Below are 57,671 nucleotides of genomic sequence, written 5' to 3' on the forward strand. Positions count from 1 at the left end.
ATTCAGATCAAGGATTCCAATACACAACAAAAGCATATCAAAAGCGACTAGAAAACGTTGGTTTGAAGGGCAGTCATTCCCGAAGGGGAAACTGCCTAGATAATGCCTGTATCGAATCATTTTTCTCCCATCTCAAAACAGAGAACACTTACTTTTCTTCGTGTCAAACGGAAAAAGAGCTTCATAAAAGCATAGAAGATTACATTCAATTCTATAATCACGATCGATTCCAGAAAAAATTAAACCAGTGTGCTCCGGTAGAATACCGTCACACACTGGCAGGTTAGGCTTTTTATAATTGTCTACTTGACAGGGATAAGACCACTCATCGAATCGGTCTTTTTCGCGTAAACGATTATGCTCTGACGCCGAAAAATGCTTTGAGCTTTGCAAACATACCTTTGTTTTCTTCTTCAAATGATTGAAGTGGAACTGATTCACCTAGTACGCGGCGAGCAATATTACGATACGCAATCGATACTTTGTTTTTGGCATCCATTACAATGGGTTCACCATTGTTTGATGCCTTAATGACATCATCATCATCTGCTACAATGCCAAGAAGATCAATTGATAAATGATGAACAACTTCATCAACATCCATTGAATCACCATTTTTCGCCATGTGTGTACGAATTCGGTTTACAATTAAACGTGGCGGTTCGATATCTTCTTGTTCTAGCAAGCCGATAATTCGGTCCGCATCTCTCACAGCCGAGATTTCAGGCGTCGTAACAACAATTGCCTTGTCCGCACCTGACACAGCATTTTTAAAGCCTTGCTCAATTCCAGCAGGGCAATCAATGACAACATAATCAAAGTCTTGTTTCAATGATTGAATTAATTCTTTGATCTGCTCAGGCTCTACTGCGGTTTTATCGCTTGTTTGAGCAGCAGGTAAAAGATACAAAAGATCCTCGAAACGCTTATCTTTTACAAGCGCTTGGTGGATTTTGCATCTCCCTTCTACTACATCGACTAGATCATAAATAATGCGGTTTTCAAGCCCCATCACGACATCCAAATTCCGAAGGCCAATATCGGTATCAACTAGACACACTTTTTTCCCTTGAATTGCTAGTGCCGTGCCTAAGTTTGCAGATGTTGTTGTTTTGCCAACGCCGCCTTTTCCTGAGGTAATCACAATAGCCTCGCCCAATTTCACATTCCTCCCTCAAGCCTTGTCAGATTAGGTCTTATATGAGCCAATTGCTGCAGGCGTTCAATGATCATATTGCCCTCTATATCTAAATAAGCACATTCCATTTCATTTCCATCTTCTTTTTGATCTGGTGCACGGTTAAAAACTTGTGCGATGCGCAGCTGTGTTGGAATCATATGAGATGCCGCAATGACAGCTTGTTTGTTTCCATTACATCCAGCATGCGCCACGCCTTTTAACGCACCGAGCACAAAAATATTTCCCCCTGCGCGAATGGTTCCGCCAGGATTGACATCTCCTATTAATAGAAGATCTCCTTCAACGTAAAGCACCTGTCCAGAGCGGACAATTTTCGCTACAGACGTTATTTCACCCTCTGCCTTTAATCGTCTCGCTTCTTCAGTTGACATGACGTCACTTTCAATGGAATGAATCACAAGATGTTCATTTTCAGACACCGCTTCAGTCAAACGTGTCTCCTGATCCTCTGTTAAATACCGTAAACCAAGTTTAATATGCACATTGACTTTATGCCCGTCTCTTCCATCTGAGTATTGCTCAAGTAAAAGAATCTCACGCAAGCCAGAAAGAAGGTCTTCAAACGAACAGTCATCATTTAACTGTAATGTTAAACCGTTTTTTGTACCTTTTATCGTCACATATTGCTGTTTTTGAGTTTTCAAGATGCTCACCTCAACAACATACTCATTCTCCGTAATTGGACAAACTCCTGCTTTTATTCGTCGATCAGTCCTTGTTTCACATTGATGAAAAAGAGCCTAAGCGGCACAACAAGTATGAGAGACGCAGCAGTATTTAAAAGAATCGTTGGAATATAGCGTTCGATGACATACGTATTAAAAGGCATAATCCCTGTTTGAATCGTTGCTTGAACACCGTACACATAAAACTCCATGACAGAAACAGCAATAATCGACAGAAAGACAACAACTAAAATATTCGTCTGAAGGACTTTGAAGGCTTTCGCTAACAAATAGCAGAGAGTACCAAAGCCAAACATATGAACACCAAGTATGCCTGTATACGAAATATCATATAAAAGTCCAAAGATAAATCCGTAAATCACACCATATTTTTGATTCATAAAAGCTGTCATAAATACAAGTGCAAGTAAGATGAAATGAGGTGCTAAAACTTGATTCTCTGAAACAAATGGAAGCTTCACTAAATTAACAAAAATACTGTCAAATACGAAGATAAACAACATGACAAAAGCAAGAAGGACACGTTTCACGAGCCTTCCCCCTTCGTCAATTCAGATGCATCTGCCGTACTTGTGCTGCGATTCACAACAATCACGCAATCTAAATTGTTGAGGTCAGCAGCTGGTTCTACATAAATGATTTTTGTCAGTCCGTAATGGTCAGGTTCGATTTCACTCACCTTACCAATCGTCAAGCCTTGCGGGAAAACGCCCCCTGCTCCAGATGTTTCAACAAGATCTCCTTTTTTGACATCCTCATCAGCATCGGATTTTAGAATATTCATTGTCAACATTTTTTTCTTGCTGTCATAGCCATTAATAATTCCATTGAGTTCTTCTTTGCCCTTTTTCGCAAAAATTTTCGTTGAAATTCTATTATTTTGGTCTGTAGAGCTTAGCAACCTTACAGTCGAAGTGAAATTGTTGAGCTTATCACTTTCAATTTTACCAATTAACGCACCACTCTCATTTGTGACCGCCATATCTTTATCAACGCCTTGTTTTTTCCCTTTATCAATCATCACAAAGCTATCCCAAAGGGACGGATTTCTCGCAATGACAGTTGAGAGAATGGGCGTATAATCACGAATAGAGTTCACATATCCGAGCTGCTTGCGGAGCTTTTTGTTCTCATCTTCTAGTTCTTGAATTTTCGCCTCATATTGAGTTTGTCCATCAAGTTTTTTTCGAAGACGCTCGTTTTCATCATACGTGTTCTTTAAATCTTGTACGTTTTCATAAATACCGGCAATAAATTGTGATGGTTTATGAAATACACTTTGAAAAAAGCCTGTCGTATCCCCCACTAATTTTTCCGGCCATGAAGCACCTCTTTCTCTTTTTACTGAAAAACCAATCATGGCCACCAGTACGATGATACAGACAAAGAGCAACATTAATCTTTTATTCATAAAAAACTGCGGCATGTCTTACACCTCTTTATTTACGCCCGATTATCTTTTGATTTTCCTTTGAACAAGTGAATATGTTCTAGTGCTTTCCCTGTTCCGATCGCCACACAGTCTAGTGGGTCCTCAGCAATAATGACTGGCATTTTTGTTTCATCACTAATGGCTTTATCAAGATTACGCAGTAATGCACCGCCGCCTGTTAAAACGATTCCGCGATCCATAATATCTGCCGCTAGCTCAGGTGGGGTTTTTTCAAGAGTGACTTTCACCGCATCTAAAATTGTCTCCACCGTATCACGAAGCGCTTTTGCAACCTCTTCCGCCGTAATAGAGATGGTTTTTGGAAGACCTGTTAAAAGGTCACGTCCGCGAATGTCCATCTCATCATGTTCGTCTGGCTGTGCAGAGCCGATTTCCATTTTAATTGCTTCTGAAGTACGATCACCGATCATGAGATTATACGTTTTACGGATGTAACTGCTGATTGCCTCATCCATTTCATCTCCTGCAACACGAATCGATTGAGATGTCACAATGCCCCCAAGTGAAATAATGGCCACTTCTGTTGTACCGCCGCCAATATCTACAACCATACTTCCTGTTGGCTCCCATACAGGCAGGTTAGCACCGATCGCAGCTGCAAAGGGTTCTTCAATAGGATAAGCGTCACGTGCACCAGCTTGTCTTGTTGCATCAATGACTGCACGCTCTTCTACAGCTGTAATACCAGATGGCACACATACCATCACGTAAGGTTTACGAGCAAATAGCCCTTTGTTTTTTAATGCTTGATTAATGTAGTATTTCATCATTGTTGCTGTCGTCTCGTAATCTGCAATGACTCCGTCTTTCATTGGGCGAAGTGCCACAACATTACCAGGTGTACGGCCAATCATATTTCTAGCGTCATTTCCGACAGCTACTATAGACTTCGTATCAGTTTCCAAAGCTACGACAGACGGTTCTCTCACAACAATGCCTTTTCCTTTAATAAAAACAAGTGTATTCGCTGTTCCAAGATCTATTCCAAGGTCTTTTGTACCAATTCCAAACATATGTATGTATCTTCCTTTCTTCAACCAAAATTCCCTTAAGGGAAAAACTCATAAACTCTATTATATCGTAAAACATTGAAAAAAAAAGTGTTACAAATACCCTTTTTCCTTCAAACTCACAAATTTTTGATCACCTATGACAAGATGATCAAGCAGCTGTATTCCAATCAGCTTTCCACATTCAAAAAGTCGCTTTGTAACTTCAATATCTTCCCTGCTAGGCGTTGGATCTCCAGATGGATGGTTGTGCACACATATAAATGAAGCCGCCGAACGTTTAAAGGCTTCTTTAAATATTTCGCGTGGGTGAACAATCGATGAGTTCAGACTTCCAATAAACACGGTATGTTTATGAAGAACCTGATTTTTTGTATTGAGATAAAGACAAACGAAATTTTCCTGTGTCAAAAATCTCATATCTTCCATGACAAAGTTCGCCCCATCCTCCGGCGTTCGGATGACATAAGGGTTATCCGACGTTTGATGGTGTAATCTAGTACCAAGTTCTAAAGCAGCTAAAAGAGAGACCGCCTTCGCTTTTCCAACTCCTCGAATCTTTGACAGTTCTTCAATAGAAGCTTCCTTCACAGAACGAAGACCGCCAAATGTTTGCAGAAGTCTTGCGGATATTTGAAGAACAGATTCCTTTTTTGCGCCAGTTCTTAAAAGGATTGCGACAAGTTCATGGTTTGACAAACTACTTGGACCATATTTAATAAATCGTTCTCGCGGCTTTTCATCATGAGGGAAATGCTTAAGCAACATAGGGAAATGGTTAATGATGAACACTCCTTTTTAGAATTCCTTCCCGTCATCAAAAAGGGGTGATCCCAAATGTTTCAAGCACTCTGACTGTTTTGGCAATAGGAAGTCCTACAACAGAAAAATAATCACCAGCTATTTTTTGAACAAACAGTGCACCTTTTCCTTGAATGCCGTAGCTTCCAGCTTTATCAAGCGGCTCGCCAGTTTCAATATAACGGTCTATTTCGTTTTGCGTGAGCGACCAAAATGTCACTTCTGTCTGTTCATAAAACGTTTCTTTTCTATTCTCTGATTGAATCGTGACACCAGTCAAGACTTGATGTGTCTTGCCTGACAATAATTGAAGCATTGCGGCTGCTTCTTCCTTGTCTTTTGGTTTCCCAAGACATTTGCCGTCAATAGCAACAATCGTATCTGCACCAATGATCACAGCTTTGGGATGTATTTCTTGAATATCATTTGCTTTTTGTTCTGCCAACCATTGGACGTTCTTAGCAGGTGAAAGGTTTCGATTTATTTCTTCTTTTAAATGACTTGCTTGAATGTCATAAAAAAACCTGCTAAATCAAGCAATTCTTTTCTTCTAGGTGATTGAGATGCGAGAATCAACTGGTTCATGTTTGTTCATCCTTTCAGGGTTTAGCCTAAAGAAGTAAGATACCCATTCATCCTATCAAATGTACATCTTACCGACAATTTATGAAAATTTATTTTTCAAGCTCCTTCATCATTATGTTGGAAGCAAAAGAAAAAAACTAGTCATTTTTCTGACTAGTTTGCTTTCTTAAAAATTGATTTTACGTATTTAATTGGTCAAGCAGCGCTTGCTGAGATTTCCACCCATTTTCAGCAGTCGGGTCATTTAACAGTTGAACAGCTTTCAGCAAACTGCTTTTGGCTGATGCGTCAGTTGTTTTGGTACTTTCCAGCTCAGAGATCAGCTGCGCAACTTCATTTTTCTCTACTTCATCCCCTGCAATGACCTTAGAGGATAAAACGGATGCCTTTTCGATCAATCCTGTCAGCTCATCTGGCACTTGAAACGAGAGCTTCTTGCCTCCCCATGCTTCAAAGTGCTGATCAATTAGCTTTTTCCCAACAGCGCTTGTCATCCCTTGTTCTTTGGCAAGCCCAGCAATCACGTAATATCCATCATCTATTGATACTTTCTTTCCCGCATATCCTGCATCTTTTAAACTGCCAACCAAGTCATCTGCTCCTTTTTCAGAAGAAAACTTCCCAGCCTGTACGACAAAGGTTGAAAAACTGCCAGAGACACTTTTTTCATCTTTATTCTCTTTTGATTTATCTGTAGTACCCGCTGGTTGCGAATCCTCTCCAGCTTTCATCGAAGGTTGGCTTCCAGATGCTGAGACACTAATATGATCTCCGCCGGACGGATTGTCTGAACCATCTTGACTTAAACTTAGCGCAAACACACCGAGACCTGTCCCAAGGACCACTGCAAATACAATCGTTGTTATTACTCTCTTGAAGGGACCATGGTTTTTACTGAACTTCTGATCGAATGAGCCTTTTTTCTTTTGATAAGGTGTAACAACCTTTGGATCAGAGTGGTAAATATGATCAGCTGCGTCGTCCCACTGGAAATCTTCTTCTTTCGGTTTAGACGGTTCTTCCTGAGAAGCTGCTGTCTCCTGTTCCGATTGCCTTTTTTCCTCCCAGTTTGAAAACGTCACATGATCCTCTTGCTGTTTTTGGGGCTGATGCTCATCTTCATGAAGCACTTCTTCTTTCCCATTAATATTGACCTTTAAGCCTTGCTTTTTTGCCTGCCTTTTTTTCACTTTCATTCCCCGCTTTCTGACATTGTTTATAAGAAAGACCTTTCTGTCCAATGAATCAGCGCGAATATAACCCGTCCTTCTTTCTGTTTCACACTTTAACATAGCATGTAAAAAAAAGAACAAGACTTTTGTCGGCAGTCTAAAAAAGTGTTCGCCAATTTTCTCATCCGATCAATTTGGTGAATAGGGTCAAGATAAAAGGACCAAAGAGATAAAGCAAAAAAGAAAAGGCGATCGCAGGAACAAAGGGAAACGGCTCGTCTAATCGAAAGGAAAATACCTTCGCATAGACCATTCCCGTGACAGATGAGAGGAAAAGAATGATGAGGAATGCCTTGAAACCAAAGCAAAACGCAAGAACAGCGAAAAGCTTTATGTCAGCTCCGCCGATGCTATTTGGCTTGAAACGATCTATACTATAGAACAAAAGAAAAGAAAAAAGCAGTGAAGACACTCCTTCCCACCAAATAAAAAGCGGTTCCAGCGTGCGGTATATGACGAAAAGTGGAAAATAGAAGAAAAACAACTCGTTTGGCACCCTCATATATAGAAGATCACTCACGACAGCAATCACGAATAAACTACAAAGAATCGCAAGAAAAAGACCTTCAAACGATAAACCAGTGACCCTATAAATGAGCAAAAAAAGGCTACCTAATAGCAGTTCAACCATTGGGTAAAGCAAAGACAACCGGGTGCCGCAATGCTTACATGATCCTTTCAATACAACATACGAAACGAGCGGGATCATTTCATACAGAGAGAGCGTCTGTTTACAAGCACCACAGTGAGAACGCGGAAGAAGAATAGACCGCTTCATTGGCAGCCTTTCGCCAACTAGGTGGAAAAAAGAGCCCATAGTGATGCCTGCAAGAAACACAAGTATGTCAATCATATTCATTGACTCCTTCCGGGGATAGAATAGACCGGATTGTACCATAGCCATTCATCTTGAGCATCTAGCGAAAATGTGATTTTAATCTCCTCTTCTACATATCAAAAGAAAAAGACGCACATTGCATAGAGGCAATGTGCGTCTTTTCCTTACTGTAAAATACGATTTCGTACATCTGAGATAAAATAAAGGGAACCTGTCACCAGAATCATTGCTGCAGGGTCATCTCTTTTTTTCTGAATGAAGTCAAGCACTGCACGAGGGTCTTCATCAAACGATTTTGCTTTTAAATGGCTGCAAGCATAAAGCTTTTCCGCTGATTCAGCTCTCGGAAAGTCAAAGGAAACAAAATGAATCGATGAACTAATCCTTTCAAGCTTTTCGATCATTTGTTTGTAAGGTTTATCTTTTAACGCACTAAAACATACATGAACTTGTTTACTGGAAAAATGAGCTTGTACGGTTTCGATTAAACGGTCCATTCCTTCTTCGTTATGAGCACCATCTAAATAAACAAGAGGCTGATCTTGGATCTTTTCAAATCTTCCAGCCCACACCGCTTGCCGAATTCCTTCATACACTTGCTCATCTAGCACATGGATATATCCTTCTTGCTCCAGCCATTCGATCAATAGAACGGCAAGGGAGGCGTTCTGCCTTTGATGCGTTCCGATTAACCCAGTCTCTAGATGCCGATACTCCCTTTTTGGGGTAGTGAATGTGAAGCGTTCACCTGTTTCAGTCGGATGCTGGTCCTTAAATGTACAAGTATCATGTAACGAGATAAACGGCGCATTCTTTTCTTTGGCTTTGTGTTGAATCACAGTAAGAGCTTCCACTTGATGAACGGCCGTGATCATCGGAATCCCAGCTTTAATAATGCCAGCTTTTTCTGCTGCAATCTGGTCAAGTGTGTCGCCTAAAATGGCCATATGATCGTGACCAATCGACGTAATTGCTGTTAAGATGGGTGCTGCCACATTTGTAGAATCAAGTCTACCTCCAAGCCCTGTTTCCAAGAGGACAAAGTCTACCTGGTGCACATGGGCAAAATAAACAAAGGCACATGCTGTAATGATTTCAAATTCTGTTGCTACGCCAAGCTCTGTATTATCTAATTCATCGACAAAAGGCTTGATCTCATTCACCAAACTCAGCCACTCTTCATCCTGAATAGGTTCCCCATTTACACTGATTCGTTCATTGAACGTTAAAATAAACGGAGAGGTAAAGGTTCCGACTGTATAGCCGGCTGCCTGTAAAATGGAACGAGCAAACGCAATGGTTGACCCTTTTCCATTTGTCCCTGAAACATGTACCGCTTTTATTTTTTGTTCAGGATGGCCTAGTCTGTTCATTAACCACTTCATTCTTTCAATACCCGGTTTTACGCCGAAGGCTAGTCTGCTATGAATCCACTCAATGGCTTCATGATAAGTTGTAAACAATGCCATCTCCCCTTTCATACGAAATTTTCAAAAAAAACGACTCCATTCAGTCAGGAGCCGTCTTTTCAACATTATGCTTTCAGCTCTTCAATACGCTTTTGAACAGCTTCGCGTTTTGCGACATAATCACGTTCTTTTGCACGCTCTTCTTCTACGACACTTTCGGGTGCTTTTTTCATAAAGCCTTCATTCCCAAGCTTTTTCTGTACGCGTTCTACTTCTTTTGTCAGCTTATCAAGCTCTTTTTGCAGTCGAGCGATTTCTTCGTCTAAATTAATTAAACCTTCAAGCGGTAGAATGAGTTCTGCTCCAGAAATAACAGCCGTCATCGCTTTATCACTAGCCGGGACATCTGTGCCAATTTCAAGAACACTTGGATTCGTGAAGCGCTCAATATATGAACGATTTTTCTCTAAACGTTCTTGTACATCAGAAGTGGATGCTTTGATGTAAAGATCGACTTGTTTGCTCATTGGCGTGTTCACTTCACTGCGAATGTTACGAACAGTGCGAATGAGTTCAACAAGCAGCTTCATGTCAGCAGAAGCATGTTCGTTTGAAAGCTCCGGCTTCACTTCAGGCCATTTCGCAACGGTAATGGATTCTCCTTCATGCGGAAGATGCTGCCAAATTTCTTCTGTTAAGAACGGCATAAACGGATGAAGAAGTCTCATCGTTTGATCTAATACATATGCTAGGATTGAACGAGTGGTTTTCTTCGCTGCTTCGTCCTCTCCATAAAGCGGAAGCTTCGCCATTTCAATATACCAATCACAGAAATCATCCCAAATGAAGTTGTATAAATGTCTGCCCACTTCTCCGAATTCATACTTGTCAGCAAGCTGTGTGACACTTTCAATTGTTTCATTTAAGCGTGTTAAAATCCATTGATCAGCAACTGATTTTTCACCTGTCAAAACAAGCTCATCATACGTAAAACCATCCATATTCATTAAAGCAAAACGGGAAGCATTCCAAATTTTGTTCGCAAAGTTCCAAGTGGATTCAACCTTTTCAAAGCTAAAACGTAGATCCTGACCTGGTGAACTTCCAGTGGCTAAAAAATATCTTAATGAATCCGCACCGTATTTGTCGATGACCTCCATCGGATCGATTCCGTTGCCAAGCGATTTACTCATTTTACGTCCTTGTTCGTCGCGGATGAGCCCATGAATAAGGACATCTTTAAATGGTTTTTCTCCTGTAAATTCGAGACCTTGGAAGATCATACGAGACACCCAGAAGAAGATGATGTCATAGCCGGTTACAAGCAGATTTGTTGGATAGTAACGCTTGAAATCTTCACTGTCTGCATCCGGCCAGCCCATTGTAGAGAAAGGCCAAAGCGCTGAACTAAACCATGTATCAAGGACATCGTGATCCTGCTCCCAGTTCTCGATATCTTCTGGCGCTTCCAGCCCAACGTATACTTCTTTCGTTTCTTTGTGATACCAAGCCGGGATGCGGTGTCCCCACCATAGCTGACGAGAAATACACCAGTCGCGGATATTTTCCATCCAGTGTAAATACGTCTTTTCAAATCGATCAGGGACAAATTGGACTTGCTCATCACCTTTTTGCAGGTTGATGGCTTCATCCGCCAGCGGCTGCATTTTTACAAACCATTGTGTAGATAAGTATGGCTCAACAACAGCTCCGCTCCGCTCACTGTGACCAACTGAATGCATGTGATCCTCAATTTTGAACAAAATACCTTCATCTTGTAAATCTTTCACAAGCTGTTTACGGCATTCGAAACGGTCCATCCCTTTGTATTGCATTGCATTTTCATTCATTGTACCATCTTCATTCATCACAAGAATTCGTTCTAGTTGATGGCGGTTTCCAAGCTCAAAGTCATTCGGGTCATGAGCAGGTGTAATTTTCACAGCTCCTGAACCAAACTCCATATCTACATAGTCATCACCGACGATTGGGATCTCACGGCCTGTCAATGGTAAAATGACTGTTTTCCCAATCAAATGCTGATAACGCTCATCTTCTGGATGGACAGCTACTGCCGTATCTCCAAGCATTGTTTCAGGTCTTGTTGTCGCAATTTCAATCGAACCTGTTCCATCTTCAAGCGGATATCTCAAGTGATAAAACGCTCCTTGAACATCCTTATAAATAACCTCTATATCAGAAAGTGCAGTCTTTGTCGCTGGATCCCAGTTAATAATGTACTCTCCGCGATAGATGAGCCCTTTTTCATATAGTTGAACAAACACTTGGCGAACGGCTTTATTCAGACCTTCATCTAATGTAAAACGTTCACGCGAGTAATCTAGGCCAAGGCCCATTTTCGCCCACTGGCTGCGAATAAAATCAGCATACTCTTCCTTCCACTTCCACGTTTCTTCCACAAATTTTTCACGTCCGAGGTCATAACGGCTCACGCCTTCTTCACGAAGCTTCGCCTCCACCTTTGCTTGAGTGGCAATGCCGGCATGGTCCATTCCTGGAAGCCATAGAACGTCATAGCCTTGCATTCGTTTCATGCGTGTTACGATATCTTGAAGTGTTGAATCCCAAGCATGTCCGAGGTGCAGTTTTCCGGTCACATTTGGTGGAGGAATGACGACTGTATATGGATCTTTCGTTTTGTCATTTTGTGCTTCGAAAAATTTCCCTTCAAGCCAGTACGTATAGCGGTCTTTTTCAATCGCATTTGAATCGTACTTTGTTGGCATTTCTTGATTATTTGTTTCCATTTGTGTAACCTCCACATTTTTTCGGCTGATAAAACGTAAAAAAGCCTTTTCATCCTTATAAAAGGACGAAAAAGCTTTTCGCGGTACCACCTTTTTTCACGGAACACACATACGTGTCACGTACACTCTAAAGGATAACGGGGTTCTCCCGAATTTCTCTACTTTATCATTCAAGAAATTAAGCTCACAGGCGACCTTCCAAACAAGTACATTCTAGGAAACCTTTCAGCTGCCGGCTTCCCTCTCTTTAGGGTCTTGTTCGTACTCTTCCTGATCCACGCTTACGATTTATCACGTTCATCAGCACATAATCATCTTTTATTAATATTACTAAATGCCTTTTGTTTTCGTCAATCATCTTTTCCGCTTTTCTTCTTCTTTATACAAATTGGGCAGGCACCCTTCGCCTCATTGCCCATATGATAATAACAAAATGAAGAAGGAGGGCGTTTTATTTTGAAAAAGATCAATCCGTATACACTTCCCCCCTGGCTTAGACAAATTCGGGCAGTTGCCTCCCAGGTCGTTCTCCCGATTGCCATATTTCAAGGGTTTCGCACGATCATTTTCCCCACAACATTTGACGTCCTCATCTTAGGTATTCTTATTTTCCTCGCCTGTGCGTTTCACCTTGATTGGTTTTAAAAAAGCTGACGATGACAAGCTGACACTTATGTATAGGCCATTCCTTAACAGAAAAAGGAGAGAGCCATCATAAAACAACCTCGTCATTCTGCTGATGACGAGGCATTTTGTTCTTCTTCAAGACGTCTAGCCTGCTCAATGTCGTGAATCTTCATGACGGTCGGCTCTGAATTTTTCATTTGCCAATACATACTTAACAGTTGCTGACAGCTTTCCATCTCGTCCTGCCCGCCTGCTTTATAGGCTTTCACCGTATCAAACAAGCCCTGCGGGTAAGCGAGGTAGCTTAAGAACAAATGAAGTTCTTCCTCCCGAAGTGGATTTCCCTTTTGATACGTATAAAACAAAGAAGTGCATTCAGGACAAGAAGTAGGATAAGTTTTGAATGTTCGAAAGTAAAAGGTCAGAAGGTCATATATGGGAGCGGCCTTTTTAGACCGCTCAAAATTGGTGAAATGCCCTGTGCCTACATCATTGTACAAAAAGTGATGAATCGACAACTGCCCATGATTGAGCACAACTCGTGTTGTCTCTTGGTCTTTCATTTCCTCATGCCAATCCTCTAAACGTTCAAGCGCAAATTCACTTGCAGACATCGCTTCTGAAAAATACATAGCAGCGGCCAGCTCAAACGGCGACATATACCATGTTTGTTCTGCCCGCTCTATGAATCGTTCATACATGTCTTTCTCTGTTTCCCATTTGCTCTTCATTTGTGTATAATGAGCTTCTATTTCTTGCTCTGTGATGTCCACCATCACTTCCGTTCGTTTATGAAGTCTTGCAATCTCTTGGAATAAATATTCATGTTTATCGTCCTGCTCTTCTCTCTTTTCATTTGTCAGCCACGGCATGAGATAATATGCGTACTGACTTTCGCGATGACTTGAGAAAAAAGAACCGCTCTTTGTGCGATAAATCGGCACAAACGAGCGATAGCCTTTTGACTCTAGTTCAAGCATTTGCTCTGTAAACTGCATATGTCGATGTGCTTTTACTCGCTTTAGTGCAAATACACCCTGCTTTGTGTACACCTTGACAACAGCAGGACTGACGGGTTCAATATATTCAGCCTCAAGCCCATATTCGTATAAGACTGGTTGGATTTCATCCACGTTCACTCACCACATTTTCTCGGTCGGTCATCTCTTGCTATGCATTGCTTTTTTGATATTCAGGAATATAAAGAATTTGCCCTTCTTCAAGCTCCGCATCAACCGATAATGAGTTCGTTCTAAGGAGCTGCTGGACATTCAACTGATATCGCTCACAAATACGATCGACCGTATCTTCTTGCTGAACTATACATATTTTCATGCGAGAAAAATCTTCCTCCTCCTGCTTAGCGAACAGCTTCGTTAAATAAAGAGAATTCTCACTGCCAGACGTTTCTCTCACGTCATTTTCGGATTCCTCAGCCTCTTGAGCTGACTCATACACCTGTGGTGCTTCGCGTTCGTATAATCGTTCAATTTGATAAGTGTCATCCCGCTCCTCTTGCACCGGCTCCACATGATCGGCAGGTGGTTCAAATGTCGGATATGCTGGAACCGTTTTTTCTTGCTCACCCGCTGCTTCAGGATCTTTTCTGACTTCCAACTCAAAGAACGTATCCTCTCGCTCCTCTTCTTCTAATAACTTAGGCGGTTCAAAAAATGGCGGCTCTTGCACCTGAGCTTCTGGGAAAGAACGATAACCAAGTGTTACTGCTTCTTCTTTGTCCTCATGTTCTTCCCCTTCTTCTGTTTCTTCCATGATCACCGGCTCTATTTTAATTTCTTCGTCCCCTTGCTTGGTACGTACGTCACTTTGTAAAACAGCCTGTTCCTCATATTCTTCACGCCCATCGTCCGCATCTTGTTCCTCTTGATCCTTCTGCACCTGATATTCATATGTCACATCGCCAAATTCTTCTTCAGAGCGATGGACAAATTCATAGGGCTCCTCTACAGGCGCTTGAGGCGTCTCATCATCTAACAAGCCTTCAATCGCTAGATCAGCCTGAATGGTCAGCAAGCGGCTTTCTGTCAGTTGATAATCAAATGCCTCAATAAACACAAACACATCATTTAAATGACTGATTTTGTTCTTAGGGATGGTGATATCCACCGGAAATTGATGCAGAAGCTCTGCCGTTCCGTCTTCTCTTACCTTGACCTCATCAGCTTGCCTGTATGATGCATAGGAACTAGATTCACCCATTAGCTCCTCTTGATATATGTTGTATTCTCCTGTTAGCTCGAGTGAACCTCTAATGGAAACATAATCATTCACTTCTTGAACGAGAATGTCAGGATCGAGAGAAATTGACAGTAGCTCACTGACTTCCTGTCCGTTTTTAAAATAAATGGATTCTTCTACAGAAAACTGCAATCGGTTGTTTTGAGACAAGTCGGTGTCCTCCTTTCATCTAATCCTTCAAAATAAATTAGATGTCAATACAGGTGTATGTGGGGGGCGGTGAAAATATGATTGGTTTCTTGCAAAGCAAAAAAGCCGATATGTCACCATATCTGCTTTCGTTTATCGACGTAGTTTTTGAAAAACCTTTTGCACTGACTCAATCGTATATTTGATGTCTTCATCTGTATGAGCAGTTGAAAGGAATAACCCTTCGAATTGAGAAGGTGGAAGGAAGATGCCGTGATCAGCCATTTCCTTGTAAAATTCAGCGAATAAAGCCAGATCAGCTGTTTTCGCTGTGTCGTAATTGATAACTTGTTCATTCGTAAAGAAGAATCCGATCATGGAACCCGCACGGTTAAACGTTAATGGAATTCCATATGCTTTTGCCGATTTCGAAATTCCTTCTTCCAGCCTATCACCTTTTCGTCTAAACTCTTCGTAAGACTGAGGGGTAAGCTGCTTTAACGTTTCTAAGCCTGCTGTCATTGCAAGAGGGTTACCGGATAACGTTCCTGCTTGATAAATCGGGCCGCTTGGCGCAATTTGTCTCATAATGTCCGCTCTACCGCCATAAGCACCAACTGGCAGGCCGCCTCCGATGACTTTACCAAGACATGTCAGATCAGGCGTAATGCCAAAATAGCCTTGTGCACAATGATAATCCACACGGAAGCCTGTCATGACCTCATCAAAAATGAGCAAAGAGCCATATTGTTCTGTAATGTCTCTTAGCCCTTGCAAGAAACCGTCTTGCGGAGGGACAACACCCATATTTCCTGCAACTGGTTCTACAATGACACCTGCAATGTCGTCTCCAAATTCTTGAAAAGCGACTTTGATGCTTTCTAAATCATTGTATGGAACGGTGATCGTATTGCTCGCTGTACCTTCAGGGACACCAGGGCTATCCGGAAGTCCAAGCGTTGCCACACCTGAACCGGCTTTAATGAGCAAAGAATCACCGTGGCCATGATAGCAGCCTTCAAATTTCACAATTTTGTTTCTGCCCGTAAAACCACGAGCTAGACGAAGCGCACTCATCGTCGCCTCTGTTCCAGAGCTGACCATACGAATGACCTCAATAGAAGGAACTCGTTCTGATACAAGCTTAGCTAATTCATTTTCAACTAAAGTAGAAGCACCGAAGCTTGTACCATGTTCAGCTACTCGCTGAATGCTTTCAACCACACGGTCATTCGTATGCCCTAAAATAAGCGGTCCCCACGATAAGACGTAATCAATATATTCATTTCCGTCAATATCGTATATTTTTGCGCCTTTTCCTCGTTCCATAAAAATTGGGTCTGTATTGACTGATTTAAATGCGCGCACAGGGCTGTTCACACCACCCGGCATTAACTGCTGCGCTTCTTTAAATGCTTGCTTTGACTTTTCATAGCTACGTCCCATTTCAATGTCCTCCTGTCTATCCGTTCTTTATTCTGAGAGCCATTTCGCTGCATCTTTTGCATGATACGTAATGATTAATTCTGCGCCTGCACGTTTCATGCTAGTCAGCATTTCAAGAACAAGCTCTTTTTCAGAAATCCAGCCATTTTGAGCTGCTGCTTTGACCATTGCATACTCTCCGCTCACATTGTACGCAACAACAGGAAGTGTAAATTCATTTTTCACATCACGCATGATATCTAAGTATGAAAGTGACGGCTTCACGATTAGGAAGTCAGCGCCTTCTTCTACATCAGACTGTGCTTCTCTCAGTGCTTCTAAACGGTTTGCAGGGTCCATTTGATACGTTTTACGATCTCCAAACTGCGGTGTGCTATGCGCCGCATCACGAAACGGACCGTAAAAAGCACTTGCATATTTCACAGCATATGACATCACTGGCACATGAACAAAGCCGGCCTCATCAAGCGCCTCACGAATTGCGATAACAAAGCCATCCATCATATTTGATGGAGCAATGATATCTGCACCTGCACGAGCCTGACTGACAGCAGTTTTCGCTAAGAGCTGAAGAGATTCATCATTTAAAATTTCTCCATCTTCAACGATTCCGCAATGTCCGTGATCTGTATATTGGCATAAGCAAGTATCAGCAATGACCACAAGCTCTGGGAAATGCTTTTTGATTTCAAGCGTTGCTTTTTGAACGATCCCATGATCGTGATAAGCTTCACTGCCTACATGGTCTTTATGGTCTGGTACCCCAAAAACAATGATAGATTTAATCCCAAGGTCAACAAGCTCTTGGACTTCTTCTTTCACAAGATCAACTGAAATGTGATAGACACCCGGCATTGAAGGGACTTCTTTCCGGACATTCTCTCCCTCTACAAAAAAGATAGGATAAATGAAATCAGAGGGTCTTAAAAATGTTTCTCTCACCAATTCTCTCATTCCTGCGCTTGTACGCAATCTGCGGTGTCTGTTAAATTTCATCATTGGTTCAACTTCCTTTCAGATAAACGGCACATCAAATCAAGCATCCCGTCTATCGTATAAGTATCTGGGGTTTCAGAAGAAATCCCGTATTGAAGCAGTGCCTCTTGTGTAAGAGGACCGATGCTCACAAAACATGTGTCCGATGCAGCTAATCTATCGATATCAGCCTCCATGGCGTGCATAAAAGAATGAACAGTGGAGGAGCTTGTAAATGTAATAAAATCAAATGATTGCTCCATCATGGCCGACTTGAGTGCGATAATTCCGTCCTCATCCTTCACTGTTTCATATATAATCCACTCTTTTACGTCAATGCCAAGCGGAACGAGGGTATTCTTCACCACATCTCGTGACAGGTGGCCTTTTGCTACAAAGACACATTCTTCTGGGTGTACATGTTCAATTAAAGCATCTGCCAGTTCTTCTGCTATAAAACGTTCTGGAACCACATCCACTTTTAAGCCGTGCTGCATCAGATAGGCAGATGTTTTTTCACCTACAGCCGCCACTTTCAAGTGGGATAAGCTTTGATGTAATTGATGCTTCTCTATATAACTGAGAAAAAAAGACGCACCATTTACACTTGTAAACACAAGCCAATGGCTTGCTTCTAAGTCTTCTAAAAATGCCTTCGCTTTTTCTTTTGTAAGCGTTGGTTCAAACCTGATAAGAGAGGTTAAAACAGCATGGCCGTTCAGCGCTTCAATTTTCTGCTGAAACGCACCCGCTTGACGTTCATTTCGAGTGACAAGCACCGTCTGTCCGTAAAGCGATTTGGCTATCGTCATTGGGAAGACAGATCCTTTTTCACCTTGTCGATCAAATCCTTTGCTCCCTTATCAGACATCTGCATCGCACACGCTGTACCAATGGCCTCAGGGTCAGACCCTGTGACGGTTTCTCGAATGATCGTATGCCCGTCTGCAGATGCTACAAGACCCGTCAGTTCAATTTCATCACGCTCATTCATCGTTGCATAGCCAGCGATTGGCACCTGACAGCTGCCATCCATTTGTTTAAGAAAGGCTCGTTCTGCGAGAACCGTTTTCTTCGTATATTCATTCGTAAATTGAGCAAGAAGCTCCAATAGCTCTTTATCATCCCCGCGGCACTCAATCGACAAAGCACCTTGGCCAACGGCGGGAAGGCAAGTTTCAGGAGATAAGAATTCCGACACGACTTCTTTACTCCAGCCCATTCTAGACAAACCGGCAGCCGCTAGAATAATGGCATCGTATTCTTCATTTTTCAGCTTCTCAAGTCTTGTATCAATGTTTCCTCGAATCCATTTAATCTCAAGATCTGGTCTCTCCTGAAGAAGCTGGGCACTGCGCCGTAAGCTGCTCGTTCCAACAATGGCTCCCTTTGGCAGTTCATGAAGACGGAGATGATCCTTTGAAATCAGTACGTCCCGCACATCCTCACGCTCAGGAATACAGCCAATGACTAAACCTTCCGGGAGGGCTGCCGGCATATCTTTCATGCTGTGTACCGCCATATCGATGTCATGATTCAGCATCGCCTGTTCAATCTCTTTGACAAATAGTCCTTTTCCGCCAACCTTTGATAAGGTCACATCTAAAATTTGATCACCCTTTGTTACAATTTCTTTTATTTCAAAAGAATAAGAAGGGTTTAGTTCAGACAGCTTTTGAATGACCCATTTTGTTTGTGTAATTGCTAGCTTACTTCGTCTAGAACCTACTTTAATTGTACGCATTACGCCTTCCTCCCGACAATGCCCTTAAGACTCATCATTATTGAAACCAATGAAAGGTTGATAAGCTACCAAGCAGAAAATAATTGATCATCAGCACAAAAAATGAAGCGACATTCCATCGTGCCACGATTTTGCCCTGCATATTTCGCACCAATCTGATGTATAAGTAAAAGCCGTATAAAAAAAGGATAATAAACGAACCAAGCACCTTTGCATCTATCCAGTACAACGTATCATACGAAATATATGCCCAAATAATGCCAAGAATTAAACTAAGCAAGAGCATTGGCACGCCAATAATGTTTAATACGTAGGCCATATGATCAAGCTTTGATAAGTCTTCAATTCTCAGAAGCCATTTCCCCCATTTTTTCTTTTTCAGCAAACGATATTGCAAGAGATAGAGAAGTGAAAAAGCAAATGAAAGCGAAAAGGCACCGTATGATAAAATGGCCATTGTAATATGAATGACGAGCAGTTCACTCGTTAACTTCCCCGTCAGTTCCGCAGAATGGAGATCAGATGGTGTAAAGGTGTGAATCGCCATTATGGAAAAACCAATCACATTTGTAAAAAAGACAATAAATTCAAAGCGTAATACTTTTGTGAGGACGAGTGAAAGTGTCACAAGCACCCACGTATAAAAATATAACCCCTCTGCTACATTTAACACAGGGAATTGGTCTGTTTCCATCATAATATAAAACATGTAGACTGTTTGCAGTAGCCAGACAATAGAAAGCAACCAGAAAGCCATTTTTCCAGCCTTCCGGTTGTGTTGAAGAAAATCTATGAAATAGAACAAGACACTGAGTGCATAGATCAAGATCGTCGCTTCGTTAAGTCTCACTACAATGGATTCCATCATCGCCTAATCACTCACTAGCAACTGTAGCAAAGCCTTGTGCCACATTTGGTTTGAACAGCTGAAATGACCCTTGCTCCACCTGTACAGGCTCTACCTTTTGCTCTTCATCTTCAATCTTTAAATCAAAGATTTCTTTAAAGAGTAAAAGTTTTTCCTCTGCATTCGGCTCCCCTGCAATTTCTTTTGCCTTTAAGATAGGATCTTTCAGCATTTGATTGATGATGCTTTTCGTATGTTTATTTAATAGCTTCATTTCACGGTTTGTGAGGTTTGGAAGCTTCCGTTCAATGCTTTGCATCGTATCTGCTTGAATCAAGAGTGCTTTTTCTCTTAAAGCAGATATGACTGGAACAACTCCGAGCGTATTGAGCCATTGCTTAAATTCAACAATTTCAGCTTCAATGATGAGCTCAACCTGCTCAGCCACTTCACGGCGTTCTTTTAAGTTAGCTGCCACAATGCCTTCTAGGTCATCAATGTCATACAAAAAAACACCTTCTACTTCAGAAATGGCTGGGTCTAAATCACGGGGCACTGCAATATCCATCATAAATAGCGGTCTGCCTTTCCGCTTTTTATTCGCATTTTCGACCATCTCTTTTGTAATGACAAATTGTTTAGCACCTGTCGAGCTAATTAAAATGTCCGCTTCAGATAATATTTTTTCTAATTGATTTAAGCTCCTAGCCTCTCCTGAAAAACGGCTAGCCAGTTCTTTTGCTTTCTCATACGTTCGATTGATGACCGTTACCTGACCAATTCCTTGACTTTGAAGGTTTTGCGCCGCCAGCTCGCCCATTTTACCCGCACCAAGAATAAGGACATGCTTATCAGAAAGATGTCCAAAGATTTTTTTGGCAAGTTCAACTGCCGCATAGCTGACAGATACAGCATTAGACGCAATATCTGTTTCCGCATGAGAGCGCTTCGCGACTGTTACCGCCTGCTTAAATAAATAATTGAAAACGGTACCAATGGTCTTCTCCTCTTGAGCGACTTTAAAGCTTGAGCGCACTTGACCGAGTATCTGTGTTTCACCAATGACCATAGAATCAAGTCCACAGGCCACACGGAATAAATGCTCAACCGCTCCATCATTTTCATAAAACTTCAAATATGGAGAGACATCTTCTTTTTCTAAACCGAACCAATCTGCTAAAAATCTTTTTATATAAAACCGACCAGTATGAAGCTGATCTACAACTGCGTAGATCTCTGTTCGATTACATGTTGAGATGACGATATTCTCTAGAATGCTTTTTTCTTCTTTAAGCTTGGACATCGCCGTTCCGAGCTTGCTCGGTTCAAAGCTCAGCTGTTCCCGTATCTCAACAGGGGCTGTTTTATAATCTACACCCACAACAAGAATATGCATAACTTCAGCTTGCACCCCCAACGCCCTGTCTAATTTATAATAATTACAATATAGAATTTATTATTTATAATGATTATAACATATATTTATTTTTAACTGGATAAAAATTGTGAACAGATTTCAAAAATGTTGTGATATAGTAGAAAAATGTTCGACATCGAATGCCATATCATCACTTCAAGCAATTTACCAGATTTGGCGCGTGCGGACAAATGAATGATTTGCTTAAAAGAAGGTGACATCTTTGAAGAAGAAATCCATTTTACTACCGCTCACTTTGCTGGCTATAGCGCTATATGCCATTCTCTCAGGAGGTCAATTTGACATTTGGAATGATCAGGAGAAATGGTATACACTTGTACTGCTTTTTGGCCTTGCTTTCTTATATCAAGGAAAGAAGGAGCAGGAAACCTCTCATGTGTTTATCGGTATGCTCATGACGGGCCTTGCGCTACACTTTATTCTTCAGCCGAAATTGGACCACTGGCCAGACACATTTACGATGATTGTGTTCATCATCGGCCTTGCGCTTTTGATGAAATCATCTCAGAAAAAGGAATATCGTATAGAAAGTGTTGTTCTCATTTTACTTGGCCTGTTCCTTAATTTCTTTCAGCAAATTACAAAACAGCTTAGCACACTCTCTATCCAGACTTCCGGTTTTGAATTGTACTGGCCATATGTACTGATTGCAGTCAGTCTCCTCTTATTATTTTTAAAAAAGAAATAACTTATACAATCAAATTGTTTAACAAGCCATCAAATGGCTGTTTTATAAATTTTTATAATACACATCTTAGAGAAGAATAATATGCAGTTTAATTGATGATAGACGACAAATAACCGCCTAGACATAACGGAATGACGTATTGAATATTGAAAAATTTTGAGCTTTCCAACATAAATGGGATAACTGTCATAATCATATATTCATACCTGCGATCGCTATACTTCTATAGTGAGGATTAAAAAAAACTAAAAAAGATGATTTGATAAACGAATTAAAACTGAATCGTTCTCATTCATGTTCTACGTTTTCTCTCCACATATCAAAAAAAGTTGTACGAAAACAAATGTTTTCCTACAACTTTTTTATTGTCTTCTTAGCTGTTAATCTTCGCAAGGATCGCATTCCACGCTTCATCTTTTCCCTTTTTAGTTTCTGAAGAGAAGAGGATTAATTCGTCTGATGGGTCAATGTCAAGCGTCTGTTTTACCACTTTCGCATGTTTTTCCCATTTGCCTTTTGGAATTTTATCCGCTTTTGTTGCGATGACGATCACAGGAATGCCGTAATATTTTAGGAATTCATACATGTTCACATCATCTACTGATGGTTTATGACGCAAATCCACAATTTGCAACACTGCTTTTAATTCTTCACGCATTGTAATATACGTTTCGATCATTCTTCCCCAAGCTTCACGCTCTGTTTTCGACACTTTGGCAAAGCCGTAGCCCGGAACGTCCACAAAGTGAAGCATATCATTAATAATGTAAAAATTAAGTGTCTGTGTCTTCCCTGGTTTAGAAGACGTACGCGCTAAGTTTTTACGATTAATTAATGAGTTAATGAACGAGGACTTCCCAACATTTGATCGTCCTGCAAGTGCGATTTCAGGCAGTCCCCCGCTTGGGTACTGCTCTGATTTCACCGCACTAATGACAATATCTGATTTTGTTACTTTCATGTTCCCTCTCCTACTAACGCTTTCTCTAGCACCTCATCTAAATGTGAAACCGGAATAAAAGTTAATCCTTCTCTCACACTTTCAGGAATATCATCAATATCCTTCTCGTTATCCTTTGGAAGAATAATGGTTTTCAGTCCTGCTCGATGGGCACCTAATGCTTTTTCTTTTAATCCGCCAATCGGAAGCACTCTTCCTCTTAACGTAATTTCTCCTGTCATGCCAACCTCTTTTGACACAAGACGTCCTGTGAGTGCTGATACAAGAGCAGTCGCAATGGTAATACCAGCTGATGGCCCGTCCTTTGGAACCGCACCCTCTGGAACATGGATATGAATATCATGCTTTTCATTAAAATGAGGATCAATGTTCAGTTCATCTGCTTTTGAACGGATATAACTGAATGCCGCCTGTGCAGATTCTCTCATGACATCACCAAGCTTACCGGTTAGCAAAAGCTTGCCTTTACCTGGCGAGAGTGAGACCTCAATGGATAAGGTGTCTCCGCCAACTGTGGTATACGCAAGTCCTGTGACAACGCCCACCTGATCTGCCGTTTCAGCCTGTCCATAACGGTAAAGTCTTTTACCGAGATATTCAGATAGGTTCTTTTCCGTCACCGTGATTCGTTTGCGGTCTTCAGCCACAATCGCTCTTGCTGCTTTTCGGCAAATCGCCGCAAGCTGACGTTCTAATCCGCGAACCCCTGCTTCTCTTGTGTAATAGCGAATCATATCGTAAATCGCTGCTTCACGAAGCTGTAAGTTCCCTTTCTTTAATCCGTGCTCCTTTAGCTGATTCGGCAGAAGATGTTCTTTCACAATTTCCGCTTTTTCAACCTCTGTATACCCTGCAATCGTGATAATTTCCATTCTATCACGAAGTGGACCCGGAATGGTTGCTAAATTGTTGGCAGTTGCGATAAATAACACTTGAGACAAATCAAATGTCTCTTCAATATAATGATCGCTAAAGTTATAATTTTGCTCTGGATCTAACACTTCAAGCATCGCAGATGACGGATCGCCTCTAAAGTCAGAAGACATCTTATCAATTTCATCTAAAAGAAACACCGGATTCATGGTACCCGCCTTACTCATCCCTCGAATGATACGGCCCGGCATTGCACCTACATAGGTTCTTCTATGACCACGAATCTCGGATTCATCACGCACACCACCAAGAGAGATACGAATAAACTTTCGATCCAGTGATTTTGCAATAGATTTTGCAAGTGACGTCTTCCCAACTCCAGGAGGTCCTGCCAAGCAAAGAATCGGTCCCTTCAATGAATTTGTTAGCTTCTGTACAGCAAGATATTCAAGCATACGTTCTTTGACTTTTTCCAACCCATGATGCTCATCATCTAAAATTTTGCTTGCAAGCTTTAAGTCTAGACGATCTTCCGTATAAATACCCCACGGTAAATGGATTAGCCAATCAATATAATTTCGAATCACAGAGCTCTCGGCAGAGCTTGAAGGGATTTTCTCATAACGGTTCAGTTCTTTTAATGCCGTTTCACGAACAGAATCCGGCATGCTGGACTCTTCAATTTTAGACATTAATGAACTGACTTCTCCTGTTTTCCCTTCTTTGTCTCCAAGCTCTTTTTGGATGGCTTTCATTTGTTCACGCAAATAATATTCTTTTTGCGTTCGTTCCATTGAACGTTTGACGCGCTGTCCGATTTTCTTTTCTATCTCCAGCACTTCTTTTTCATTGTGAATCAAGCTGATGACCCGGTTAAGCCGTTTTTTGACATCGACTGTTTCCAGTACTTCTTGTTTGTCCTTTAATTTGAGCGGGAGGTGAGAAGCGACGATATCTGCCATTCTTCCCGGTTCCTCAATATCCGTCACCGTTGCATATGTTTCAGCTGAAATTTTTTTTGAAATTTTTATGTACTGATCAAAGTGATCTAACAAAGTGCGCATGAGTGCTTCTGCTTCTGCGTCCTTTAATTCTTCTTCTGCCAACTCTTTAATCTTAACTGACGTATAGTCCTCTAGCTCCACGTATGATTCGATCTGTGCTCGATTTAATCCTTCAACAAGTACACGAATCGTTCCATTTGGCAGCTTCAGCATTTGTTTGATTTTTGTGTAGGTGCCGACTTTGAAAATTTCTTCTTGTCCTGGTTCATCTATTGAAATTTCCCGCTGTGTTGCTAAAAAAATCATATGATCGTTCATCATGGCCTGTTCTAATGCTTGAACAGACTTCTCACGTCCAACGTCCAAATGCAAGACCATTGTTGGATAAACAAGCAAACCTCGCAATGGAAGGAGCGGAACATTCTTTTTGATTTCATCTCCCATGTTGATTGACACCTCCGTCACTAGTATGAATCATTATAATATACCTGTTTCAGTCTTGTACAATGTAAAAGACTTGAGAAATGATGATCTTACCGTAGTATACCCTTTCTTTTTATCTTGAAAAAGAAAAAAAAGATCTATTTCACTAAAAAATCCCCATATTATGATGGGGATTAAACAGATTTTCTTTTCATTTCGTCTTCTAGTCCATCTTTCTTCTCGTCTGGTGGATTCACCAAACACTGATCCAGCACCTCTTGGAAGTGCTTCACAGGCACAATGGTGACGCCTTCAATCTCTTTTAGGATCGACTGCTGGTTGTCATAAGGAATGATTACTGTTTTGGCACCAGCTTGTTTGGCTGCCTTAATTTTCGGTATCACACCGCCGATCGGCTTCACTTGACCTTGCAATCCAATCTCACCCGTCATGGCTGTCAGATGATCGATCGGGATATGATGAATGGCAGAGAAAATGGCTGTTGCCATCGCTATCCCAGCAGACGGCCCATCAATAGGGGCACCGCTTGGAAAATTAATATGGATATCATATTCATTTGTCCGTATGCCTAAGTTTCTAAGCACTGTTAATGCATTTTCAACAGAGCCTTTGGCCATACTTTTACGTCTGATGGACTTAGACTGGTTACCAATGCTTTCTTCTTCTGCAATGCCAGTCATATTGATACTGCCTTTCTCAAGCGCCTTACATATATTCACTTCAATTTCAAGCAGGGCGCCGCTGTTCGGTCCATAAACGGCAAGACCATTCACTACCCCCACTTTTGACTTTTCCGCTACTTTTTGTTCATATCTTGGGGTCAGCTGGCTTGAATGAATGACCCATTCTACATCAGCTATCGTAATGTCTTTTCGGTTTTCAGTGACAGCCATGCCTGCCGCGATCTGCACCATATTGACTGCTTCACGTCCATTTTTTACATAGGAAGTTAACAGATTTAGCCCCTCGTCACTTAATTCTTTTTGAATTTTTTGGACAGCCTTAGCAGCAACTATTTTCAGCTCATGCTGATCAAGATCCTTAAAGAAAATTTCCAAACATCTTGATCTAATCGCTGGAGGGATTTCCTCTGGCGTTCTTGTGGTGGCTCCAATCAATCTAAAATCAGCCGGCAGCCCATTTTGGAAAATATCATGAATGTGATTCGGAATTTGGGTATTTTCCTCACTATAGTAGGCACTGTCTAAAAATACTTTCCGATCCTCGAGTACTTTTAGCATTTTATTCATTTGAATTGGATGCAGTTCACCAATTTCATCGATAAATAGAACCCCTCCATGAGCATGCGTGACGGCCCCCTGTTTTGGCTGCGGAATGCCTGCCTGTCCCATTGCCCCTGCTCCTTGATAAATCGGATCATGCACTGAACCAATTAAGGGGTCTGCAATGCCTCGTTCATCGAATCTCGCAGTTGTGGCATCAAGCTCTACGAACACAGCATCTTTCTTAAACGGTGAATCAGCGTGACGCTTCGCCTCTTCCATGACAAGACGGGCAGCGGCTGTTTTTCCAATTCCCGGCGGCCCGTAGACGATGACATGCTGTGGATTCGGTCCGCACAGGGCCGCTTTTAGTGCTCGAATGCCATCTTCTTGTCCTACAATATCTTGAAACTCCTTTGGCCGGACTTTCTCTGATAAAGGTTCACTCAGCTTGATCAAGCGCATCTTTCTGAGTGCTTCCATTTCTTTTTTTGATTCTTTGTCGATCGTCACCTTTTGTGTGCGCTGATTTCGCAGTAAGTTCCAAAAGTATAGCCCGATGACGATACCAAAGAACAGCTGAATAAATAGTACGATTCCTGTCCAGCTCAATCGGCTCCCTCCTTCATCAATCGTATGTATTGGTTTCTGTCTGCTAGTATTTCCTAGAGCTGGACGGAATAAACACGTCTTCCACGATAAATAAAAAACTCCTGAATCAAAAAGATTCAGGAGTAGTCACTTCTATTATGCAGATGTTTTTGTATCTTTATTAACGACTGTGCCGTCCTTCAAAACAAGACGAGGCGGCTCACCTTCAGCAACCGTTGTACCAGTGATGACACATTTTTCAATATCATCACGAGATGGAAGGTCAAACATCACATCAAGCATGATGCCTTCAATGATTGAACGAAGACCACGAGCTCCTGTTTTGCGCTCAATTGCTTTTTTCGCAATCTCGCTGAGAGCATCTTCTTCGAACTCAAGCTCCACATCGTCAAGCTCAAGTATTTTTGTATACTGCTTGACTAGCGCATTTTTAGGCTTCGTCAATATTTCAACAAGTGCTTTTTCATCTAACGGCTCTAAGCTTGCAATAACCGGTAGACGGCCGATGAATTCTGGAATTAAACCAAAGCGCAGCAAGTCTTCTGGCAGTACTTTTGATAGAAGGACTTCTTTTTCAAGGTCTTCAATTTTGTTTTCCGCACCGAATCCAATGACTTTTTGCCCTAGGCGGCGTTTGATGATTTGCTCAATTCCATCGAAGGCTCCACCACAAATGAAGAGGATATTTGTTGTATCAATTTGAATGAATTCTTGATGAGGGTGCTTACGTCCACCTTGAGGCGGTACACTAGCGACTGTTCCTTCAAGAATTTTCAAAAGGGCTTGCTGAACACCTTCCCCAGACACATCACGAGTGATAGAAGGGTTTTCTGATTTTCTTGCTACTTTATCGATCTCATCGATGTAGATAATGCCTTTCTCCGCTTTTTCTACATCATAGTCTGCAGCTTGGATGAGCTTAAGTAAAATATTCTCTACGTCTTCTCCAACATAACCTGCTTCAGTTAGTGATGTTGCATCTGCAATCGCAAATGGAACATTTAAAATACGGGCAAGTGTTTGAGCAAGTAATGTTTTACCGCTTCCTGTTGGTCCAATCATAGAAATGTTACTTTTCGAAAGCTCAACATCATCAATCTTGCTGTTAGAATTGATCCGTTTATAGTGGTTATAGACCGCTACAGCTAAGGATTTCTTCGCATTGTCTTGTCCGATGACATATTCATCAAGAATCTCCCGAATTTCATGAGGCTTCGGAACATCCTTGAATTCAACTTCTTCCTCAGTACCGAGCTCTTCTTCAACTATTTCCGTGCAAAGCTCGATACATTCATCACATATATATACGCCAGGTCCTGCGACCAGTTTACGCACTTGATCTTGCGTTTTTCCGCAAAACGAGCATTTCAATTGACCCTTTTCCTCGTTGAATTTAAACATTCTTTCACCCCTTATTCTTCTTCACTTCCCTGTAGCTAACAGTCAGCTACCTTTCTGGGTCCAGTATGTATGTATTTTACCATACTATCCCAAAAGACGGTAATAATGTGTTTCTAGCGCTGCACATTGAGATATGTATGACAGAAAGATGTGACTTACACTATCGTTTCCAAAAAAAGCAATGATAAGTCAAAAATTGTACAAAACAAGGCACGAGTCACTCGCGCCCTGTTTTATTATTATGCACCATATTAACGGTTTTCTACAAGAAAATCAATTGCTTTACGAACTTTTAGATCTCCTTTCATTGCGTCAGTAGATCCAATCGCTTGTTTGATATTTTCAACTGGCATGTTGTATTCTTCAGCCATTTTTGAAAGTTCTCCTTCCACTTCTTCGTCAGACACTTGTAACTCTTCTGCAGCAGCAATTGCTTCAAGAGTTAGATTAGATTTGATGCGTTTTGTAGCATCTTCTTTCATTTGCTCTTTAAGCGTATCTTCATCTTGTCCAGAGAATTGGAAGTAAAGCTCAAGGTTCATTCCTTGCATTTGAAGACGTTGTTCGAATTCTTTCATCATGCGGTCTAGTTCTGTGTCGACCATCGCTTGTGGGATGTCAGCTTCCGCATTTTCAGAAGCTTTCGCAACTAGCTCTTCACGAAGTTTTCCTTCTGCTTCGTTTTCTTTTGCTTCTTCAAGACGCTTCTTCGTTTTTTCAGTTAATTCATCAAGAGTTTCTACTTCTTCATCAACATCTTTAGCGAACTCATCGTCAAGTGCTGGAAGTTCTTTTGCTTTGATTTCATGAATTTTCACTTTGAATACTGCTGGTTTACCTGCAAGGTCTTCAGCATGGTATTCTTCTGGGAATGTCACTTCTACGTCTTTTTCAGCGCCAGCTTCAAGACCAACTAATTGCTCTTCGAAACCAGGGATGAATGAACCAGAACCTACTTCAAGAGAGTAGTTCTCAGCGTTTCCGCCTTCGAATACTTCTCCATCAACGAACCCTTCAAAATCAAGAACAACTGTATCCCCGTTTTCGATTGCGCCTTCTTCTTTGACAACAAGCTCAGCTTGACGATTTTGCATTGCTTTTAACTCTTCTTGTACATCTTCATCAGTGACCAATGTTTCGTCTTTTTCTACGTTTAGACCTTTGTAGTCACCAAGTTTCACTTCAGGCTTAACTGTTATTTTTGCAGTGAAGATTAAGCTTTCGCCTTTTTCGATTTTCTCAACATCGATTTCAGGGCGATCAACTGGCTCAATACCAGCTTCGTCGATTGCTTTTGGATATTCAACCGGAAGAAGAATGTCTAATGCATCTTGATAAAGAGATTCTACACCAAAGCGTTGCTCGAAAAGACCACGCGGTACTTTCCCTTTACGAAATCCAGGGATAGATACTTGCTTGACAACTTTCTTAAATGCATTATCAAGTGCTTTGTTAAATGTTTCAGCGTCAACTTCTACAGTTAAGATACCTTCGTTACCTTCTTGTTTTTCCCATTTTACTGACATGTGTGTTTCCCTCCAAAAATCTATTCAGATTGTGCGTTGTTACATTCTAAAGCATCTTAAAGACTTCGTCCAATCAAAAACCACGCACTCCGCTAAAGAATCGGTATTATGTATACAACATTTAACTTGATTATACATATCGTCTTTCAACCGTTGGAATCGTACAACTGCACTATATAAGCACAAATACAACCATTATATTATAACATAACAAGTCCGTCTTTCAACTAAATCGACAAATTACAAATAAGAAATTTCTTCAATATCTTTCAGCATTGTACAAGCTTCTCTCAACTCTCGTTCGTTAAAATCATACAATAGATGCACTTCTTCGAGGTCAATCTCGATCCCATGCATTTCATAGCCCACTTTATGTAGTGCCGCTGCCCAAAGATTCGGATCTGTGTATTTAGGAAGGAATGGGTAAAGCACAAATAAGTGCCTGCGCCATAACTCTTCCACCCCTTGATAAAGAGTTGGGTTTTCATTTCCAAGGGTGTCATCGAGCAAACGCAGTACCTGCTGAAGAAGCGGCACCTGCTCTGGCTTTACAGCCTCCGAAGGAACCAGCGTTAAAGAATCACCGAATTTTGTCACATGAACCGGCTTTGCCACATCATGATCTGATAGAAGCTGCAAGATCAATGATTTGACCAAAGGGTTTCCGTCAGGTTTCTGTAAGATCGTATTTAATAAACCCATGTGTGGTGAAATATTGCGGTCTTTCAATGAATGGATAAACTGCACCTGCTCTTCTGGCCGCTCTAGCATATCATCTATATTGATTTCATCGCTATCACTCTCGTCTTCGTCTAAAATCTGTTCTGGCGATTCAATCATCTTTCTGCTAAATTCGAGTAGCTTATAAAAATGCTCCGCGCTTTCGGCTGGAAGGTGATTCTCCTCGAGTACAGCCTCAATCGTTTGTTTGACTTCCTCATATTCTTTCAGTTGAATTAAGATGGTCATATATACTTGAAGCACTGTGAAATAGTGACCATATCCTTCATTTAACATCTTTACGCAAACACGCTTTGCATCCTGTAGCTCGCCTAGCTCTAGAAAACAAATTGCCATGCCGAGATGAATATCGGATTCTTCATCGTCATCATAAGATTTCGCTTCTGAAAATAAGTGAAGTGCCTCTTGATAATGTTTATCTTTTAATGCTGCCATTCCTTTTTCAATCAGTCTTTCTTTCAGACCAGGAAACAAAATGACATTATCTTTCTTCTTGTCATGTTTCATGCTTACGTTCCTTTCAGGCGCATATTTTTAATCAGTTTACCAACGAAGGTTAGTAAACACAAGTAACGAGAGGCTTTCATGCAAAAAAAAGAAACCGTCACAGCTCGGGCGGACGGCTTCTCGTTGTTTATGCACGCAGCCAGCTGCTGCGCTTTTCTTCAAATGCTTGAATGTCATCTTCTAGTAATAATGTTAATGAGATCTCATCATAGCCATTCAGGAGCATTTCTCTCCAATGAGGATCTACTTCAAAAGGGGTGATATTCCCATCTTGGTCTTGAATTTGCTGCTTTTCTAAATCAACCGTCATCTCATATCCTTTGTTCTCATATGACGAAACGAACGTTTTCCACACATCATAATCAAGACGGATTGGAAGCATTCCATTTTTAAAGCAGTTTTGATGAAAGATATCTGCAAATGATGGAGCGATGATAATTTTGAAACCATAATCATTAAGCGCCCAAGGCGCATGTTCCCTAGATGATCCGCAGCCAAAATTTTCTCCTGCGATCAAAATAGATGCTCCTTCATATATTGGATGATTCAGCTCAAAATCAGGATTTGGCCTTCCATACGCTAAATATCGCCAGTCAAAAAAGGCAAACTGGCCATATCCTGTTCGTTCAATTCTTTTCAAAAATTGCTTCGGAATAATTTGATCTGTATCTACATTAATACGGTTAAGCACAGCGGCTTTTCCTTTATGAGTGACTAAAGGCTCCATCTATGACAACTCCTTACACGACTGTTTTCTCTTGATTAAACTTCCTGACATCGACAAATCGGCCATGTATCGCAGCCATTGCAGCCATTGCCGGGCTGACAAGATGCGTTCTTGCCCCCTTCCCTTGACGCCCTTCAAAGTTACGGTTTGACGTAGACGCGCAGCGTTCGCCTTCTGGCACCACATCGTTGTTCATACTCAAACACATACTGCAGCCTGATTCTCTCCATTCAAAGCCTGCTTCAAGGAAAACTTCATGAAGACCTTCTTCTTCTGCTTGCAGTTTGACACTTTGAGAGCCAGGCACCACAATCGCTCTGACATGATCAGCTACTTTCTGTCCTTCAATTATAGAAGCTGCTTGACGTAAATCAGTCATTCTTGAGTTCGTACATGAGCCGATAAAGACATGCTCAATCGTAATGTCTTCAATACGCTGATGCGGATGAACCCCCATGTATTCGTAAGCATGGAGCGCTTCTTTTTGATCATCTTCTTGTTCAAAATCCTCAGGACCTGGGACCGATGCATCCACAGGCAAAACCATTCCTGGATTAATCCCCCATGTCACCATTGGTGAAATCTCATTTCCATCTAAAATAATGGTTTTATCATAGGTTGCACCAGGATCTGTTCTAAGTTCTTTCCATTCTTCAATGGCTGCTTCAAAATCTTCGCTCTGCGGCGCATATTTGCGTCCTCGACAATAGTCAAAGGTCACTTCGTCAGGTGCAATCAATCCTGCTCTTGCGCCTGCTTCAATCGACATATTACAAACGGTCATCCGCTCATCCATCGTCATGTTTCTGAATACTTCCCCAGTGTATTCAATGACATAACCTGAACCAAACTTCACGCCGTGTGCACCAATCACTGCTAAAATGACATCTTTGGCTGTTACCCCTTTTTGAAGCTTTCCGTCTACTCTAATTTCTAGTGTTTTCGGACGCTGCTGCCAAAGTGTTTGTGTGGAAAGTACATGTTCAACCTCACTTGTACCGATCCCGAAGGCAAGTGCGCCAAACGCGCCGTGCGTGGATGTATGACTATCTCCACAAACGATTGTTTTCCCCGGAAGTGTCAACCCAAGCTCTGGTCCAACGACATGGACAATTCCTTGGTCTACACTGTGAAGGTCAGCTAGACGGACCCCAAATTCAGCACAGTTGCGCTCTAGAGCACTGACTTGCTTCTTCGCAATCTCATCTTTGATCACAAATCGATTCACAGTCGGAATGTTGTGGTCCATCGTCGCAAATGTGTTTTGAGGTCTTCTCACCTTGCGTCCTTTTTGTCTTAATCCTTCAAATGCTTGAGGTGACGTCACTTCATGCACCAAGTGCAGATCAATATATAAAAGGTCTGGTTTTCCCTCGCCATTTTTGACAACATGCTGATCCCATATTTTTTCGATGATTGTTCGAGGCATAACCCTTTTTCCTCCCTCTACCTAATTCAACAAAATGTCTTTTTATACAATTGTTTTCGCACGTTGTTTGAGTGCGTCTACAACTACTTTCGTGATATCATCAGTCGTTTCATACGTTCCCTTTTTTGATGCTAGGTCCTTTGTTCGTTTGCCAGAGGCAAGAACGGCTTCCACAGCTTCTTCTATTGCAGCCGCTTCATCTTCTAATGCAAAGGATGTTCTAAGCAAGCTGGCTGCTGACAAAATGGTTGCCAGAGGGTTTGCGACATTTTGCCCCGCAATATCGGGTGCTGAACCATGAATTGGTTCATATAAATGAAGTCCTGTGCTTGATAGACTAGCAGATGGCAACATACCGAGTGAGCCAGTAATCATAGATGCTTCGTCACTTAAAATGTCGCCAAACATATTCTCTGTCACGATGACATCAAATTGAGCGGGCTTATAAATAAGCTGCATGGCGGCGTTATCTACGAGCATGTGCTCATATGCGACATCTGGATATTGGGATGCAACTTCTTCTACCGCTTCCCGCCATAGTTTACTAGAAGCGAGAACATTCGCTTTATCCACAGACGTTACTTTTTTCCGTCTCGTTAACGCCATGTCGAACGCTTCTTTTAATACACGAACAATCTCTTCCTTTGTATAAAGAAGCGTATCAACCGCAGCTTCTTTTCCTTCATCATCCGTATAGCGCTCACTTGGTTCACCAAAATAGAGGCCTCCTGTTAATTCACGAACAATGACGAAATCTACACCGCTAATGTGATCTTGTTTTAGGGGTGAAGCCTCGCTCAAGCTATCGAATACTTTGACAGGACGAATGTTTGCAAATAAGTCCAGCTGCTTGCGAATGGCAAGCAAGCCTTTTTCAGGGCGAAGTTCTGGGGGGTTTTGATCCCACTTCGGCCCGCCAACTGCTCCTAATAAAATCGCATCTGCGCTTTTGCACACTTCTACTGTTTCCTTAGGGAGCGGATTGTTTTTTTCGTCTATCGCTATACCGCCAATAAGGGCTGTTTCGAATTCAAATTCGTGTTGAAATTGAGCGGCTGTCTCTTGCAGGACAGCGACCGCTGATGTTAAGACTTCCGGTCCGATTCCATCGCCGGGCAAAAGTGCAATTTTCTTTTTCATGAGTACCTTCCTCCTTTCCTATGAGATGGCATGATGTTTCTCAATTTCTATTAGATTTGATTTAAAAATTAAATGCCTGTTCACTGCATTGACGTAAGCTTTAGCCGATGCTTCTAGCACATCTTGCGCTACACTGCGTCCTGCTGTTTCTTTTCCTTCTATTGAAACAGTGACATATACTTCCGCTAGCGCATCTCTGCCTTTTCCATTTGATTGAATACGGTAGTCTAGCAAATGAATTCTTTCCTCCATACAGCGCTCAAGCGTGTTGTACACAGCTTCTACACTGCCAGCACCTGTAGCTGCTTCTTGAATGACTTCCTGCGTTTCTTGATTTTTAAGAGAAACCGTCGCCGTTGGCATTTGTTCTGTCCCATAGTGGACTTGAAGGCTTTCAAATTCATAGCCGATTTTACGGTCTGCTACTTTTTCTTCTAATATAATAGAGATCAAATCATCATCCGTGATTTCCTTCTTCTTCTCTGTTAAGTTCTTGAATGTCTCGAAGAACTTATTGATTTCTTCTTCAGTTAGTTTAAAGCCTAGTGTTTTCAAGCGGTCTTTAAACGCATGTCTTCCGGAGTGTTTTCCAAGGACAAGCACATCTGTTGTGACACCAACAAGCTCTGGAGAAATAATTTCATAGGTTGTCTTTTCTTTGAGGAAACCATCTTGGTGAATACCTGATTCATGTGCAAAAGCGTTGTTTCCGACGACTGCTTTATTGCGCGGGACAATCATACCTGAGTATTTGCTCACTATATCACTTGTACGCTTAATTTCATTCAATTGAATCGTTGATTCGACCTGATAAAAATCTTTTCGAATATGAAGGGCAACAGCAATTTCTTCTAAAGCAGCATTCCCTGCGCGTTCTCCAATACCATTGACAGCTGTTTCGATTTGATCTGCTCCATTTTCGATTGCTGCAAGTGAGTTTGCGACAGCCATGCCAAGGTCATCGTGGCAGTGCGCCGACAAATTCACGCGATCGATATTTGGAACGTGTTCCTTCATATATTTAAAGATATTTCCGTACTCTTTTGGCGCTAGGTATCCAACTGTATCAGGTAAATTAATGACACTTGCCCCAGCGTCAATGACTTTCTCTACAATTTCTGCTAAGAAAGCAAGATCTGTACGGCACGCATCTTCTGCTGACCACTGAACAACTGGAAAGCGTTCTTTTGCGTATTTCACCATTGAGACAGCCTGTTCTACAACTTCCTCACGTGTTTTCTTTAGTTTATGATTAAGGTGAATGTCAGAAGTCGCAATAAAGACGTGAATTCTTGGTTTAGCCCCATCCTTTAATGCGTCCCACGCAGCATCAATGTCACCTTTCACACATCGTGCAAGACCTGCAACTGAACAGTTTTTGATGGTTCTTGCAATTTCTTGTACGCCTAAGAAATCCCCTCGGGATGAAGCGGGAAAACCCGCTTCAATGATATTAACCCCAAGGCGCTCAAGCTGTTTTGCAATGATTAGCTTTTCTTGTGCATTTAAGTTCACTCCTGGTGATTGCTCTCCATCTCGAAGTGTTGTGTCAAAAAAATTAATTTTCCGCACCGACGCTCACCGCTTCCTTTTTCTTTCCTTGTTTGACGAAAGGCATCATTTCACGAAGCTTTCTTCCAACGATTTCAATTTGGTGCTCACTTTCACTTGCATTGATGGCGTTGAAGCGTGGACGATTCACTTGGTTTTCAACAATCCATTCTTTTGCAAATGTTCCATTTTGAATGTCAGTCAAGACTGCTTTCATTGATTCTTTTACTTTTTCATCCACAATGCGTGGTCCTGATACGAAGTCACCCCATTGTGCAGTATCAGAGATTGAATATCTCATGCCTTCTAGTCCTTCTTCATACATAAGGTCAACGATCAGCTTTAGCTCATGTAAACACTCGAAGTATGCAAGCTCTGGCTGATAACCAGCTTCTGTTAATGTCTCGAATCCTGCTTTCACTAATGAAGTAAGACCTCCACAAAGAACTGCTTGCTCTCCGAATAGATCCGTTTCTGTTTCTTCTTTAAATGTCGTTTCAAGTACGCCAGCTCTTGCTCCGCCAATTGCTTTCGCATAAGCAAGTGCTTTGTCTTTCGCTTGACCAGATACATCTTGGTAGATGGCAAATAGTGCAGGTACACCAGCGCCTTGCTCATATGTTCTTCTCACAAGATGTCCTGGACCTTTTGGAGCAACAAGATATACATCTACGTCACTTGGAGGAACAATTTGATGAAAATGGACGTTAAATCCGTGTGCGAATACAAGTGAGTTGCCTGCTTCTAATTGATCTTTGATTTCTTCGTCATATACTTTCTTTTGCTGCTCATCTGGAAGTAATACCATGACGACGTCTGCTTGTGCTGCAGCTTCTTTTACTGTGAAAACTTGATGGCCGTCTGCTTGTGCTTTTGTATAAGATCCACCTTTTCTCACACCGACAATGACATCTAAGCCGCTTTCTTTTAAATTCAGTGCATGTGCATGACCTTGTGATCCGTAACCAATGATTGCAACCTTTTGACCATTTAATACGTTTTCTTGAATATCCCCGTTATAATATACTTTTACCATTTGACTCTCTCCTTTTGTTTAGACAATTGAAATTGTTTTATTTGTTTGCGGCTTTTGCTGATTATCTCTCGCAAAGGCCGTTGTGCCAGTTCTGGCGATTTCTTTAATGCCGTATGGCTTGAGTAATTCAATGAGTGCTTCAATTTTTGAAGACTCACCTGTCACCTGAATGACGACACTCTCTCTGCTCACATCTACAATAGAAGCTCTAAACGGTTCAATGACCCCTGTGATTTCCATTCTAGATGCTGGTGCAGAAACGACTTTTATCAAAGCCAGCTCTCGCTGAACGATTGATTGGTTTGTAATATCTGTTACTTTGAGGACATCAATTTGTTTGTTCAACTGTTTTGTCAGCTGTTCGATGTCTTTCTCTTGATCTACATGGACGACGAACGTGATGCGTGATACATCTTGAATCTCAGAATGGCCGACCGTAATGCTTTCAATGTTATAGTGTCTTTTTGTAAAAAGGCCTGTGATTCGGTTCAGTACGCCTGATCGATTTAATACAGTCAAAACAATTATGCTTTTCAAGGTTTCACCCCCACCATCTCATGAAGTCCTTTCCCCGGTGCTACCATCGGGAATACTTTTTCATCTCTTGCTACATTGACATCAATGAATACAGGCTCTCTAGAGGTTAGCGCTTCTTCAAGCTTTTCTTTCGCCTCTTCGTCTGATGAGATTCTGATCCCTTTAATGCCGTAAGATTCAGATAGTTTCACGAAGTCTGGCTGCTCTGAAAATTTAGAATGCGAGTAACGTTCTTCGTAGAAAATTTCTTGCCATTGTCTTACCATTCCAAGACTATGATTATTCAGAACAATCACTTTGACTGGAAGGTTCAGCTCACGGATAACGGCAAGTTCTTGTAAGGTCATTTGGAAGCCTCCGTCTCCTAATATCGCCACAACGGTTGCCTCTTGATCAGCTAGCTGTGCGCCAATGGCTGCGGGTAAACCAAAACCCATTGTGCCAAGCCCACCAGATGTCACCCACTTATCTGCATTTTCAAATGGGTAGAACTGAGCAGCCCACATTTGGTGCTGTCCGACATCTGTTGCCACAATAGCTTCACCTTTTGTGAAGTGATAAATGTATTCGATCAGCTTTTGAGGCTTAAAGCCTTCTTCTTCGTTTTCGACGTACCAGAGTGGATATTCTTCCTTCCACTGATTTAATTGGCTCTTCCACTCGTCTGATTCCCCTTGCTTCCCTTCTTGCTTGATCAGCTCTTCAAGCACTAGCTTACTGTCTCCTACAACTGGGATATGGGTGTGAATGTTCTTTCCGATTTCCGCTGGATCGATGTCAATATGAGCCACCTTCGCATGTTTCGCAAAATGATTGAGATTTCCTGTTACCCTGTCATCAAATCTAGCTCCAATTGAAATGAGCAGGTCACATTGATGAAGGGCCATGTTCGCCGCATATGTGCCGTGCATGCCAGCCATCCCAAGGAAAAGAGGATGCTTTGCTGGGAATCCGCCAAGTCCTAACAGCGTATGAGCTACCGGAATTTGCTGCTGCTCAGCATATTTTCTTAATTCTTCCGACGCTTTGCCATGAAGAACACCAGCTCCTGCTAGAATGACTGGTTTCTTTGCTCTGCTCACAGCTTCTACTAGTTTGCGAATTTGCAAATAGTTCGGCTCGATTTTTGGGTGATAGCCAGGTAAATCGATTGGCTGATCGTATTCAAACGTTCCTTCAATGCCCGCAACATCTTTTGGAATATCAATTAGGACTGGACCAGGCCTGCCTGTTGTTGCGATATGAAACGCCTCTTTAATGACACCTGGCAAATCTTCTGGATGTCTGACTTGATAGCTGTGCTTTGTAATCGGCATTGTGATGCCAAGCACATCTGCTTCTTGGAAAGCATCCGATCCAATAACCGAGGTTGCCACCTGCCCTGTAATTACGACAAGAGGCAGTGAATCAATCATCGCATCTGCAATTCCTGTGACAAGGTTTGTAGCGCCAGGTCCTGACGTTGCAATGACAACGCCCGGTTTACCAGATACTCTTGCGTACCCTTCTGCTGCATGAATGGCTCCTTGCTCATGCCTTGGCAGGACATGAAATAAACCAGAATCGTAAATTTTATCGTAGATCGGTAAAACTGCTCCGCCTGGATATCCGAAAATGACTTCTACTTTTTCTCTTTTGAGTGCTTCAATTAACATGAGTGCACCGTTCATTGTTTGTGGTGCTTTTGATTTTTCCATCTCCACTTGTACATTTGTCCCCATTTAATTTCCTCCTCTTTGTCTTACTTCAGTCAAGTCCTTTCAACCTTTTCTATTCAAGATCGAGATATGAGACCATATAAAAAAGCCTTCTCACCCCACAATGACACTACTTTTCACTAGGTCAAAGGGGCGAAAAAGCTTTGTTTTTCGCGGTACCACCCTTGTTCACGGCAAATCATGCTGCCGTCTCACGGACATCTTTCATCCATTTTGGTAACGAGTGAAACAATGTCACTCGACCTGCCCTACTATCATTTCAAGCAGACACTCAGAGGTGAGTTCACTTTAGAAAGTAACACCGGTTTCCAGCTAGCACCGGCTCTCTGTAGATACTGACTCTAAATCTACTAGTCCTCTTCAACGTTTATCAATATCTATTTAGCTTGCGTGAATGTTTTCATCTGTAAAGACTACTTTTTCTCCTTCTTCAACCACTCGCTTGCGGAATTGTTCAAGAAGTTTGTTTGTGTGAAACCCAGGTTTTCCTTCACCGATTGTACGGCCGTCAACCTTTACAACGGCAATGACTTCGGCAGCGGTTCCTGTCAGGAAGACCTCTTCTGCTGTATACACATCATGTCTTGTGAATGGCTCTTCTTTCACTTCGTAGCCTAAGTCTTCTGCAATCTCCATGATGGCATTTCGTGTAATGCCTTCAAGAGCGCCGATATAACCTGGCGGTGTATAAAACTTGCCTTTTTTATAAATAAACACGTTGTCCGCAGAACCTTCTGCCACGTACCCTTGATCGTTTAGCATCAGCGCTTCACTCACACCGGCCATATGGGCTTCGATCCGGACAAGAATATTATTCAAATAGTTTAATGATTTCACTTTTGGACTAAGTACATCAGGACGATTTCGTCTCGTCGGTACTGTCACAATATCAATACCCGTTTCATATAGGTGCTTTGGAAAGATGGCCAGCGGTTCTACAATAATCACTATGTTGGCTCTCCCGCAGTTGTTTGGATCTAAACCAAGATCACCTACTCCTCTTGAGACGACAATGCGGATATAGGCATCCTTTAGGTTGTTCCTTTCAACTGTATGAATCATTTTTTCCGTAAGTTCCTCAAGTGAATATGGAATGTTCAGCATAATGGACCTGGCGGAATCATATAGACGATCTAAATGCTCTTTCATTCGGAAGATATTTCCGTTATACACGCGGATTCCTTCGAAAACACCGTCACCATATAAGAAGCCATGATCATAAACTGAAATTTTCGCATCCTCTTTTTTCACGAGTTCATCGTTTAAAAAGATCCACTGTTCCTTTTGGTCTTCCATTTTCAGTGAGCACCCTCTCTTTCAAACAAAAAGTAGTTGACACTTTTTTGGAGTGTCTCACGCTTGCTCTGCGTGTTTGTTTAACTTTTGTTGAACCCATCTTACGCCGCTTTCCATACAGTGTCAACAGTATTTTTAAAATTATTAGACAATTTAGACTAATCAAAATAAAATGTATACGCTTACACCTTTGCTAGACAAGGAATGAAAAAACTTAAAATTTTTTGTATTTTTTCTTCAATTTATTTACTTTACATGAACGGTTTTCATTTGAACAAACTTTTGTGATACTTTATCAAATTCTTTTTGATGAACGTTGTCAGATTTCACCGCTTTTGTCCTTCGGTATGCCTTTCTAAAACGTTTTCCTATGAATTTATGATAGAATGAGAGCATCTTATAAAAGGAGGGCAATACATGGCTAACATCAGAGGTTATATCGGAACGTATACAAAGGGAGACAGTAAAGGAATCTATTCTTTTACATTAGATACGGACAAGCAGCAGATTGAACAAGTAGAAGTAGCTGCTGAACTTGAAAACCCAACATATTTAACAGTCTCAGACTCTCAAAAGTTTGTGTATGCTGTCGTGAAAAAAGGATCGCAGGGCGGTCTTGCTGCTTATCAAATTAATGCTGAAACCGGCGCCCTGAGTTTCATCAACCAAGAGCTTGCCGATGGGGCTTCTCCTTGTCACGTCAGCGTGGACAGTCAAACGAAAATAGCTTTTACAGCGAACTATCATAAAGGAACAGCTGAGATGTATGAAATCGACGCTGAAAACGGCTCAGTCATCCGCACGCTGTCACAGGCGCAGCATGAGGGTACTGGACCTAACAAAGACCGTCAGGAAAAACCGCACACTCACTTTATGGGTCTGACACCAGATGAAAAATTTGCAGTGGCTGTTGACCTTGGAACGGATGGCATTTATACGTATACGAGAGAAAGTGGCGAGCTAAAGCTTATTCATACATTTGAAACGAAACCAAGCAGCGGGCCTCGTCATATCACATTCCACCCAACGAAACCAGTGGCGTATGTGATGACAGAGATAAGTTCAGAGGTCATTGTGCTTCGTTATTTTGAAGATGGTCATTTCGAAGAAGTCCAAACCATCGCGACTATACCAAGTGATTTTACTGAGAACAATCAAGGGAGCGCAATTCATGTCTCTTCAGACGGAAAATTTGTTTATGCAGGAAATCGCGGACATGACAGCATCGCGATTTTTAAAACAGACGATGACGGCCAATTGAGTCTTGTCGACATTGCATCATCTGAAGGAAATTGGCCTAGAGACTTTGTGCTTGATCCAACAGAAGAATTCCTAATCGGATCAAATCAAGAATCTAGCAACCTTGTATTATACAAACGCGACAAGGAAACAGGAAGACTCACTGTCTTACAATCAGACATCACCGTTCCTCAGCCAGTTTGCGTGAAATTTTTAGGATAATCACAAAAGCCTCCGTTTTTGGAGGCTTTTCTTTATGCAGACGGCATACCGCCATACTCAAGCTTTGGATCAATCAAAGACGTATCAGTTTTTTCACCGAACCATTTTGACAATCTGTCTTTTGCTTTTCCTTTTACATCATCATCAGTTATACAAGACATTCACTCATTCGACAAACAAAAAGCAGCAGAAAGCCGCTGCATTCTACTGCTCTTTGTAAAACTTCTCGATCGCCTTATTGATGTACACCCATCCCTTATAAGACACGTGAATCGTATCTTTAAAGAAATATGGATCATACTCATGTGAAGTCAAATCTGCGACTTCGTACCCATTATCTCGAATTTGGCGATTGATTTTTCCATAATACCCTATACGACCCTCTTTCTGGAAACCAATGTAGTCATACCATTTTCCGTTCACTGGAATCGTCACAAACAAAGGCTTTGCTCCTGCTTGTTTTAAAATATCCAGCATGAGCTGAAAATCTTTGTATTCTGGTGATTCTGCATAAGAGTGATCTTGGCGGGAATCCTTCATCTTTTTCAAGATCGGCTTCAGCTTGCGGTCAAACAGCCTCTGATCGATATAAAACGGGTTGTCCCCTGCTTTTTTCGCACCTAATACACTCGCTTCCTTTTCAAGCTCAGTCCATGTTTTCCCTTTGACTGAAGGAGACGGACGAAGCTTGCGCTCGTGCCCCGATCCAATCGTATAGTACATGTCTTTCTTTTGAAGCATGCCATAATACATTTTCGCAACAGGAGAAAGTGCGCCAAATGCGAATTTGTTCCCAGAAAGCTCTGCTTTAAAAAGCTCTGTGATCACCATGTCGTTCTTCACTGCTTTAAACGTCATGATTCTTTTCATCAACTCTTTTTTTACAGCTGGATCAATTTCTTTATTATAGGCTAGATCAAGCGCTTGAAGCGCTGAATAGTTAGGTGCAAAGTGATTCTCATCAGATCCCCATTTCACAAACCACTGGGGAGACAAGATAAACACAAGCTTTTTCCCCTTTAATTTATCCATATGCGCTGCGAAGTTCATCGCATGAATTAATGATTGCGATCCACCTTTTCCAACAAGATAAGGTGTAAAACCTTGAGGATTCTCATGAAAGAAATTCGAAGGGTGATATGGATCAAAACGTGATAGCTCAGAAGATCCATAGATGGGCAAATAAGTCGGATCTTTCAGCATTTCATCTTGTAAATAAAGCCCTTGGAACATCTCTGGATCTAATTCTGTAGCTGACTTTTGTAATTTGTCTTTTGGGATCAGATGCGTGAGCCATGCATTTGGTACAAGAAGAAAACCAATGAAGAGAACAGCCGCTAAAATAAGCGGCCCAAAAAAACGCTTTTTCATTACTTCATCTCTGCCAGCTTCTCAGCAATGTGATTCGGCGTATCCCACACATCACGATCGAATTCTGTAATCGGAACAGTAATTCCTAGCTGTCTTTCAATCGCCATGAGCAATTCTACTGTACCAAATGAATCAAGAAGGCCTTCTTCAAAAATCGCAATCTCTGGATTTTCTTTCACAACGTCTTCCTGACAAACCTCTGCAATAATACTATATACTTCATTTTCAAATTCCATAATTTTCTACTCCCTTAATGATTAATGGTGAAATGGTTTTCCTGAAAAGATATAAAAGCCGAAACAAATCACATGGAATGTAATAATGATCGACACAACGGTTGTGACCTTATTATCAGGCCACCACTTGTGTTTTTTATTCCATTTCTCAAATAAATTGTAACTGGACATGACAATTGCATGGTATAGTCCATAAATAATATATTGAAGTGCGAGTCCATGCCAAGCACCCATCAATAGAAAGAGGACAAAGTACCCAATATTTGATACAGCCATACGGTTTTGGATCCACTTCTTTTTTGTCATAAAGAACACAAATCTCATAAACACGTAGTCTCTGAACCAGAAGGACAAGGACATATGCCAGCGATTCCAGAAGTCTTTAATGTTCCGGCTAATAAACGGTTTATTAAAGTTTTCTGGCGATTTAATGCCCATAATATAACTCACACCCACAGCAAACGCTGTATATCCAGCAAAGTCAAAGAACAAATACATGCTGTAGGCATACATATACGTTAACTGCTGAACAAAGTGACTGCTGCTAATATGATGAATATTCATCAAGATATACGTGTGAATCAAATATCCAATTATGAACTTATATAGGAAGCCAATAAAGATTTTATGAATCCCTGCATATAGGAGGTCACTGTACACTTCCTTTTCAGGCGGTGTATCCATATCCTTTTCAAACCGGCGGTATCGATCGATTGGACCCGATGAAATCGTCGGGAAAAAGACGATGAAATAGACCAAACGGTGGATCGGGATTTTCTTTTTAATCAAGCCGTCTCTCGTCTCAATAATTAACTGAACACCTTTAAATGTTAAATAGGAGATTCCTAAAAAGCTTAGCCAGTTGATTGGCGGCGGGTGATGCGGCTGATGAGTTAAAAAGAACGGTAAGATTTTTGACAGCACAAGCGGCAAAATGGATGCCACAACCGCCATATAAAAAACAGTTGCTTGATTCGCCTTTAGTCGGTACGCAAGGTACAGGCAGATCATTAGCACTTGCCACACTGTGAACAAGAAGAGCAGCAGGGCGCCATGTGCATCTTTTGAGAAAATAAGCGCCAGCGCCACAACCGTTGCAAACATGTTGTATCCCTGCATTCTTTTGCCGTGAAGACCGAGAATCATCGTCGGCAAAAGGAGAATACCAATAAGAATGAAGAAAAAGAATGAACTAAACGGAATCATAGAAGAACCTCTTTCGCGATTCTCTTACGGTCAACCTTCCCGTTTGACGTCATGTACAGCTGCTCAAGATAAACAAATTTTCTTGGAATCATGTATGCAGGCAGTGAATCCGCCATTTCTTTCTTAATCGCACTTGTCAGCTGATATTCTTTTTCAAATGAATGCTCTGATGGGACAATCGCTGCAATTAAGAACTCCACATGGCCGTTTGGCTGAAACGGAACAATCACACAAGCATTGACATACGTCGTCTCGCTCACATGGTATTCGATTTCTTCAAGCTCCATCCGGTATCCATGCAGCTTAATTTGATAATCAAGACGGCCGTGGCATGTAAGTAAACCATCCTGTTTCACACCTGCGTCACCTGTGCGGTACGCAGGGTGGCCTTCGTATTCAAAGAACACTTTATTCGTTAAGGCTTGTTCACCTAAGTACCCTTTGCTGACGCTTGGCCCCACGATGACAATTTCCCCTTTTTCTCCATCTAGAAGAGTCTTACCTTCTTCATCTAAAATGACGATATCTGTATCAGGTTTGGCATAGCCCACTGGTAAAGAATCGTGCTGATCAACAATCTCCTTCGTTACTTCAATTGATGTGATCGCAACGGTTGCTTCAGTTGGACCGTACGTATTAAAGACCTGTGCCTTTGGAAATCGCTCAAGGAGTGCACTTGCAACAGATACAGGAAGCGCCTCACCGCAGAAAAGGAAAACCTTCAGTTCCGGTAAAAGCTCACCTGTAAAGGAAGGGTCCATTAAGCACATTTGCACAAAGGAAGGTGTCGATGTCCACACCTCAACGTCAGATTGACCAAGTGCTACAAACATATCCTTCGGCTTATTGACGAGATCCTTCACTAAACAGTAAAGCGTCCCACCTGATTGAAGCGCTGGATAGAGATCCATCACCGATAAGTCAAAAGAAAATGGTGCTTGATTTAAGAAGGTGCGTCCCTCGCCAATTGGGAAGTCGCTGCATATCCACTCTGTAAAGCTTTCTAAATTGTCGGCTGTTACCTGAACTCCCTTAGGCTTTCCAGTACTACCTGACGTATAAATGATATAAAAGACGTCATCACCTTGAACCCAATGGGAAGATGGCGGCGCTTCTTTTTCAAGTGCTAAAAGCGCTGCCGCACTCTTCACCTGAATGTGTTTTTCCACATCAGGTACGGCCTGTTCATGCGCACAAATCAATAGACTGGCTTTTGAACTTTCAATAATCGAGACGATACGCTCGACAGGTATTGAGATGTCAACCGGAATATAAGGTCTGCCTGATTTCACACTTCCTAAGAAAGAAATCAGCATCTCTGGCTCCATATGACCGTATACAATGACAGGTGCACTGTCCGCTACGACTGCATCAATCGCACCAGCCATTTGGTCTGATAGACGCCAAAGCTCATCATATGTGATCGAAGCATGTTGAGAAACAAATGCTGGCTGTGTCGGTTTCGTTTGCTGGTATTCATGAATCGCGTGTAATAGTTTCATAGTTTAATCTCCAATTAAAAATCGTTGTAAATGAATGATCCCGTATTTGCAGTATGGAATCCGTAAACAAAAAACATTAATAGCAAAATAAGTAAGTAAAAACTTGTATATCCTATCCATTTTATAGACTTATTTTCTGATAGCTTTTTGAATATCATATTGATAACCTCTTTTCTTTTGGCACTAATAAAGACGTACGGATCATCCAAAGGTTTCATATCGAAACATAAAGATTTTAAGAAATAATGAAAAAAAGATGTCGAATATATGAACGTATCTTTAAGGCAAAGCTGTCTTATTGTAACAAAGATTTAATGTATTTGAAATAAAATGAAGCTTAAATTTGCCTTAAAATTGGTGAAAGCTGTCGAATAATTGCAAAAGCCACCTAGTTTGACTAGATGGCTTCAGACCGTAGACATAAAAGTGGGGTTTTCACTTATTTTGATAAAATTTATCAGTTGTCTTACGCTGGACATGGTCCTTTCCATGTCCAGTTTGCTAGCTTTTTGAGATTCATGGCAGCGAAAGTAAGCATCGCCTGCATTGAAACTTTTTTCAGTCCACGAAGTTTCGTCCAACGCATACCATGCTTTTCTTTTGCATCCGCAAAAACGCGTTCAATCGTTTCTTTACGTTTTGCGTAGATGTTCTTATTCATTTCGGTGTGTCTGAGATGGTCTGCTTCATCTAAGTAGTCCTGCCAAATATGACGATAAATCTGTTTAGTGTGATTTTGACTGTGTGTACAATTATCTAGAAACGAGCAGGACTTACATATCTCTGAATCAGACGCATATTGCTTATATCCCTCTCTAGTCGTTATCCGATAAGAGAGGCAACCACCCCGCCCGTCTTCATTTATACTTCGGGGAAAACGGTGAAATCAGAAAAGTATAAAGATTGTTTATCCTTTCCGTATCCTTTCATCCTCGAGATCTCTCGAAGCATAATATTTATTTGCGACTTATCTTTCCATACGTCGTAAGATAGATAGTACCTGGTCATGAGATGGCCGTGAGACTGTCCGCTTGGCCGTCGGACTCCTTTCGCCTATAAATTTTCGAGCCATAACGATAATTACCTCCGTTTTGGCCAACGTACATCCTAACGCATGTCTTAAGTACACGAAAAAAACCGCTATCAAAACGTCTATGTCATCATTTGATTCAACGGACACAATACGTATCAATAACGGGTCTTAAAAAATACGTCCCAGGAGAGATTCGAACTCCCGACCGACGGCTTAGAAGGCCGTTGCTCTATCCTGCTGAGCTACTGGGACATGTTGTTATGTAGTGTGCTAAGCTGTATTACCTCAGCGACAAGATTTATTATATTACTATTGTTCTTTAAAGTCAACGGTTTTTCGAAAGTTTTTTCATAAGGAGCAGATGATGCACCCTTATGAAATACCTTCCAATGTGACGGTGTTTTCGAGGTCTGGTATCGCGAGACCTTCGTCCGTGTAAAATTGTACGTTTGCTTCGCTTCCATCTAGTGTCAGTATAGCATAGCTGCGCTCTTTTCGCACTCTTGGCAGGTGGACGCTGCCTGGGTTGATGAGTAGCTTTCCTCTTAACAGCTCACTGCCCGGGATGTGCGAGTGGCCAAAACAGATAATGTCTGCTCCTAGCTCTTCTGCACGGTAGTAGACTTGAAGCAAGGATTGTTTGATGCCATGCAGATGTCCGTGGGTAAGAAATAGTTTTCCGCCTCCATCAAGTGGGAGCAGGAGCTCTTCTTCAAATTCGCCCATAAAGTCACAATTTCCTTTGACGACTTTGTATCCTTCGAGTGCTGGGTGGTTCGTTTCGAGTTCTGAATCTCCACAGTGAATCATCATGTCTACCTTAGCTGTATACCGTTTGGCAATGGTTTGAAGTTCGTCTGTGAGTCCATGACTATCACTAATGATGAGTATCTTCATGGCTTCATTCCCCCTTATTCATTTGCGTCTAGAAGTGATGAAAGCTTTTGAAGCGCAACCGCTCGATGGCTAATCTTGTTTTTCTCATTTGGTGATAATTGGGCCATCGTTTGGTCTTTGTCTTTGACGATGAAAATTGGGTCGTATCCGAAGCCGTTTTCACCAATCGGTTCTTCTGCGATGAAGCCTTCTACTGATCCTTCTACCGTTTGGGTTTCTTTGCCTGGTATGCTGACAGCAAGGGCACATCTGAATCTGGCTGTGCGGTCTTCTTTTTCAATTCCTTTAAGCTCGCTCAGCACTTTCCTTACATTCTCAGCATCGTCTTTATGCTCACCAGCATATCTCGCTGAATAGACGCCAGGTTTCCCGCCAAGATAATCAATTGAAAGACCAGAATCGTCTGCGATCACCATTTCACCTGCTTTGGCCTGAATCGACTCGGCTTTGATCATCGCATTTTCTTCGAAGGTTTGTCCTGTTTCTTCGATCTCTTCCGTAAATCCAATATCCACTAGTGTTTTGACCGTGAAGCCCTTTTGCTCAAGAATGGCTTTGAATTCTTTCGCTTTACCCGGATTATGCGTTGCGATGATGGCTGTTTTCATCCTGATCAAACCCTTCTGCTTATTCGATGACTTCTCCTGTCACTGCTTTTTGCTTTTCAATTAATTCCTTAATGCCCTTTTCGGCTAGATCAAGCAGTCCGTTTAGCTGCTCTCTTGAAAAAGTGGCTTCTTCGCCTGTTCCTTGAAGTTCAACAAAGCGTCCAGCTCCTGTCATGATAACATTCATATCCACTTCAGCGGAAGAATCTTCTACATAATTTAAATCTAACAGAAGTCCCTGCTTAGAATCAATTCCCACGGATATCGCCGCTAAATAATCAGTAATTGGATTTTCTTTCATGACCCCTTCTGCTCGAAGCTTTTGAATCGCAAGTGTCATGGCAACAAAAGCACCTGTGATGGACGCCGTCCGTGTTCCGCCGTCTGCTTGAATGACATCACAATCAATCCAAATCGTGCGCTCCCCAACCTTTTCTAAGTCAACGACTGCGCGGAGTGCTCGTCCAATCAACCGCTGAATTTCCATTGTACGTCCTGTGACTTTTCCTTTAGAAGATTCTCTAATCGTTCTTTGCGCTGTTGCTCTTGGAAGCATGCTATATTCTGCTGTGATCCAGCCTTTTCCTTCTCCTCTTAAAAAAGGAGGTACACGGTCTTCGATTGATGCGTTACAAATCACCTTAGTATTTCCCGCTGAGATTAAGACAGAGCCTTCTGGATGCGTAATGTAGCCTGCCTCTATTTCAATTTTTCTTAATTCATCATATTGTCTTTCATCTAATCTCATGATTTACCTCCGTTACGATATAAATTCCGCATGATGTCAGCAGGGTTCTCTTAATAACTTTGACAACCTCAGCCGGTTCTAATCGCTTGGAATAAAAAAGAGGCAGCGAATAGGCATGCCTCTTTTTCTCCATTATATCAATGTGTGACGTTAAAAACTACCTGTATTCACTTGTTCTGGTCTCGAAACCGGCTTTGTAAGCTCTGCTCCTTTTTCGTTCACAAGCTCTGCCTTTCCGTTTACCTTCACAGATACGCTTTTGACATCCGGCAGCTCTGTTAATGTGAGGACAATACTATCGAGCACTTTTTGTGAAATGACTTTTTTCTTTTCATCTACACTGCCAAAAATGGATTCATTGAAATCAAGTGTCACATGACCGTCTTTTACTTTTGGTACATCATTCAGCTTGACATCTTGGTCAAAGTCTGTGAGCAAATGGCTTGTTTTGCTTGGCCCAGAAACCAGCTCATCAATGGCTGCTGTAATTGGATCATCCTCGTCTTTTGGCGCTCTTGTTGTGACCGGGACGTAGTAGGTCTGCTCATCAGATTCAGATAAGTAGTAAACGGTCACTGGCTTTGTCGCCGTCATATCCGCAGCCGCCTCGTGCTGAATATTAATGCCATCCTCTCTGCTTAGATCATCTGAGATCGGTGTGCCGTTCACAGGCATTTCTTTTAATTCATGCCCATTCATCTTCAATTTGACTTTGGCTACCGAATCAAACTGCGTTAATGTCCAAGTGACAGATTGCAATATCCGCTGTTCGTCTTCTTTTTTATAGTTTTTGAATTCATTTGAAAAATCAACAACCGCAGTTCCGTCTTTAATATCGACAGATACGCTCGTGTCAGCCGGCAAAACGGCTCTGAATCCATTTGGCATTAGGTTGGAAATGGGCCCTCCATCCACGAGATATTCAAGGGTTTGTTTGGCACTTCCTTCGTTTTTCGGAAGCGGAATAGATTGAGACACGACATATCCGTTTTTATCAATTAAATATAATTCTCTCATAACCGTATCTGCCTGCTTCTCTTCTTTTCCTTCTTTGGCTGTTTGTTTGTCTTCTTTATTTTCTTTCACATATGTGACATTTTGCGGTGGATCAATCTCTGTTTTCGCTTGGTCTGTTTGAAATAATCCACATCCTGATAAAAGCATGGCTGACGCGATACACGTAACAGCTGCTGTAGATCCTTTTTTTAGCATACTTCACCCTCCTCTGGTAGTTTGTACTACTATGTATACGAGCTCCCTGAGAGAATTAGACCCTTTTCATAAAAAAATAACCCACTCAAATAGAAGCGGGTTATTGCTGATAAACCTGTTCAAGTGACACAGTTTCGACCTTCCCTGGTAGGTAACCGAACCAGTCACGAGCAATATTTTGAAAATTTTGCTGCTGCCCTGTTGTGTAAAATGTATGAACGGGTGCTTCCTTAGAAGCATTTAACAGTCCTTTGTATGAAAGAATCGTACTTGCTTCTCTAGCAGTCTCATCCCCTGATGAAATGATGCTCACATCACTGCCCATAAAACGCTGAATCGGCTCTTTTAAAATAGGATAGTGCGTGCAGCCAAGAATGAGCGTATCAATTCCTGTTTCTTTCATTGGCTCAAGAGAGGCTTTCACAACTTCATCTGCTGTATGATCTAAAAACGTACCGCTTTCCACAAATGGAACAAGCATTGGACAAGCCAGGCTTTGAACCGTTAGACCTGCTTTTAAAGAGAGCAGCGCTTCTTTATAGGCCTCGCTTTTGATCGTATTGGCCGTGCCAATGACGCCAATATGCTGGTTACTTGTCACCTTGATAGCGGTGCGGGATCCGGGCTGGATCACGCCAATGACCGGGATATCGAGCGTTGCTTTGGTTTCATCAAGTGCAATCGCCGTCGCTGTGTTGCACGCAATGACGAGCATTTTAATATGGTGATGTCTCAATAAGTGTTGCGCTATTTCCCACGTATATTGAAGAACCTCTTCTTCTTTCCTCGGGCCATACGGACATCGTTTTGTATCGCCTACGTAAATGATTTTCTCTTTTGGCAGTTGTCTCATGATTTCCTTCGCAACGGTTAAACCGCCAACACCGGAATCAATGACGCCGATTGGTTGATCCAACAAAATCGCCTCATTTTCTTTTCATTTGCTGCTGTAGTTTCATTAAGGATTGGTTGAAAACGATGGCTTCTTCTTCTGAGAAAGCCCCTAGAAGTTCACTGACGTATTCTTGGCGTTTGATAATCACTTCTTGAATGATCCGCTCGCCTTCAGGCAATAAATGAATGCGAACCACGCGGCGGTCAGAAGGATCTTTCACCCGTTCGACAAGTTCACTTTTTTCCATTCTATCAATTAAATCGGTTGTCGTGCTACAAGCCAAATACATCTTTTGTGATAGCTCACCTATTGTCATATCTCCGAATTCAAAAAGCCATTGTAGACCTACAAATTGAGGAGGTGTAATCGTATATTGATTCAGAATTTCTCTGCCTTTTTGCTTAATAATTGCGGCAATATGGCGCAATGATTTTTCAATCTCTGCAACATGGTTGAACTCATTCGTTTCCATTTCATTGATACCTCACTATAGCATCTCACTTTGATTAAAATGTACATTCCTATTTTCCTCGTTTTTCAAAGAAAATGCAAGAAGAGACTCAAGGAAATCACATAGAAATAACCGGTTCCTCCCCGATGTGGAAGGAAAACCGGCTGACTTTAGAGCTCTAGCTCACCCATACGCAGAAGCTCGACTACGGCCTGTGAACGACCCTTGACTCCCAACTTTTGCATGGCATTCGAAATATGATTTCGAACAGTCTTTTCGCTAATAAAAAGCTCGCTTGCAATTTCTTTTGTTGTTTTATCTTGGACGAGCAATTCAAATACTTCTCTTTCTCTTTTGGTTAATAGCGGCTTGGATTGAAACTCTTTCTCCTTCAAGTATTGTAACCCTCCTTGCTAAGGTGAGAGCTCTAGTCTCTATAGAATGGGATTCGGTATAGTCGAGATATCATATGCCGATTGCCTGAGGTAGGTGACGTTAAAATAGAGAAATCCTGCATATCAGCGTCCAATTTGTTACGCTTCAAGCAGCAAAAAAAGGACGAGTCTCATGTAGAGACACAGGCTGTCGAGAAAATTGACACCCTTTTTTCATTTTCTCTCTTAAATTATCCATTCCCTCATTTTATCATAAAGAAAAGCCTTCAAAAGGATGGTATCTGCCATGTTCTACACAAGGAATTCTTCACAGAACGAAGCTGAATTTGTACTGCTCGACCAACTTGTCGAAGAGAATCACCTGTTCCGTAAAATTGACAAGTACGTAGATTTGATACACAAAACTATATAAAAGACTTGGATGAAGCCTCTATTTAGATCACCGAACAACGGATACGTAACGCCTGGTCATATTCATGATTCTCCACCTTATCTTGACAGATTAGATCACCAATTCGCACGACCTTGGTTTTTAAGTAGAATTCAAAACCATTTAAAACAAAAAAACTTGTAGAAAAACATAGGTTTCTCTACAAGCTGAGCAGACGAGGAAATCGTCTGCTTTTTATAATTTTAGAGAGGTGCATCAATATCTCCGGCAGAATGGGCTTTTATATGTCCTAGGTCATCTTTTAGTTGCAGATGGCCGTAGCGGTTGACCCCGCAGCAAATGCCTTCTTGCCATGTTTGTTTTTCACGATCTAATGAAATGCGAAGCGGTTGATTGAGGCGAAATAATCGTTTGTTGTAGAGTGCAGTGAGTGCTTCAAAGCCTTCGTTTTGCCAGCGTGTATAGTATTTTTCAAAAGCCGTCGTCAAGTTTTTCACAAGCTGGTCTGCACTGACATCTGTCAGCTCTGATAAACAAATGGTTTTGTACGGGACATGCTGAGGCTTCGTCTGCACATTGATGCCAACACCGATATAGATGGCACTGCGGTCTGCTTCAATTAATGTGCCGGATACCTTTGCCTCATGAATGACAATATCATTTGGCCATTTGATCGCTAGCTGCTCCTCAGCCCTCATGAGTGGTTTGAGTACATCATAGATCGCTAGTGCCGTTAGCGGGGCAATCGTTGATTGGGTGGACAATTCTTCTGGCGGCTTTACCGTTATAGTCACGGCGACATTCCCTGAAGGCGTTTCCCACGGTCTGCCGAGCCTGCCTCTTCCTGCTGTCTGCTGACGGGAATAGACAGCAAATGAAGGCACTTCTCCTTGTTGAATAAGCCTTTTCGCTTCATTATTCGTACTATCAATGATATCATATTGAAAAATCTTCATGTGTTCTCCTTTTGTTTTTTCATGATATGATCTTTTTATTATAACAAAACGAAGCATACACGGTTGATAGAGGGTGATTAATTAATTTCGCTGAGCCTGAAATGTCTCTTTTTCTTCTTCTGTAAATGGGACAGGTGCGCCTGTATCTTTGCTAATTTGCACCATTGTCACAGAGCCCGTAAAGCATGGTTCCTGCTGTTCACTTTCTCCTAAGTAATGAAGGATGAGTGAGCTTGACCCGACTTTTTCCGGCTTTACGTATACACGCAGCCTCTCACCGATCTCCACCTGCTTGATGTAATCACATTGCAGGTTTGCAACGACGGTGATGGTCTCTTTCACTCGCTTCATTCGTTTATCCACAAGTCCTGTTTTTTGAAAAAAAGCAATCCGTGCCTCTTCAAAATACACAAAAGGGGTGACATTGTTCATGTGGCCAAACATATCCGTTTCTGAAAAACGGACGGTGGTTTCCACATAAAATCGAAAGGATGCCCTCCATTGCTCAAACGGTTCTTCAATATATGACGGCATTCTCATTTAATCAACTCCTTATTTACAAACAAACGCCTCTCCCGAATGGAAGAGGCGTTTTTATGCATCCAGCCTCTTGTAAACACTCATCATGATTGGCAAAGAGGACTGAATGTGATGTTATTCTGCGTGATCGCTTCCGAAGAAGTTACGGAAAGCTTGTAATGTTGTATCTCTGTTAAGTGCTGCAATAGACGTTGTCAGCGGGATCCCTTTCGGACAAGCCTGCACACAGTTTTGAGAGTTCCCACAGTTAGCAAGACCCCCATCACCCATAATTTCTTCTAGGCGGTCTGACTTATTCATCGCACCTGTCGGATGTGCGTTAAATAGACGAACTTGCGAAAGCGGTGCAGGTCCCATAAAGGAAGATTTATCATTGACGTTTGGACAAGCTTCTAGGCAGACACCACATGTCATACATTTAGAAAGCTCATACGCCCATTGACGTTTTTTCTCAGGCATTCTTGGTCCAGGTCCAAGATCATATGTGCCATCGATTGGCACCCATGCTTTGACTTTTTTCAAGGAGTTAAACATACGGCTTCTATCAACCTGCAAGTCTCTGACAACTGGGAATGTCTTCATCGGCTGAAGACGGATCGGCTGCTCTAACTTGTCAATCAGTGCTGTACATGACTGGCGAGGTGATCCATTAATGACCATGGAACAAGCACCACACACCTCTTCAAGACAGTTCATATCCCAGTTGATGGCCGTTGTTTTTTCACCTTGTTTATTAACCGGGTTACGTCTAATTTCCATGAGAGCGGAAATGACGTTCATATTCGGACGGTAAGGGATTTCAAATTCCTCATCATAAGACTTTCCATCTGCTGTATCTTGACGTGTGATAATGAAATGAATCGTGTTTTTTTCACTCATCTTATTTCTCCACCTTTTTCTTCGAGTAATCTCGTTTACGAGGTGCAATTAACGATACATCGACGTCCTCATAGTGGAATGCTGGTTTTTGATTCTTCCCTTTGAACGTAGCCATCGTTGTTTTTAGGAATTCATCGTCGTTTCTTTCTGGGAATTCCGGTTTATAGTGTGCGCCTCGGCTTTCATTCCGGTTGTATGCCCCGATCGTAATGACTCTTGCTAGCTGAAGCATGTTGTCAAGCTGACGGGTAAACGCAGCGCCTTGGTTGCTCCATGATGCTGTATCGTTGATGTTGATATGCTTATAGCGCTCCATCAGTTCTTCAATCTTCTGATCTGTTTTTAAGAGTTTGTCATTGTAACGAACCACTGTGACGTTATCCGTCATCCATTCTCCAAGCTCTTTATGAAGAACGTATGCATTTTCTGTCCCATCCATGCTGAGAATGTTGTCCCATTTCTCCTGCTCTTTCTTCACGGCGCTGTCAAATGTTGCAGAAGATAGGTCTTCCGCAGACTTTTCAAGACTGCTAATGTACTTCACTGCATTTGGTCCAGCGACCATTCCGCCGTAAATCGCAGAAAGCAAGGAGTTTGCGCCAAGTCTGTTTCCTCCATGCATAGAGTAATCACATTCTCCAGCAGCGAACAAGCCTTTGATATTGGTCATTTGATCATAATCGACCCATAATCCGCCCATCGAGTAATGAACAGCAGGGAAAATTTTCATCGGAAGCTTACGCGGGTCATCACCCATGAATTTTTCATAGATTTCAATGATTCCGCCAAGCTTAATATCAAGCTCTTTTGGATCTTTATGAGAAAGATCCAGGTATACCATGTTTTCTCCGTTGATACCAAGCTTTTGCACGACACATACGTCGAAAATTTCACGCGTTGCGATGTCACGTGGTACAAGGTTCCCGTATGCTGGGTATTTTTCTTCAAGGAAGTACCAAGGCTTCCCGTCTTTATATGTCCAAACTCGTCCGCCTTCACCACGAGCCGATTCACTCATGAGACGAAGCTTGTCATCTCCTGGGATGGCTGTTGGGTGAATTTGAATGAATTCTCCATTTGCATAATGAGCACCTTGCTGATAAACGATTGATGCCGCTGATCCGGTATTAATCATGGAGTTCGTTGATTTACCAAATACGATTCCAGGACCGCCTGTTGCCATGATGACTGCATCTGAACGGAAGGATTCAATTTCCATTGTCGTCAGGTTTTGCGCGACAATGCCTCGGCATACTTCCCCGTCATCTAAAACAGCGCCAAGGAATTCCCAGCCTTCATATTTCGTTACAAGTCCTGCTACTTCATAGCGACGAACCTGCTCATCCAGTGCATATAATAGCTGCTGACCCGTTGTGGCACCAGCAAATGCTGTACGATGGTGCTGTGTTCCACCGAAGCGGCGGAAGTCCAGTAATCCTTCTGGTGTTCTGTTAAACATGACACCCATACGATCAAGTAAGTGGATAATGGACGGCGCTGCTTCACACATTGCCTTTACTGGTGGCTGGTTAGCTAAGAAATCTCCGCCATATACCGTATCATCAAAATGCTCATAAGGTGAATCCCCTTCACCTTTTGTATTCACCGCGCCGTTAATTCCTCCCTGTGCACATACAGAATGTGAACGTTTCACAGGTACGATTGAAAATAGTTTAACAGCTGTTCCCGCTTCTGCTGCTTTTATAGTTGCCATGAGACCAGCTAAGCCGCCTCCGACAACGATGATGCTAGAATTACTCATTGTAGCCCCTCTCCCTCTTCTACTAATCTATTTCCTCTTAAACAAAAGCGAAAATTGCTCTTAGCCCTACATATGAAAGCGCTATAAATATACCTAATGTCACATATGTGGAGATTCTTTGTGAGCGTGGTGAAACGGTAATTCCCCAGCTGACAGCAAATGACCACAAGCCATTAGCAAAGTGGAAAATAGTAGATAAAATGCCGACAATATAGAAGCCTAGCATAAATGGAGAGCTTAAAATATTCGCCATCATGTCATAGTTT

The 57,671-nt window shown here is 41.8% G+C and carries 53 protein-coding genes, 1 tRNA gene, 3 pseudogenes and 2 other annotated features (1 of these 59 running past the window's edge); of the genes and pseudogenes, 4 read left to right on the top strand and 53 right to left on the bottom strand.

What is annotated here, in order from left to right; all coding sequences use genetic code 11:
* On the top strand, positions 1-287 hold a 287-nt coding region (locus WAX46_RS07270), incomplete at its 5' end, for an IS3 family transposase (protein ID WP_336493564.1).
* Positions 288-355: 68 nt separating this feature from the next.
* Here WAX46_RS07270 and minD read toward each other — a convergent pair.
* The 11 genes and pseudogenes from minD to WAX46_RS07325 form a co-directional block, all read right to left on the bottom strand.
* Positions 356-1,159 carry a septum site-determining protein MinD gene (minD, locus tag WAX46_RS07275; RefSeq protein ID WP_017358134.1) on the bottom strand — a complete coding sequence of 268 codons (804 nt, stop codon included), beginning with the start codon at positions 1,157-1,159 and terminating at the stop codon, positions 356-358.
* Positions 1,160-1,161: 2 nt separating this feature from the next.
* Positions 1,162-1,845: a septum site-determining protein MinC gene (gene minC, locus WAX46_RS07280; RefSeq protein WP_226568068.1), complete on the bottom strand. Its 684-nt coding sequence runs from the start codon at positions 1,843-1,845 to the stop codon at positions 1,162-1,164.
* Positions 1,846-1,898: 53 nt separating this feature from the next.
* Positions 1,899-2,417, bottom strand: coding sequence for a rod shape-determining protein MreD (mreD, locus tag WAX46_RS07285; RefSeq protein ID WP_226568069.1), 519 nt, complete (start codon positions 2,415-2,417; stop codon positions 1,899-1,901).
* Entirely contained in the window at positions 2,414-3,313 is a 900-nt protein-coding gene (mreC, locus tag WAX46_RS07290; RefSeq protein ID WP_226568070.1) for a rod shape-determining protein MreC, read from the bottom strand. Before mreC ends, mreD begins: the two co-directional genes overlap by 4 nt.
* 17 nt (positions 3,314-3,330) lie before the next feature.
* Complete coding sequence (locus tag WAX46_RS07295) at positions 3,331-4,353, bottom strand: rod shape-determining protein (RefSeq protein WP_226568071.1); 1,023 nt, start codon at positions 4,351-4,353, stop codon at positions 3,331-3,333.
* Positions 4,354-4,443: 90 nt separating this feature from the next.
* The gene (gene radC / locus WAX46_RS07300; RefSeq protein WP_226568080.1) at positions 4,444-5,118 is read right to left on the bottom strand and encodes a RadC family protein; all 675 of its coding nucleotides are present in this window, start codon (positions 5,116-5,118) and stop codon (positions 4,444-4,446) included.
* Between the two features lie 49 nt (positions 5,119-5,167).
* Positions 5,168-5,736 (bottom strand): annotated as a pseudogene (locus WAX46_RS07305) (Maf family protein).
* A gap of 179 nt (positions 5,737-5,915) precedes the next feature.
* Positions 5,916-6,932 (bottom strand): SPOR domain-containing protein, encoded by a 1,017-nt coding sequence (locus tag WAX46_RS07310; RefSeq protein ID WP_336493565.1) that lies wholly within the window; start codon positions 6,930-6,932, stop codon positions 5,916-5,918.
* 157 nt (positions 6,933-7,089) lie between these two features.
* Positions 7,090-7,821: a prepilin peptidase gene (locus WAX46_RS07315; protein WP_226568074.1), complete on the bottom strand. Its 732-nt coding sequence runs from the start codon at positions 7,819-7,821 to the stop codon at positions 7,090-7,092.
* A gap of 149 nt (positions 7,822-7,970) precedes the next feature.
* Positions 7,971-9,275 carry a bifunctional folylpolyglutamate synthase/dihydrofolate synthase gene (locus WAX46_RS07320; RefSeq protein ID WP_336493566.1) on the bottom strand — a complete coding sequence of 435 codons (1,305 nt, stop codon included), beginning with the start codon at positions 9,273-9,275 and terminating at the stop codon, positions 7,971-7,973.
* Positions 9,276-9,340: 65 nt separating this feature from the next.
* Entirely contained in the window at positions 9,341-11,983 is a 2,643-nt protein-coding gene (locus WAX46_RS07325; RefSeq protein ID WP_336493567.1) for a valine--tRNA ligase, read from the bottom strand.
* A 58-nt stretch (positions 11,984-12,041) separates the two neighbouring features.
* Positions 12,042-12,270, bottom strand: a binding site (T-box leader).
* Positions 12,271-12,439: 169 nt separating this feature from the next.
* On the opposite strand from WAX46_RS07325, the gene WAX46_RS07330 reads away from it, so the two are divergent.
* A complete protein-coding gene (locus tag WAX46_RS07330; RefSeq protein ID WP_003216497.1) occupies positions 12,440-12,628 on the top strand; it encodes a hypothetical protein in 189 nt (62 codons plus the stop codon).
* A gap of 83 nt (positions 12,629-12,711) precedes the next feature.
* Here WAX46_RS07330 and ysxE read toward each other — a convergent pair whose 3' ends face one another.
* The 8 genes and pseudogenes from ysxE to hemA all read right to left on the bottom strand — a co-directional run bounded on the left by ysxE (position 12,712) and on the right by hemA (position 21,406).
* A complete protein-coding gene (ysxE, locus tag WAX46_RS07335; protein ID WP_336493568.1) occupies positions 12,712-13,743 on the bottom strand; it encodes a spore coat protein YsxE in 1,032 nt (343 codons plus the stop codon).
* Positions 13,744-14,599: 856 nt separating this feature from the next.
* Positions 14,600-15,019, bottom strand: a pseudogene (locus WAX46_RS15800) (LysM peptidoglycan-binding domain-containing protein); the annotation flags it as partial.
* A gap of 132 nt (positions 15,020-15,151) precedes the next feature.
* Positions 15,152-16,444 carry a glutamate-1-semialdehyde 2,1-aminomutase gene (gene hemL, locus WAX46_RS07345; protein ID WP_336493570.1) on the bottom strand — a complete coding sequence of 431 codons (1,293 nt, stop codon included), beginning with the start codon at positions 16,442-16,444 and terminating at the stop codon, positions 15,152-15,154.
* A gap of 27 nt (positions 16,445-16,471) precedes the next feature.
* The gene (hemB, locus tag WAX46_RS07350) at positions 16,472-17,443 is read right to left on the bottom strand and encodes a porphobilinogen synthase (protein ID WP_226568777.1); all 972 of its coding nucleotides are present in this window, start codon (positions 17,441-17,443) and stop codon (positions 16,472-16,474) included.
* Positions 17,440-18,231, bottom strand: coding sequence for a uroporphyrinogen-III synthase (locus WAX46_RS07355; RefSeq protein ID WP_008342826.1), 792 nt, complete (start codon positions 18,229-18,231; stop codon positions 17,440-17,442). The genes hemB and WAX46_RS07355 overlap by 4 nt, the downstream gene beginning before the upstream one ends.
* Entirely contained in the window at positions 18,228-19,163 is a 936-nt protein-coding gene (hemC, locus tag WAX46_RS07360) for a hydroxymethylbilane synthase (protein WP_226568779.1), read from the bottom strand. Before hemC ends, WAX46_RS07355 begins: the two co-directional genes overlap by 4 nt.
* 37 nt (positions 19,164-19,200) lie before the next feature.
* On the bottom strand, positions 19,201-20,031 hold the full coding sequence (locus tag WAX46_RS07365) for a cytochrome c biogenesis protein (protein WP_226568781.1): 831 nt from the start codon (positions 20,029-20,031) through the stop codon (positions 19,201-19,203).
* Positions 20,032-20,038: 7 nt separating this feature from the next.
* Entirely contained in the window at positions 20,039-21,406 is a 1,368-nt protein-coding gene (gene hemA / locus WAX46_RS07370) for a glutamyl-tRNA reductase (protein WP_226568839.1), read from the bottom strand.
* Positions 21,407-21,641: 235 nt separating this feature from the next.
* Between hemA and WAX46_RS07375 the strand changes: the two genes are divergently transcribed.
* The gene (locus WAX46_RS07375; protein WP_226568784.1) at positions 21,642-22,136 is read left to right on the top strand and encodes a hypothetical protein; all 495 of its coding nucleotides are present in this window, start codon (positions 21,642-21,644) and stop codon (positions 22,134-22,136) included.
* A 373-nt stretch (positions 22,137-22,509) separates the two neighbouring features.
* Here the strand turns inward: WAX46_RS07375 and yihA are convergent, their stop codons facing one another.
* The 14 genes from yihA to ilvE all read right to left on the bottom strand — a co-directional run bounded on the left by yihA (position 22,510) and on the right by ilvE (position 40,862).
* The gene (yihA, locus tag WAX46_RS07380) at positions 22,510-23,097 is read right to left on the bottom strand and encodes a ribosome biogenesis GTP-binding protein YihA/YsxC (protein ID WP_336493571.1); all 588 of its coding nucleotides are present in this window, start codon (positions 23,095-23,097) and stop codon (positions 22,510-22,512) included.
* The gene (lon, locus tag WAX46_RS07385; RefSeq protein ID WP_336493572.1) at positions 23,094-25,418 is read right to left on the bottom strand and encodes an endopeptidase La; all 2,325 of its coding nucleotides are present in this window, start codon (positions 25,416-25,418) and stop codon (positions 23,094-23,096) included. The genes yihA and lon overlap by 4 nt, the downstream gene beginning before the upstream one ends.
* A gap of 173 nt (positions 25,419-25,591) precedes the next feature.
* Entirely contained in the window at positions 25,592-27,253 is a 1,662-nt protein-coding gene (gene lonB / locus WAX46_RS07390) for an ATP-dependent protease LonB (RefSeq protein ID WP_226568791.1), read from the bottom strand.
* Positions 27,254-27,388: 135 nt separating this feature from the next.
* Complete coding sequence (gene clpX / locus WAX46_RS07395; protein WP_226568794.1) at positions 27,389-28,654, bottom strand: ATP-dependent protease ATP-binding subunit ClpX; 1,266 nt, start codon at positions 28,652-28,654, stop codon at positions 27,389-27,391.
* A 251-nt stretch (positions 28,655-28,905) separates the two neighbouring features.
* A complete protein-coding gene (gene tig / locus WAX46_RS07400) occupies positions 28,906-30,180 on the bottom strand; it encodes a trigger factor (RefSeq protein ID WP_226568796.1) in 1,275 nt (424 codons plus the stop codon).
* A 240-nt stretch (positions 30,181-30,420) separates the two neighbouring features.
* Positions 30,421-31,428 (bottom strand): DNA damage checkpoint antagonist DdcA, encoded by a 1,008-nt coding sequence (gene ddcA / locus WAX46_RS07405; RefSeq protein ID WP_226568798.1) that lies wholly within the window; start codon positions 31,426-31,428, stop codon positions 30,421-30,423.
* A 127-nt stretch (positions 31,429-31,555) separates the two neighbouring features.
* Positions 31,556-32,155, bottom strand: a complete 600-nt coding sequence (leuD, locus tag WAX46_RS07410) for a 3-isopropylmalate dehydratase small subunit (protein WP_226568800.1) — start codon at positions 32,153-32,155, stop codon at positions 31,556-31,558.
* Between the two features lie 13 nt (positions 32,156-32,168).
* Positions 32,169-33,584 carry a 3-isopropylmalate dehydratase large subunit gene (gene leuC, locus WAX46_RS07415; RefSeq protein WP_226568802.1) on the bottom strand — a complete coding sequence of 472 codons (1,416 nt, stop codon included), beginning with the start codon at positions 33,582-33,584 and terminating at the stop codon, positions 32,169-32,171.
* A gap of 42 nt (positions 33,585-33,626) precedes the next feature.
* A complete protein-coding gene (gene leuB / locus WAX46_RS07420; protein ID WP_226568805.1) occupies positions 33,627-34,724 on the bottom strand; it encodes a 3-isopropylmalate dehydrogenase in 1,098 nt (365 codons plus the stop codon).
* A gap of 18 nt (positions 34,725-34,742) precedes the next feature.
* A complete protein-coding gene (locus WAX46_RS07425) occupies positions 34,743-36,296 on the bottom strand; it encodes a 2-isopropylmalate synthase (RefSeq protein ID WP_226568807.1) in 1,554 nt (517 codons plus the stop codon).
* Positions 36,283-37,311, bottom strand: coding sequence for a ketol-acid reductoisomerase (gene ilvC, locus WAX46_RS07430; RefSeq protein ID WP_226568809.1), 1,029 nt, complete (start codon positions 37,309-37,311; stop codon positions 36,283-36,285). Before ilvC ends, WAX46_RS07425 begins: the two co-directional genes overlap by 14 nt.
* 18 nt (positions 37,312-37,329) lie before the next feature.
* Positions 37,330-37,848, bottom strand: a complete 519-nt coding sequence (gene ilvN, locus WAX46_RS07435; RefSeq protein WP_226568811.1) for an acetolactate synthase small subunit — start codon at positions 37,846-37,848, stop codon at positions 37,330-37,332.
* Positions 37,845-39,569 carry an acetolactate synthase large subunit gene (ilvB, locus tag WAX46_RS07440; protein WP_226568813.1) on the bottom strand — a complete coding sequence of 575 codons (1,725 nt, stop codon included), beginning with the start codon at positions 39,567-39,569 and terminating at the stop codon, positions 37,845-37,847. The genes ilvN and ilvB overlap by 4 nt, the downstream gene beginning before the upstream one ends.
* 122 nt (positions 39,570-39,691) lie before the next feature.
* Positions 39,692-39,939, bottom strand: a binding site (T-box leader).
* Between the two features lie 8 nt (positions 39,940-39,947).
* The gene (gene ilvE / locus WAX46_RS07445) at positions 39,948-40,862 is read right to left on the bottom strand and encodes a branched-chain-amino-acid transaminase (protein ID WP_226568815.1); all 915 of its coding nucleotides are present in this window, start codon (positions 40,860-40,862) and stop codon (positions 39,948-39,950) included.
* A 417-nt stretch (positions 40,863-41,279) separates the two neighbouring features.
* Here ilvE and WAX46_RS07450 point away from each other — a divergent pair, with 417 nt between their 5' ends.
* Positions 41,280-42,323, top strand: a complete 1,044-nt coding sequence (locus WAX46_RS07450; protein ID WP_336493573.1) for a lactonase family protein — start codon at positions 41,280-41,282, stop codon at positions 42,321-42,323.
* Positions 42,324-42,355: 32 nt separating this feature from the next.
* Here WAX46_RS07450 and WAX46_RS07455 read toward each other — a convergent pair whose 3' ends face one another.
* The 20 genes and pseudogenes from WAX46_RS07455 to WAX46_RS07550 all read right to left on the bottom strand — a co-directional run.
* Positions 42,356-42,484, bottom strand: a complete 129-nt coding sequence (locus WAX46_RS07455; RefSeq protein ID WP_264188744.1) for a hypothetical protein — start codon at positions 42,482-42,484, stop codon at positions 42,356-42,358.
* A 43-nt stretch (positions 42,485-42,527) separates the two neighbouring features.
* Positions 42,528-43,694 (bottom strand): D-alanyl-lipoteichoic acid biosynthesis protein DltD, encoded by a 1,167-nt coding sequence (gene dltD, locus WAX46_RS07460; RefSeq protein ID WP_336493574.1) that lies wholly within the window; start codon positions 43,692-43,694, stop codon positions 42,528-42,530.
* Positions 43,694-43,930 (bottom strand): D-alanine--poly(phosphoribitol) ligase subunit 2, encoded by a 237-nt coding sequence (gene dltC / locus WAX46_RS07465; protein ID WP_226568822.1) that lies wholly within the window; start codon positions 43,928-43,930, stop codon positions 43,694-43,696. The genes dltD and dltC overlap by 1 nt, the downstream gene beginning before the upstream one ends.
* 21 nt (positions 43,931-43,951) lie before the next feature.
* Entirely contained in the window at positions 43,952-45,136 is a 1,185-nt protein-coding gene (gene dltB, locus WAX46_RS07470; RefSeq protein WP_336493575.1) for a D-alanyl-lipoteichoic acid biosynthesis protein DltB, read from the bottom strand.
* Entirely contained in the window at positions 45,133-46,638 is a 1,506-nt protein-coding gene (gene dltA / locus WAX46_RS07475) for a D-alanine--poly(phosphoribitol) ligase subunit DltA (protein ID WP_336493576.1), read from the bottom strand. Before dltA ends, dltB begins: the two co-directional genes overlap by 4 nt.
* Before the next feature lie 14 nt (positions 46,639-46,652).
* Complete coding sequence (locus WAX46_RS07480; protein ID WP_226568828.1) at positions 46,653-46,796, bottom strand: teichoic acid D-Ala incorporation-associated protein DltX; 144 nt, start codon at positions 46,794-46,796, stop codon at positions 46,653-46,655.
* 308 nt (positions 46,797-47,104) lie between these two features.
* A pseudogene (locus WAX46_RS07485) lies at positions 47,105-47,485 on the bottom strand (transposase); the annotation flags it as partial.
* Between the two features lie 364 nt (positions 47,486-47,849).
* Positions 47,850-47,923, bottom strand: a tRNA-Arg gene (locus WAX46_RS07490).
* 120 nt (positions 47,924-48,043) lie between these two features.
* Positions 48,044-48,568: a YfcE family phosphodiesterase gene (locus tag WAX46_RS07495; protein ID WP_226569048.1), complete on the bottom strand. Its 525-nt coding sequence runs from the start codon at positions 48,566-48,568 to the stop codon at positions 48,044-48,046.
* A 14-nt stretch (positions 48,569-48,582) separates the two neighbouring features.
* Positions 48,583-49,185 carry an XTP/dITP diphosphatase gene (locus WAX46_RS07500; RefSeq protein WP_226569046.1) on the bottom strand — a complete coding sequence of 201 codons (603 nt, stop codon included), beginning with the start codon at positions 49,183-49,185 and terminating at the stop codon, positions 48,583-48,585.
* Between the two features lie 10 nt (positions 49,186-49,195).
* On the bottom strand, positions 49,196-49,924 hold the full coding sequence (rph, locus tag WAX46_RS07505) for a ribonuclease PH (protein WP_336493577.1): 729 nt from the start codon (positions 49,922-49,924) through the stop codon (positions 49,196-49,198).
* Between the two features lie 150 nt (positions 49,925-50,074).
* Positions 50,075-51,136 (bottom strand): GerMN domain-containing protein, encoded by a 1,062-nt coding sequence (locus WAX46_RS07510; RefSeq protein WP_336493578.1) that lies wholly within the window; start codon positions 51,134-51,136, stop codon positions 50,075-50,077.
* 100 nt (positions 51,137-51,236) lie between these two features.
* The gene (racE, locus tag WAX46_RS07515) at positions 51,237-52,055 is read right to left on the bottom strand and encodes a glutamate racemase (RefSeq protein WP_376776451.1); all 819 of its coding nucleotides are present in this window, start codon (positions 52,053-52,055) and stop codon (positions 51,237-51,239) included.
* A gap of 7 nt (positions 52,056-52,062) precedes the next feature.
* The gene (locus tag WAX46_RS07520) at positions 52,063-52,503 is read right to left on the bottom strand and encodes a MarR family winged helix-turn-helix transcriptional regulator (protein WP_226569041.1); all 441 of its coding nucleotides are present in this window, start codon (positions 52,501-52,503) and stop codon (positions 52,063-52,065) included.
* Positions 52,504-52,652: 149 nt separating this feature from the next.
* Positions 52,653-52,877, bottom strand: a complete 225-nt coding sequence (gene gerE / locus WAX46_RS07525) for a spore germination transcription factor GerE (protein ID WP_003184172.1) — start codon at positions 52,875-52,877, stop codon at positions 52,653-52,655.
* Between the two features lie 633 nt (positions 52,878-53,510).
* Positions 53,511-54,224, bottom strand: coding sequence for a biotin--[acetyl-CoA-carboxylase] ligase (locus WAX46_RS07530; protein ID WP_226569038.1), 714 nt, complete (start codon positions 54,222-54,224; stop codon positions 53,511-53,513).
* Between the two features lie 81 nt (positions 54,225-54,305).
* Complete coding sequence (locus WAX46_RS07535; RefSeq protein ID WP_226569036.1) at positions 54,306-54,764, bottom strand: acyl-CoA thioesterase; 459 nt, start codon at positions 54,762-54,764, stop codon at positions 54,306-54,308.
* Positions 54,765-54,878: 114 nt separating this feature from the next.
* Positions 54,879-55,643 (bottom strand): succinate dehydrogenase iron-sulfur subunit, encoded by a 765-nt coding sequence (gene sdhB, locus WAX46_RS07540; protein ID WP_226569033.1) that lies wholly within the window; start codon positions 55,641-55,643, stop codon positions 54,879-54,881.
* Position 55,644: 1 nt separating this feature from the next.
* Positions 55,645-57,405, bottom strand: coding sequence for a succinate dehydrogenase flavoprotein subunit (sdhA, locus tag WAX46_RS07545; protein WP_226569031.1), 1,761 nt, complete (start codon positions 57,403-57,405; stop codon positions 55,645-55,647).
* 37 nt (positions 57,406-57,442) lie between these two features.
* Positions 57,443-57,671: the 3' portion of a succinate dehydrogenase cytochrome b558 subunit gene (locus tag WAX46_RS07550; protein WP_226569028.1), read on the bottom strand. It continues 380 nt past the right edge of the window; only the last 229 of its 609 coding nucleotides appear in the window; the start codon falls outside the window, past its right edge; the stop codon is at positions 57,443-57,445.

The sequence above is a fragment of the Bacillus sp. FJAT-53060 genome (assembly GCF_037104745.1).
Taxonomy (GTDB): Bacteria; Bacillota; Bacilli; order Bacillales; family Bacillaceae; genus Bacillus; species Bacillus stratosphericus_B.

Excerpts from the sequence above, each read along its gene's own strand:
- WAX46_RS07530 (WP_226569038.1), bottom strand. The coding sequence starts at position 54,224 with ATGAAGATTTTTCAATATGATATCATTGATAGTACGAATAATGAAGCG.
- WAX46_RS07450 (WP_336493573.1), top strand. The coding sequence starts at position 41,280 with ATGGCTAACATCAGAGGTTATATCGGAACGTATACAAAGGGAGACAGT.
- WAX46_RS07455 (WP_264188744.1), bottom strand. The coding sequence starts at position 42,484 with ATGTCTTGTATAACTGATGATGATGTAAAAGGAAAAGCAAAAGACAGA.
- WAX46_RS07315 (WP_226568074.1), bottom strand. The coding sequence starts at position 7,821 with ATGATTGACATACTTGTGTTTCTTGCAGGCATCACTATGGGCTCTTTT.
- WAX46_RS07310 (WP_336493565.1), bottom strand. The coding sequence starts at position 6,932 with ATGAAAGTGAAAAAAAGGCAGGCAAAAAAGCAAGGCTTAAAGGTCAAT.
- ilvC (WP_226568809.1), bottom strand. The coding sequence starts at position 37,311 with ATGGTAAAAGTATATTATAACGGGGATATTCAAGAAAACGTATTAAAT.
- dltB (WP_336493575.1), bottom strand. The coding sequence starts at position 45,136 with ATGATTCCGTTTAGTTCATTCTTTTTCTTCATTCTTATTGGTATTCTC.
- rph (WP_336493577.1), bottom strand. The coding sequence starts at position 49,924 with ATGAGATTAGATGAAAGACAATATGATGAATTAAGAAAAATTGAAATA.
- WAX46_RS07365 (WP_226568781.1), bottom strand. The coding sequence starts at position 20,031 with ATGATGGAATCCATTGTAGTGAGACTTAACGAAGCGACGATCTTGATC.
- WAX46_RS07325 (WP_336493567.1), bottom strand. The coding sequence starts at position 11,983 with ATGGAAACAAATAATCAAGAAATGCCAACAAAGTACGATTCAAATGCG.
- hemL (WP_336493570.1), bottom strand. The coding sequence starts at position 16,444 with ATGGGACGTAGCTATGAAAAGTCAAAGCAAGCATTTAAAGAAGCGCAG.
- dltD (WP_336493574.1), bottom strand. The coding sequence starts at position 43,694 with ATGAAAAAGCGTTTTTTTGGGCCGCTTATTTTAGCGGCTGTTCTCTTC.
- radC (WP_226568080.1), bottom strand. The coding sequence starts at position 5,118 with ATGTTGCTTAAGCATTTCCCTCATGATGAAAAGCCGCGAGAACGATTT.
- lon (WP_336493572.1), bottom strand. The coding sequence starts at position 25,418 with ATGGGAGATGAAATCAAAAAGAATGTTCCGCTCCTTCCATTGCGAGGT.
- leuC (WP_226568802.1), bottom strand. The coding sequence starts at position 33,584 with ATGCCTCGAACAATCATCGAAAAAATATGGGATCAGCATGTTGTCAAA.
- WAX46_RS07535 (WP_226569036.1), bottom strand. The coding sequence starts at position 54,764 with ATGAGAATGCCGTCATATATTGAAGAACCGTTTGAGCAATGGAGGGCA.
- hemC (WP_226568779.1), bottom strand. The coding sequence starts at position 19,163 with ATGCGTACAATTAAAGTAGGTTCTAGACGAAGTAAGCTAGCAATTACA.
- mreC (WP_226568070.1), bottom strand. The coding sequence starts at position 3,313 with ATGCCGCAGTTTTTTATGAATAAAAGATTAATGTTGCTCTTTGTCTGT.
- WAX46_RS07295 (WP_226568071.1), bottom strand. The coding sequence starts at position 4,353 with ATGTTTGGAATTGGTACAAAAGACCTTGGAATAGATCTTGGAACAGCG.
- WAX46_RS07510 (WP_336493578.1), bottom strand. The coding sequence starts at position 51,136 with ATGCTAAAAAAAGGATCTACAGCAGCTGTTACGTGTATCGCGTCAGCC.
- hemB (WP_226568777.1), bottom strand. The coding sequence starts at position 17,443 with ATGATGAAATTTAACAGACACCGCAGATTGCGTACAAGCGCAGGAATG.
- WAX46_RS07320 (WP_336493566.1), bottom strand. The coding sequence starts at position 9,275 with ATGGCATTGTTTACAACTTATCATGAAGCCATTGAGTGGATTCATAGC.
- leuB (WP_226568805.1), bottom strand. The coding sequence starts at position 34,724 with ATGAAAAAGAAAATTGCACTTTTGCCCGGCGATGGAATCGGACCGGAA.
- sdhA (WP_226569031.1), bottom strand. The coding sequence starts at position 57,405 with ATGAGTAATTCTAGCATCATCGTTGTCGGAGGCGGCTTAGCTGGTCTC.
- tig (WP_226568796.1), bottom strand. The coding sequence starts at position 30,180 with ATGTCAGTAAAATGGGAAAAACAAGAAGGTAACGAAGGTATCTTAACT.
- dltC (WP_226568822.1), bottom strand. The coding sequence starts at position 43,930 with ATGGAATTTGAAAATGAAGTATATAGTATTATTGCAGAGGTTTGTCAG.
- hemA (WP_226568839.1), bottom strand. The coding sequence starts at position 21,406 with ATGCATATTCTTGTTGTGGGTGTAGATTATAAAACAGCCCCTGTTGAG.
- dltA (WP_336493576.1), bottom strand. The coding sequence starts at position 46,638 with ATGAAACTATTACACGCGATTCATGAATACCAGCAAACGAAACCGACA.
- sdhB (WP_226569033.1), bottom strand. The coding sequence starts at position 55,643 with ATGAGTGAAAAAAACACGATTCATTTCATTATCACACGTCAAGATACA.
- WAX46_RS07520 (WP_226569041.1), bottom strand. The coding sequence starts at position 52,503 with ATGGAAACGAATGAGTTCAACCATGTTGCAGAGATTGAAAAATCATTG.
- WAX46_RS07355 (WP_008342826.1), bottom strand. The coding sequence starts at position 18,231 with ATGACGATAGCCAAATCGCTTTACGGACAGACGGTGCTTGTCACTCGA.
- leuD (WP_226568800.1), bottom strand. The coding sequence starts at position 32,155 with ATGGAGCCTTTAGTCACTCATAAAGGAAAAGCCGCTGTGCTTAACCGT.
- WAX46_RS07495 (WP_226569048.1), bottom strand. The coding sequence starts at position 48,568 with ATGAAGATACTCATCATTAGTGATAGTCATGGACTCACAGACGAACTT.
- clpX (WP_226568794.1), bottom strand. The coding sequence starts at position 28,654 with ATGTTTAAATTCAACGAGGAAAAGGGTCAATTGAAATGCTCGTTTTGC.
- yihA (WP_336493571.1), bottom strand. The coding sequence starts at position 23,097 with ATGAAAGTAACAAAATCAGATATTGTCATTAGTGCGGTGAAATCAGAG.
- ilvB (WP_226568813.1), bottom strand. The coding sequence starts at position 39,569 with ATGGGGACAAATGTACAAGTGGAGATGGAAAAATCAAAAGCACCACAA.
- WAX46_RS07480 (WP_226568828.1), bottom strand. The coding sequence starts at position 46,796 with ATGATATTCAAAAAGCTATCAGAAAATAAGTCTATAAAATGGATAGGA.
- ddcA (WP_226568798.1), bottom strand. The coding sequence starts at position 31,428 with ATGAAACATGACAAGAAGAAAGATAATGTCATTTTGTTTCCTGGTCTG.
- ilvE (WP_226568815.1), bottom strand. The coding sequence starts at position 40,862 with ATGGAAGACCAAAAGGAACAGTGGATCTTTTTAAACGATGAACTCGTG.